General features: G+C 35.2%; 57 protein-coding genes, 2 tRNA genes, 2 rRNA genes and 1 pseudogene (2 of these 62 cut by a window edge). 21 read left to right on the forward strand and 41 right to left on the reverse strand.

Annotated features, from left to right (window positions below; translation table 11 throughout):
* From BHU68_RS00500 to BHU68_RS00520, 5 genes are all read right to left on the reverse strand, one after another.
* A protein-coding gene (locus BHU68_RS00500) for a sigma factor-like helix-turn-helix DNA-binding protein (RefSeq protein WP_069470002.1) crosses the window boundary here: on the reverse strand, nt 1-415 show its 5' portion. The gene continues 1,220 nt to the left of window position 1, outside the view; the window shows 415 of its 1,635 coding nt (coding positions 1-415); the start codon lies at nt 413-415; its stop codon lies beyond the left edge, outside the window.
* Between the two features lie 63 nt (nt 416-478).
* Nucleotides 479-1,846 (reverse strand): dihydrolipoyl dehydrogenase, encoded by a 1,368-nt coding sequence (locus tag BHU68_RS00505; RefSeq protein WP_069470001.1) that lies wholly within the window; start codon nt 1,844-1,846, stop codon nt 479-481.
* 9 nt (nt 1,847-1,855) lie between these two features.
* Complete coding sequence (locus BHU68_RS00510) at nt 1,856-2,710, reverse strand: pentapeptide repeat-containing protein (RefSeq protein ID WP_069470000.1); 855 nt, start codon at nt 2,708-2,710, stop codon at nt 1,856-1,858.
* 10 nt (nt 2,711-2,720) lie between these two features.
* Complete coding sequence (gene ccmI, locus BHU68_RS00515) at nt 2,721-3,905, reverse strand: c-type cytochrome biogenesis protein CcmI (protein ID WP_069469999.1); 1,185 nt, start codon at nt 3,903-3,905, stop codon at nt 2,721-2,723.
* Nucleotides 3,906-3,908: 3 nt separating this feature from the next.
* On the reverse strand, nt 3,909-4,361 hold the full coding sequence (locus BHU68_RS00520) for a cytochrome c-type biogenesis protein (protein ID WP_069469998.1): 453 nt from the start codon (nt 4,359-4,361) through the stop codon (nt 3,909-3,911).
* Between the two features lie 19 nt (nt 4,362-4,380).
* Here BHU68_RS00520 and cysQ point away from each other — a divergent pair, with 19 nt between their 5' ends.
* From cysQ to BHU68_RS00535, 3 genes are read left to right on the forward strand one after another with little or no spacing between them, the layout of a single operon-like run.
* Entirely contained in the window at nt 4,381-5,139 is a 759-nt protein-coding gene (cysQ, locus tag BHU68_RS00525) for a 3'(2'),5'-bisphosphate nucleotidase CysQ (protein ID WP_069469997.1), read from the forward strand.
* Complete coding sequence (gene proC, locus BHU68_RS00530; protein WP_069469996.1) at nt 5,136-5,954, forward strand: pyrroline-5-carboxylate reductase; 819 nt, start codon at nt 5,136-5,138, stop codon at nt 5,952-5,954. Before cysQ ends, proC begins: the two co-directional genes overlap by 4 nt.
* 1 nt (nt 5,955) lies before the next feature.
* A complete protein-coding gene (locus BHU68_RS00535) occupies nt 5,956-6,528 on the forward strand; it encodes a YggT family protein (protein WP_069469995.1) in 573 nt (190 codons plus the stop codon).
* Here the strand turns inward: BHU68_RS00535 and BHU68_RS00540 are convergent.
* The 7 genes and pseudogenes from BHU68_RS00540 to BHU68_RS00560 all read right to left on the reverse strand — a co-directional run bounded on the left by BHU68_RS00540 (nt 6,523) and on the right by BHU68_RS00560 (nt 10,274).
* Nucleotides 6,523-6,741: a hypothetical protein gene (locus BHU68_RS00540; protein ID WP_069469994.1), complete on the reverse strand. Its 219-nt coding sequence runs from the start codon at nt 6,739-6,741 to the stop codon at nt 6,523-6,525. The genes BHU68_RS00535 and BHU68_RS00540 overlap by 6 nt on opposite strands.
* Before the next feature lie 96 nt (nt 6,742-6,837).
* On the reverse strand, nt 6,838-6,960 hold the full coding sequence (locus BHU68_RS16170; RefSeq protein WP_083234201.1) for a hypothetical protein: 123 nt from the start codon (nt 6,958-6,960) through the stop codon (nt 6,838-6,840).
* A gap of 217 nt (nt 6,961-7,177) precedes the next feature.
* Nucleotides 7,178-7,291 (reverse strand): annotated as a pseudogene (locus BHU68_RS18170) (hypothetical protein); the annotation flags it as partial.
* A gap of 36 nt (nt 7,292-7,327) precedes the next feature.
* Nucleotides 7,328-7,615, reverse strand: coding sequence for a heavy-metal-associated domain-containing protein (locus BHU68_RS00545; protein ID WP_083234203.1), 288 nt, complete (start codon nt 7,613-7,615; stop codon nt 7,328-7,330).
* Between the two features lie 2 nt (nt 7,616-7,617).
* The gene (locus BHU68_RS00550; RefSeq protein WP_069469992.1) at nt 7,618-8,790 is read right to left on the reverse strand and encodes a glycosyltransferase; all 1,173 of its coding nucleotides are present in this window, start codon (nt 8,788-8,790) and stop codon (nt 7,618-7,620) included.
* On the reverse strand, nt 8,783-9,661 hold the full coding sequence (locus tag BHU68_RS00555) for a GGDEF domain-containing response regulator (RefSeq protein WP_069469991.1): 879 nt from the start codon (nt 9,659-9,661) through the stop codon (nt 8,783-8,785). Before BHU68_RS00555 ends, BHU68_RS00550 begins: the two co-directional genes overlap by 8 nt.
* Nucleotides 9,662-9,719: 58 nt before the next feature.
* Nucleotides 9,720-10,274, reverse strand: a complete 555-nt coding sequence (locus tag BHU68_RS00560; RefSeq protein WP_069469990.1) for a Sua5/YciO/YrdC/YwlC family protein — start codon at nt 10,272-10,274, stop codon at nt 9,720-9,722.
* A 62-nt stretch (nt 10,275-10,336) separates the two neighbouring features.
* On the opposite strand from BHU68_RS00560, the gene BHU68_RS00565 reads away from it, so the two are divergent.
* Together BHU68_RS00565 and BHU68_RS00570 are read left to right on the forward strand one after the other, a co-directional pair.
* Entirely contained in the window at nt 10,337-10,795 is a 459-nt protein-coding gene (locus tag BHU68_RS00565; RefSeq protein ID WP_069469989.1) for an RT0821/Lpp0805 family surface protein, read from the forward strand.
* A gap of 78 nt (nt 10,796-10,873) precedes the next feature.
* Nucleotides 10,874-11,299 carry a hypothetical protein gene (locus BHU68_RS00570; RefSeq protein WP_216092600.1) on the forward strand — a complete coding sequence of 142 codons (426 nt, stop codon included), beginning with the start codon at nt 10,874-10,876 and terminating at the stop codon, nt 11,297-11,299.
* A gap of 52 nt (nt 11,300-11,351) precedes the next feature.
* On the opposite strand, the gene prfB is transcribed toward BHU68_RS00570, so the two are convergent.
* A protein-coding gene (gene prfB, locus BHU68_RS00575) for a peptide chain release factor 2 (protein WP_171899565.1) occupies nt 11,352-12,450 on the reverse strand; the annotation gives its coding sequence in 2 pieces (ribosomal slippage) (nt 11,352-12,374 and nt 12,376-12,450; 1,098 coding nt in all).
* A gap of 14 nt (nt 12,451-12,464) precedes the next feature.
* Between prfB and minC the strand changes: the two genes are divergently transcribed.
* Genes minC through minE form a run of 3 tightly spaced genes read left to right on the forward strand, consistent with a single transcriptional unit; the run spans nt 12,465 to nt 14,228 of the window.
* Nucleotides 12,465-13,166 (forward strand): septum site-determining protein MinC, encoded by a 702-nt coding sequence (gene minC, locus BHU68_RS00580; RefSeq protein WP_069469987.1) that lies wholly within the window; start codon nt 12,465-12,467, stop codon nt 13,164-13,166.
* 16 nt (nt 13,167-13,182) lie between these two features.
* Nucleotides 13,183-13,986, forward strand: coding sequence for a septum site-determining protein MinD (gene minD / locus BHU68_RS00585; protein ID WP_069469986.1), 804 nt, complete (start codon nt 13,183-13,185; stop codon nt 13,984-13,986).
* On the forward strand, nt 13,983-14,228 hold the full coding sequence (gene minE / locus BHU68_RS00590) for a cell division topological specificity factor MinE (protein WP_069469985.1): 246 nt from the start codon (nt 13,983-13,985) through the stop codon (nt 14,226-14,228). Before minD ends, minE begins: the two co-directional genes overlap by 4 nt.
* Nucleotide 14,229: 1 nt before the next feature.
* Here minE and BHU68_RS00595 read toward each other — a convergent pair whose 3' ends face one another.
* Nucleotides 14,230-14,742, reverse strand: a complete 513-nt coding sequence (locus BHU68_RS00595; protein WP_069469984.1) for a hypothetical protein — start codon at nt 14,740-14,742, stop codon at nt 14,230-14,232.
* A gap of 492 nt (nt 14,743-15,234) precedes the next feature.
* Here BHU68_RS00595 and BHU68_RS00600 point away from each other — a divergent pair, with 492 nt between their 5' ends.
* Nucleotides 15,235-16,377 carry a DUF559 domain-containing protein gene (locus BHU68_RS00600; RefSeq protein ID WP_069469983.1) on the forward strand — a complete coding sequence of 381 codons (1,143 nt, stop codon included), beginning with the start codon at nt 15,235-15,237 and terminating at the stop codon, nt 16,375-16,377.
* A gap of 110 nt (nt 16,378-16,487) precedes the next feature.
* On the opposite strand, the gene BHU68_RS00605 is transcribed toward BHU68_RS00600, so the two are convergent.
* Both BHU68_RS00605 and BHU68_RS00610 read right to left on the reverse strand, forming a co-directional pair.
* On the reverse strand, nt 16,488-16,970 hold the full coding sequence (locus tag BHU68_RS00605; protein ID WP_141698918.1) for a hypothetical protein: 483 nt from the start codon (nt 16,968-16,970) through the stop codon (nt 16,488-16,490).
* An 88-nt stretch (nt 16,971-17,058) separates the two neighbouring features.
* Complete coding sequence (locus tag BHU68_RS00610) at nt 17,059-18,264, reverse strand: O-antigen ligase family protein (RefSeq protein WP_069469981.1); 1,206 nt, start codon at nt 18,262-18,264, stop codon at nt 17,059-17,061.
* 474 nt (nt 18,265-18,738) lie between these two features.
* Here BHU68_RS00610 and BHU68_RS00615 point away from each other — a divergent pair, with 474 nt between their 5' ends.
* The 6 genes from BHU68_RS00615 (at nt 18,739) to BHU68_RS00640 (ending at nt 25,416) form a co-directional block, all read left to right on the forward strand.
* Nucleotides 18,739-19,881, forward strand: a complete 1,143-nt coding sequence (locus tag BHU68_RS00615; RefSeq protein ID WP_069469980.1) for a DUF559 domain-containing protein — start codon at nt 18,739-18,741, stop codon at nt 19,879-19,881.
* 21 nt (nt 19,882-19,902) lie between these two features.
* The gene (locus tag BHU68_RS00620; RefSeq protein WP_069469979.1) at nt 19,903-21,081 is read left to right on the forward strand and encodes an NAD(P)/FAD-dependent oxidoreductase; all 1,179 of its coding nucleotides are present in this window, start codon (nt 19,903-19,905) and stop codon (nt 21,079-21,081) included.
* A 17-nt stretch (nt 21,082-21,098) separates the two neighbouring features.
* The gene (locus BHU68_RS00625; protein ID WP_141698805.1) at nt 21,099-22,748 is read left to right on the forward strand and encodes a hypothetical protein; all 1,650 of its coding nucleotides are present in this window, start codon (nt 21,099-21,101) and stop codon (nt 22,746-22,748) included.
* A gap of 82 nt (nt 22,749-22,830) precedes the next feature.
* Nucleotides 22,831-23,979: an RNA-binding domain-containing protein gene (locus BHU68_RS00630; RefSeq protein ID WP_069469977.1), complete on the forward strand. Its 1,149-nt coding sequence runs from the start codon at nt 22,831-22,833 to the stop codon at nt 23,977-23,979.
* Between the two features lie 2 nt (nt 23,980-23,981).
* The gene (locus BHU68_RS00635) at nt 23,982-24,737 is read left to right on the forward strand and encodes an aldo/keto reductase (protein WP_069469976.1); all 756 of its coding nucleotides are present in this window, start codon (nt 23,982-23,984) and stop codon (nt 24,735-24,737) included.
* A gap of 148 nt (nt 24,738-24,885) precedes the next feature.
* Nucleotides 24,886-25,416 carry a GNAT family N-acetyltransferase gene (locus BHU68_RS00640; RefSeq protein WP_069469975.1) on the forward strand — a complete coding sequence of 177 codons (531 nt, stop codon included), beginning with the start codon at nt 24,886-24,888 and terminating at the stop codon, nt 25,414-25,416.
* Here BHU68_RS00640 and BHU68_RS00645 read toward each other — a convergent pair.
* From BHU68_RS00645 to ispE, 13 genes are all read right to left on the reverse strand, one after another.
* On the reverse strand, nt 25,413-26,126 hold the full coding sequence (locus tag BHU68_RS00645; RefSeq protein WP_069469974.1) for an oxygenase MpaB family protein: 714 nt from the start codon (nt 26,124-26,126) through the stop codon (nt 25,413-25,415). The two genes, BHU68_RS00640 and BHU68_RS00645, sit on opposite strands and share 4 nt — an antisense overlap.
* Nucleotides 26,127-26,182: 56 nt before the next feature.
* Nucleotides 26,183-27,439 (reverse strand): NADH-quinone oxidoreductase subunit NuoF, encoded by a 1,257-nt coding sequence (gene nuoF, locus BHU68_RS00650; protein ID WP_069469973.1) that lies wholly within the window; start codon nt 27,437-27,439, stop codon nt 26,183-26,185.
* Nucleotides 27,440-27,451: 12 nt separating this feature from the next.
* Nucleotides 27,452-27,934: an NADH-quinone oxidoreductase subunit NuoE gene (nuoE, locus tag BHU68_RS00655; protein ID WP_069469972.1), complete on the reverse strand. Its 483-nt coding sequence runs from the start codon at nt 27,932-27,934 to the stop codon at nt 27,452-27,454.
* Nucleotide 27,935: 1 nt separating this feature from the next.
* Nucleotides 27,936-29,189: an NADH-quinone oxidoreductase subunit D gene (locus BHU68_RS00660; RefSeq protein ID WP_069469971.1), complete on the reverse strand. Its 1,254-nt coding sequence runs from the start codon at nt 29,187-29,189 to the stop codon at nt 27,936-27,938.
* Between the two features lie 11 nt (nt 29,190-29,200).
* Complete coding sequence (locus BHU68_RS00665) at nt 29,201-29,860, reverse strand: NADH-quinone oxidoreductase subunit C (RefSeq protein ID WP_069469970.1); 660 nt, start codon at nt 29,858-29,860, stop codon at nt 29,201-29,203.
* A 10-nt stretch (nt 29,861-29,870) separates the two neighbouring features.
* Nucleotides 29,871-30,347 carry a NuoB/complex I 20 kDa subunit family protein gene (locus tag BHU68_RS00670; protein WP_069469969.1) on the reverse strand — a complete coding sequence of 159 codons (477 nt, stop codon included), beginning with the start codon at nt 30,345-30,347 and terminating at the stop codon, nt 29,871-29,873.
* Nucleotides 30,338-30,694, reverse strand: coding sequence for an NADH-quinone oxidoreductase subunit A (locus BHU68_RS16685; protein ID WP_069469968.1), 357 nt, complete (start codon nt 30,692-30,694; stop codon nt 30,338-30,340). Before BHU68_RS16685 ends, BHU68_RS00670 begins: the two co-directional genes overlap by 10 nt.
* Before the next feature lie 9 nt (nt 30,695-30,703).
* On the reverse strand, nt 30,704-33,145 hold the full coding sequence (gene lon / locus BHU68_RS00680; RefSeq protein ID WP_069469967.1) for an endopeptidase La: 2,442 nt from the start codon (nt 33,143-33,145) through the stop codon (nt 30,704-30,706).
* An 84-nt stretch (nt 33,146-33,229) separates the two neighbouring features.
* Nucleotides 33,230-33,799, reverse strand: coding sequence for an aminoacyl-tRNA hydrolase (pth, locus tag BHU68_RS00685; protein ID WP_102135574.1), 570 nt, complete (start codon nt 33,797-33,799; stop codon nt 33,230-33,232).
* Between the two features lie 2 nt (nt 33,800-33,801).
* On the reverse strand, nt 33,802-34,428 hold the full coding sequence (locus BHU68_RS00690; protein ID WP_069469965.1) for a 50S ribosomal protein L25/general stress protein Ctc: 627 nt from the start codon (nt 34,426-34,428) through the stop codon (nt 33,802-33,804).
* A gap of 39 nt (nt 34,429-34,467) precedes the next feature.
* Nucleotides 34,468-35,406, reverse strand: coding sequence for a ribose-phosphate diphosphokinase (locus tag BHU68_RS00695; protein ID WP_069469964.1), 939 nt, complete (start codon nt 35,404-35,406; stop codon nt 34,468-34,470).
* A 49-nt stretch (nt 35,407-35,455) separates the two neighbouring features.
* Nucleotides 35,456-35,530: transfer RNA gene (locus BHU68_RS00700), tRNA-Gln, on the reverse strand.
* On the reverse strand, nt 35,521-36,345 hold the full coding sequence (gene ispE, locus BHU68_RS00705) for a 4-(cytidine 5'-diphospho)-2-C-methyl-D-erythritol kinase (protein ID WP_069469963.1): 825 nt from the start codon (nt 36,343-36,345) through the stop codon (nt 35,521-35,523). The genes BHU68_RS00700 and ispE overlap by 10 nt, the downstream gene beginning before the upstream one ends.
* A gap of 79 nt (nt 36,346-36,424) precedes the next feature.
* Between ispE and BHU68_RS00710 the strand changes: the two genes are divergently transcribed.
* Together BHU68_RS00710 and BHU68_RS16180 are read left to right on the forward strand one after the other, a co-directional pair.
* Nucleotides 36,425-36,619: a hypothetical protein gene (locus tag BHU68_RS00710; protein WP_069469962.1), complete on the forward strand. Its 195-nt coding sequence runs from the start codon at nt 36,425-36,427 to the stop codon at nt 36,617-36,619.
* Nucleotides 36,582-37,631 carry a formylglycine-generating enzyme family protein gene (locus BHU68_RS16180; protein WP_069472902.1) on the forward strand — a complete coding sequence of 350 codons (1,050 nt, stop codon included), beginning with the start codon at nt 36,582-36,584 and terminating at the stop codon, nt 37,629-37,631. Before BHU68_RS00710 ends, BHU68_RS16180 begins: the two co-directional genes overlap by 38 nt.
* Before the next feature lie 288 nt (nt 37,632-37,919).
* Here the strand turns inward: BHU68_RS16180 and BHU68_RS00720 are convergent, their stop codons facing one another.
* From BHU68_RS00720 to recA, 6 genes are all read right to left on the reverse strand, one after another.
* Nucleotides 37,920-38,627 (reverse strand): DUF4276 family protein, encoded by a 708-nt coding sequence (locus BHU68_RS00720; RefSeq protein ID WP_216092568.1) that lies wholly within the window; start codon nt 38,625-38,627, stop codon nt 37,920-37,922.
* The gene (locus BHU68_RS00725) at nt 38,621-39,907 is read right to left on the reverse strand and encodes an AAA family ATPase (RefSeq protein WP_069469960.1); all 1,287 of its coding nucleotides are present in this window, start codon (nt 39,905-39,907) and stop codon (nt 38,621-38,623) included. Before BHU68_RS00725 ends, BHU68_RS00720 begins: the two co-directional genes overlap by 7 nt.
* A 163-nt stretch (nt 39,908-40,070) precedes the next feature.
* On the reverse strand, nt 40,071-40,208 hold the full coding sequence (locus BHU68_RS17810) for a UPF0175 family protein (RefSeq protein ID WP_253180955.1): 138 nt from the start codon (nt 40,206-40,208) through the stop codon (nt 40,071-40,073).
* 125 nt (nt 40,209-40,333) lie between these two features.
* Nucleotides 40,334-42,844 carry an alanine--tRNA ligase gene (alaS, locus tag BHU68_RS00730; RefSeq protein ID WP_216092567.1) on the reverse strand — a complete coding sequence of 837 codons (2,511 nt, stop codon included), beginning with the start codon at nt 42,842-42,844 and terminating at the stop codon, nt 40,334-40,336.
* Nucleotides 42,845-42,848: 4 nt separating this feature from the next.
* Nucleotides 42,849-43,289, reverse strand: coding sequence for a regulatory protein RecX (locus BHU68_RS00735; RefSeq protein WP_069469959.1), 441 nt, complete (start codon nt 43,287-43,289; stop codon nt 42,849-42,851).
* Nucleotides 43,286-44,326, reverse strand: coding sequence for a recombinase RecA (gene recA, locus BHU68_RS00740; protein WP_069469958.1), 1,041 nt, complete (start codon nt 44,324-44,326; stop codon nt 43,286-43,288). The genes BHU68_RS00735 and recA overlap by 4 nt, the downstream gene beginning before the upstream one ends.
* A 194-nt stretch (nt 44,327-44,520) precedes the next feature.
* Here recA and BHU68_RS00745 point away from each other — a divergent pair, with 194 nt between their 5' ends.
* Both BHU68_RS00745 and BHU68_RS00750 read left to right on the forward strand, forming a co-directional pair.
* Nucleotides 44,521-44,937 (forward strand): hypothetical protein, encoded by a 417-nt coding sequence (locus BHU68_RS00745; RefSeq protein WP_069469957.1) that lies wholly within the window; start codon nt 44,521-44,523, stop codon nt 44,935-44,937.
* A 39-nt stretch (nt 44,938-44,976) separates the two neighbouring features.
* Nucleotides 44,977-45,504 (forward strand): YqeG family HAD IIIA-type phosphatase, encoded by a 528-nt coding sequence (locus tag BHU68_RS00750; RefSeq protein WP_083234111.1) that lies wholly within the window; start codon nt 44,977-44,979, stop codon nt 45,502-45,504.
* On the opposite strand, the gene BHU68_RS00755 is transcribed toward BHU68_RS00750, so the two are convergent.
* Nucleotides 45,484-46,161 carry a DUF6901 family protein gene (locus tag BHU68_RS00755; protein WP_069469955.1) on the reverse strand — a complete coding sequence of 226 codons (678 nt, stop codon included), beginning with the start codon at nt 46,159-46,161 and terminating at the stop codon, nt 45,484-45,486. The genes BHU68_RS00750 and BHU68_RS00755 overlap by 21 nt on opposite strands.
* Nucleotides 46,162-46,269: 108 nt before the next feature.
* Nucleotides 46,270-46,353 (reverse strand) — tRNA-Leu (locus BHU68_RS00760).
* A 56-nt stretch (nt 46,354-46,409) separates the two neighbouring features.
* Between BHU68_RS00760 and queA the strand changes: the two genes are divergently transcribed.
* Nucleotides 46,410-47,435 carry a tRNA preQ1(34) S-adenosylmethionine ribosyltransferase-isomerase QueA gene (gene queA, locus BHU68_RS00765; protein ID WP_069469954.1) on the forward strand — a complete coding sequence of 342 codons (1,026 nt, stop codon included), beginning with the start codon at nt 46,410-46,412 and terminating at the stop codon, nt 47,433-47,435.
* On the opposite strand, the gene gmk is transcribed toward queA, so the two are convergent.
* On the reverse strand, nt 47,419-47,973 hold the full coding sequence (gmk, locus tag BHU68_RS00770; RefSeq protein ID WP_069469953.1) for a guanylate kinase: 555 nt from the start codon (nt 47,971-47,973) through the stop codon (nt 47,419-47,421). The two genes, queA and gmk, sit on opposite strands and share 17 nt — an antisense overlap.
* Nucleotides 47,974-47,982: 9 nt before the next feature.
* On the reverse strand, nt 47,983-48,846 hold the full coding sequence (locus BHU68_RS00775) for a YicC/YloC family endoribonuclease (RefSeq protein WP_069469952.1): 864 nt from the start codon (nt 48,844-48,846) through the stop codon (nt 47,983-47,985).
* Nucleotides 48,847-48,948: 102 nt separating this feature from the next.
* Between BHU68_RS00775 and BHU68_RS00780 the strand changes: the two genes are divergently transcribed.
* A complete protein-coding gene (locus BHU68_RS00780) occupies nt 48,949-50,238 on the forward strand; it encodes an ATP-binding response regulator (RefSeq protein WP_069469951.1) in 1,290 nt (429 codons plus the stop codon).
* Between the two features lie 99 nt (nt 50,239-50,337).
* Here the strand turns inward: BHU68_RS00780 and rrf are convergent.
* Nucleotides 50,338-50,453 (reverse strand): 5S ribosomal RNA (gene rrf, locus BHU68_RS00785).
* A 92-nt stretch (nt 50,454-50,545) separates the two neighbouring features.
* Nucleotides 50,546-52,157 (reverse strand): 23S ribosomal RNA (locus BHU68_RS00790); it runs 1,288 nt beyond the window's last position.

The raw sequence follows: 52,157 nt of genomic DNA on the forward strand, positions 1-52,157 counted from the left end.
CAGTCCATTGATCGCGATTAATTTGTGTTATGACGAAATTATCATTAATTGCAAATACATGATAATTTGTTAATTTTTCTATTAATTGCCCTAAGAATACTGTTCTTTCTAAAAACCCTTGCAGCCATTCATCCTCTTGCTCTAAATCATTCATATAAAGTGGATTTTTACGTTTATTTAAGAGTTTTTTCAATCTCTTCGCTAAAACCACACCGCAAGATTTATTAATAGTATAAAGGCAAGAAGATTCAATTTGTCTAACACGTTCTCGTGTTACGGATAAATCTTGACCAATAGACTCTAAAGAATCAGAAACACCATTAAAACCTAAACGACGCTCCACGATCATACGTGAACGTTCAGGAAAAGTAGAAATAATATTATCTAATTCATTATAAAAATTTTTTGATTCCATATTACTATTTGCTAAATAAAAATTAATATTATATATTAATTACGATATTAATAGCAAGCATTATTATGGAATCATTGTCAATAGGTTTATAGATTTTTTATCTTTCAATTGTGCCGCTATTGCTTTTAAAGCATCATCCAAGCCTTCCATTATGGTTGGATGATAGAAAGGAGTTAGTAAAACATCTGCGACTGTCATTTGGTGTTCGATAGCAAGTGCTAAAAAATGACCCACATATTCTCCATCTGGTATCATCATTTCTGCACCTAATAAGCGTCCAAATTCAGGTTCTGCATATACACGTAAATGTCCATGTGTACGCGCCATGACTTTAGTACGCCCTTGCATTACAAAGCCGCGTTCGCCAATTATAATCTTTTCACCTGCTAATTCAGCAATAGATTTACCAACAATCACCACCTGTGGATCAGTAAAAGCTACCTGTAGTGGTACGCGACGTTTAAAAGCTTGAACTTGATCTTGAGTAGCATTATAACCAGCAATCATTCCATCATCAGCAGCTTCATGCAATATCGGGCGATGTGATGTTACATCTCCAGCAATAAATATTGGTAAATCCCCTAATTGCATAGTATTAGGATTAATAGCTAATCCTGATATATCAAGCCCAAGATTTTCAATATTAGGAGAACGCCCAATTGCTGATAAAACCATCTCAACAGTAGCTGATTTACCATTATCAGCATTGATTGTAATACCATCAGCGGTTTTTGATAATTCCGCCGTTGTATCTAACCACAGTTGATCAAAATCCTGGGATAATTCTTCAACAGCCACTTTATTAATAGCCAGATCAGAAATTCCACAGATTTTAGATGACTTTTCTATGCCTATAACTTTAACACCTAAACGCGCTAAAGCCTGCCCAATTTCACTACCAATAACACCCAATCCAATGACGGCAATCGAGTTGGGCAAAGTTTCTAACTCAAAAAAATCATCGCTAGTAATTACTTTATCTTGCCATTCAGATGGAATAATTGGTGTCGAACCAGTAGCAATAATTATTTTTTTAGCTTCAATACGTTCGCCATTTACCTCTAAAACATTAGGTTCTATAAAGCGAGCATAACCCTTAATATTGTGATCACCAATCTTATCAATACCTTGCATTACCCGCCCAACAAAAGCATCGCGTAAACTACGAACATAGTTCATCACTTGCTTACCATCAATGCTTAATTGATCACTACCTTTAATTCCAAAATTTTCAAAATGCTGCCTTCTGGAATATTCTTTTGCTACCTCTATTAAGACTTTTGATGGCATACATCCAACTCTGGCACAAGTAGTACCATAATGCCCACCATTTATCAGTACAACATCAGAAGTAGTTGGTCTAACTTGACTAAAAGCGTTTAATCCTGCGCTACCTGCACCCAGTATTGCTACATCAACATTTCTTGACATATTTTATCCCTAGCGTAAGTTTCTTTTATATGAAGGAATATTAGCGTTTTTTGCTTGAGAAAAATTAGTAAAATCCATGACAACTCCACCCAATTCAACTCCAGAAAAATCTGTGCCTGCAACATTAGCTCGTCGTAAATGCGCACCACCTAACATTGCTTTTGATAAATTAGCATCGCGTAAATCAGCGCGATAAAAATTTGCTTCTTTTAATACAGCATTACTAAAATTGGTATTAACTAATTTAGCTTGAGTTAAATTAGCTCCAACTAAAGTCACCTTGCTAGAGACATCTGGTACATTTGAAAATGCCTCAGTAAGATTGGCTTTCATCAAATTAGCTCGATTAAAGTGAGCATTACATAAATTAGTACTTCTTAAATCGCAATCAGTTAAATTAGCATCAACAAACATTGCGCTACATAATTTGGCTGATTTTAAATTAGCTTGTTGTAAATTAGCTTGTTGTAAAAAGGCATTAGAAAGATCAGCTTCAGCAAGATCAGCATCATGCAAATCTACATAACGTAAATCGGCACCGATAAATTTTACATGTAGTAATTCAGCATTTGATAAAATTGCCCCTGTTGCCTGAGTGCCTTCACTTAACTTGGCTCCAGTTAAATCAGCATGATTCATTTTAGCATGAGCAAGATGTGCCCCAACTAATTGAGCTGATTGTAATTGTGCATTTTCCAGATTCGCATAAGATAAATCAGCATAAGACAAATCAGTATTACGTAAATCGGCATTAGCTAAATCGGCATGACTTAAATCCGCTTCACGTAAATCAGCACCTGATAATGTATCAGCAGATACAGTTAATAATACTTCGTCACTATCTAATCGTTTAATTTCAATCATTTATATTTTCCTACGGTACTACTGTATTAATAATTATTTTAATTGGCTCTTTTGTATCCAAAGCAACTGGGCTAACTTCTCCTTGTAAGTCACCAGATTCTAATTTAGCCGAACCGCTATGTGATATACGTGCTAAAACCTTAACTTCTTTAAAATTAGATAACTTCATAGCTGGCATCATAGCAGTGCTGTCATCAAGAATGACTTCTGTTGGCAATTCACTAGCCTTTTTCCTTACAATTGCTAATGGCATAGCTGATCCAGTTACAGCTCGTGCATAAATAAATAAAGTATCATTAGCCTGTACTTTATCTTCTAAACTTGGATCTAAACTTACATGTACAACTAGTTGTTGTTTAACTGTAGGTTCACCTAATTGACGACGCGCTTCTGCAATATGTTGCTCTAACATTTGCCGCGATTGACTCTTATCAGCCGGTATTTGTTGTAAAAATTTTTGCCAATGAGCAATAGCGGCTTGATAACTTTTATTTTGTGCTGCTGCTAAACCTGATAACCATAATGCTTCTTGATAATTAGGATTAGCTTCTAAAGCTAATTTAAGTAAAATTCGAGGTTGCCCTACAAATTGACCATTATTACCTAAAGTTAATGCACGAGCTAACTCAGTTAAAACTTGCGGATCTTTATCACCAACCAGCCCTAATAATTTATTATAAGCTTGAGCCGCTTTATCATACTGTTTCATATAACTATATGAACGCGCTAACATATACCAACCCTTTTTATCATTTGGATCTTTTTCTAAACGGGCTAATAAACCTTCAAGCATTTGATTAACAGAATGTGGTGTTGTAGTTGTAGTAGCAGTCTTTGGTTTTTCGATTAAAAAGTTTTGAAAACCTACTTCCCAATAAACACCTATCGCTAATGATGGAATAGCTAAAATTACCATAATAGCAGCAGCCCAACGAGCACGAGCTTTAGGAACTAATGTAGTCTTATCATCTAAATCTTCCGCTAGACTTTTTTCTAATTCTTGTTTTGCTTGTGTGAATTGTTCAGAAGTTAAATTTTCTTGTTCTAATTCTGCAATCCGTTGTTTGTAAATCGCAAGATTTAAACTATTATTATCAACTTCAGAAGATTTTGGTGTTTTTTTCAATAGTGGCGGTATTACAAAGGCAAGAGCTAATAGAATTAATATAGCTGCACTTATCCAAAATATTAACATTTTTTATTTTCCTAGAGCTTGGTTTAATTTATCACGTTCGGCATCAGTCAATGCAACAGATTTTGCCTTTGTCTGACGACGAATAAAAAACATCAGTATAATGAATGCAAATAGCATTAAAATAAATGGTCCTAACCATAAAATATAAGTTTTTTCTGTAAGTGGTGGATTATACAAAACAAAATCACCATAACGCTGAACTAAAAACGCGCTAATTTGTTCATTCGTTTGCCCTTCACTAATTTGATTACGTACTAAATTGCGTACATCTTGTGCTAATTCAGCATTAGAATCAGCTACACTTTGGTTTTGACACACAACACAACGTAATTCATTAGTTAATTTCTGATAACGTGCTTCTTGTTCGGCATTATCAAGATTAATTGGATTTTTATCTATAGCATAGATAGGTATATTGAATATTAATAGTAAAAAAAATAAATTTAATTTATTCATATTTTGGAGAATATAAAAAATGTTAGACATGGTTAAAAGAATAGCACAAAATGCCGGTGAAGGTATCATGGAAGTTTATGCAACTGATTTTACAGTAAATCATAAATCTGATCACTCGCCTCTCACTGCTGCTGATATGGCAGCCCATGAAATCATTCAAAAAGGCTTAGCAGAAATCCAGCCTAAATTACCATTTTTATCTGAAGAATCAACTGCTATACCTTATGATGAACGCGCTAGTTGGAAACGTTACTGGCTAGTTGATCCATTAGATGGAACACGTGAATTTGTGAAACGTAATGGCGAATTTACTGTTAATATTGCCTTGATTGATGATCATAAACCTATTCTTGGAGTGATATATGTACCAGTAACAAAAGTTACTTATGTTGCTATAAAGGGTGAAGGTGCATTTAAATACTCAGCAAATGGTCTAAAAGAAAGAATTCATGTACGATCTTACCCAAATGATCATCTAGTAATTGCAACTAGCCGTTCACATATGAATTCAGCTACAAAAAAATTTATTGATAATTTAGATACTCAAGTGAAATTTTTGAGTGTAGGTAGTTCATTAAAATCTTGCTTAGTAGCAGAAGGAAAAGTGGATATTTATCCTCGCTTTGGTCCGACTTCAGAATGGGATACAGCAGCGGCACAATGTATTGTCGAAGAAGCAGGTGGTATTTTAACTGATTTGGATTTAAAACCACTACGCTATAATACTAAAGAATCGCTGTTAAACCCACATTTTATTGTGCATGGTGAAAAAAAATGAAAAATAAAATAATAACATTTATTGGCGGTGGCAACATGGCAACTAGTCTTATAGGTGGCTTGCTTGAAACTGGTGTTTCCGCTATCAGAGTGCTTGATTCTAACCCCAAGCCGCTTGCCGCTAAATTTCCTATACAATGTTATACTAATCATGCAGAGGCTCTGGTGGATGCTGATGTAGTAGTATTAGCAGTTAAACCACATATAATGCCAGAAGTAGCCAAGTCTATTTCTACCACATTATCTAAGCCATTACCTTTATTTATTAGTATTGCGGCTGGCATACGTTTGAATGATTTAAATCGTTGGTTGAATCTTGATTCGCCTTTAGCTTTAGTACGTGCTATGCCTAATACACCAGCTTTAGTGCAAAGTGGTGCTTCAGCTTTATTTGCAGATAAGCATGTTAATCAAGCTCAAAAGGAATTAGCTGAAAATATTTTAAGAGCAGTTGGATTAACCATATGGTTAGAAGATGAACAACAAATGGATGCAGTGACTGCGCTTTCAGGAAGTGGACCAGCTTATTTCTTTTTAATTATGGAAGCCATTGAAAATGCAGGCATTAAATTAGGTTTATCTAAAGATATTGCCAGATTATTGACTTTACAAACTGCCTTTGGTGCCGCTAAAATGGCTTTAGAAAGTCAAGATGATGCTGCGACTTTACGAGCGCGTGTAACTTCTAAAGGCGGTACAACTGAACAAGCAATTAATACTTTGCAAGCAGGTAATTTAGAATCTTTGTTTGATCAAGCCTTGCAAGCCGCACAACAACGCGCTGTTAAATTAGCCACACAATTCGGAGAACATTAAGGTGTTAAGCCCATTTATTATAGCTTTAGTATTTTTAATTAATACTTTATTTGGTATTTATATATTCTTAATAATGCTACGCTTGTTGTTACAATGGCAGCGAGTTGCTTTTCGTCGTGATCCTATTTTGAGAACATTATTAAAGATCACTGATCCACCTTTAAATTTATTATATAATTTTATACCCGGTTGGCGTAAGATTGATGTTGCTGCTATCGTTTTAATGATAGTATTAAAAATGTTAGAATTAAAACTATTATCATGGTTAGGCATGGATAATAACCTTGATTTATTTGGTTTATTTATATTTGCTTTTGCCCAATTATTATCTTTATTAATTTATATTTTTATATTTGCAATTATTATTCAAGTAATTTTAAGTTGGATTACACCTGCTAATAGTAATAATCATTTTGCTGATATTTTAGATGATTTAACCGAACCATTATTACGTGTAGTACGTAGAAAATTTAAACCAATGCAAGGTCTTGATTTTTCTGCTTTAATTATGATTGTAATTTTACAATTAGCAGATATTTTAGTAGTAGGCTTTATACAGCAATTGGCATTATAATGGTTGCCATTTTTGAATACGGTTATTTCCCAAATCAACTACAAATACGCTGCCATTTGGAGCAGTGGCTATGGCTACAGCTCGATCAAATTGCCCCGCACCATCGCCTTGCTCACCGAAAGAAGATAAAAATACACCATTAGCTGTAAATTTTTGTACGCGATTATTATAGAAGTCAGTAGTAAAAATATTACCTTGCGGACCAATTGCCACTGAGGTTACAGTGGCAAACCATCCATTAAAAAAACCGCTAATATTAAGTGCAAATGGACCACCCCATTTGCGTAAAAATGATTCAGAAGAAAAAACTTATATGCGATCATTATAACTATCTGCAACATATAAAATATTATCTTTAGTAACTGCAACGTCGGTTGGATAATTCATTTCACCTGCCCACATACCCTTTTTCTTAGTTGTACCCCATTTCATTTACAGCAACGCCGCTAATACCATTAAATTTTCCTTTGCCAGTGCCTGCATTACCAATTTATCTAAGAGATTTGCCATCAAAACTAAACACATGAATATTATCATTCCAATAATCAGCTACATAAAGTTCATTATTATGAATACTTAAATTCATTGGTCTTCCTAATTTTAAAGAAAATATGCGTTTAAAATTACCGTCATAATCAAAAACTTGAATCCTAGCATTACACAAGTCGCTAACAAAGACTTCGCTATCGCTGACGGCGATTCCAATCGGATCTCTAAATTGCCCCGGATTTTTGCCTTGTGTACCCCATGCAGTAACAAATATTAAAAAGACTTACAATAGTAAGTCGAATTGTATAACTCATTTGATAATATAAAAATCTTCTAACGCAAATCCAGCTTCATTGACAATTTTACGCACAAAAATATCATTTAAGCTTATGCCCTCATCAATAAATAAACGCACTTGTGCTTGTTTTACATTAATTTCAATATCTTCAATGCCATCTATGTTTCTTTGTAACTGCTTTTCGATACCAAAGCTGCAAAAGGGGCAGTCTAGGGTATCGACTTGAATTAGGTATTGTGTATTAGCTGCGAAAACATTATTAGTTAAGATAAATGTTATTAAAAAAATTATTGACTTCATAATTATGCCTTTGTTAATGGTACTGCTAATAACTTAGCTACTCGTGCCGCTACATTATCCCAATCACTACTAGATACAGTGGCTCGTCGTTTTTCAATTAGTGATGGATCATTTTCATCTAAAGCTTTATCAATATTATCCAAAAATTCTTGGTGTGAATTAGAACTGTAAATTAATGATTTGTATTCTTCAAATGCCGGTAATGCCATTACAACGCTAGGATAAGCTAAAGCTAAATATTCCTTTAACTTAATAGGATTACACATTTTATTAAAATCATTTTGTAAAAATGGAATTATACCAACATCAAAATTAGCCGCATATGTTGCTAACTCATCTGGGCTGATTTGATCAATATGCTTAACATTTTTTTCTGCTAATACTGATGACAAATCCATTTGTTTTGGACCAATTAATACTAAAGTACCCCGAATATGACGCGCTATTTTAATCATTAATTCGACATCCATGCGATAATCATCCATACCGCCAAAAAAACCAATAATTGGTTTTGGTAAATCAAGACAACCATTAGGTGAATTACGTGCCGCTACAAATTTATCGAAATCAACTCCATGACCAATTAATACAGATTCCTTAACTAAACCTAATTCACGTTCCATTAAACCTTCATGTACATAAATTGCAGTATCAGATATATCTAATAACCGTTTTTCTAAAGCCGCTATTCTATCTTTATCAGCTTCAGGCAAAGTAGTAAAATCATCACAACGTTCAAATAATACCTTATTCCATTTTAGTTTTTCTACCGCTGGAGTCATGGTAGGCATAGAAACTACAGCAGCAGGATGTTTCATATTTAAACGCCAACGCAGTATTTTCACCTGTAAAGCCAGTAGCCAACCGTTGAATTGCAGCATTTTTGCTGAATATAGCGGCACAAATAGTGGGCTATATATATACATGCCAGATTCAGGATCGCGTTTTAAACCACGAGTTAAACTCTTGATTTTACGCCAATATCTGGACCAAGCAATTTGAGTTTTTCCCGGTACTGGCATACGCATACCAATACTATTAATCCATAAAGTAGGAACATGTTTAGCGATGCGAGTAGCCATACGTACAGAAGAATGCCCCCTATTATGGTACCACCAATCGACATTACCAAAATGCACGACTCCATCAGATATATTGTGTGTTAATTCATCCATTTTTTGCAGCTTTTTTTCTGATTTTAATTTGATACATACGAAAATCAGCAATTTTGACTAACTCTTCAGGTGTAAGATTATCATTAGGATGATACTCAGAAAAGCCATAACTAAAATCAATCGGGATTCCTTGTATTTTCTTATGATTTAATTCTTGTCTCAGTCTTTTCACTAACTGATGAGAATTTTCTATTTTCGCCTTTGGCAACACAAATAAAAATTCATCTCCTCCAATACGAAATAGATAATCAGATAACCTAACAACCTTTTTAAAAGACTCTACTGCCGTCTTAATCAGAACATCACCTTCTGCATGACCATATGTATCATTAATAATTTTTAAATTATCTATATCTATATAACAAACAACAAAGCTTTGTTGATTTCTTTTAGAAATTTCGATATTTTTAGCTAAAGTTTCATATGCAAAGCGTCTATTAAATAAACCTGTCAATTCATCTGTCACTGCACGATTTTCCAACAGTTTCAAACCGTATAGAATTTCTATATGGACATTTATACGAGCTAATAATTCTAGCGGTATAAAAGGTTTAGTAACATAATCAACGCATCCTGCTTTAAAAGCTTGTAATTTATCTTGTATATTAGATATAGCACTTACAAATAAAATTGGAATTTCTTTACTCAATTCTTGTTGTTTTATTTGCCTACATAAAATAATGGAATCCATATCAGGTAATACTCGTTCCATTACAATCAAATCAGGTGGATTTGAATGAATAATTTCCAAAGCTTGTTCGCCATTTTTTGCTAGCGTTAAATCATAACTATGATCTAGGAATAATTTACTTAGTTCCTGAATTTGTTCAGGATTTTGATCCACAATTAAGATTACTAATTTTTTGTTCATCTATTACCTTGTTTTATGCAGGACTTGCTTTGCTATGTATTGCAAATTCTTTTCCATTCTATACTCTTAATATAGTATTAGTTATTGCATCACGAATTTCACTAGGACGAGAACGTCCACCTATTTTACCGGGTAAAATATAATCAATATTGTTTCTAAAATTATATCTTACTTTTAAAGCTGTTTTAGCAGGCGGACGACCAGCAAGATTAGCACTAGTAGATACTAGAGGACCACCCCAATATTCACATAAAGCCGCAGCTTGAGGATGTGCTGTCACTCGTACAGCCAGTTTCTTGGATTTACCACTTAAATATTGTGGTATATCTGGTCTTGCTGGTAATAACCATGTTACCGCCCCCGGCCATGTTGCAAATACTCGTTGTTCTAATATTGGTGTTAAAGGTTCAATTAAAGATAAAACTTGCTTATAGTTAGCTGCTATTAAAATTAATCCTTTTTTCCATGAGCGCTGTTTTAATTCTAATAAACGTGTGACAGCATCTTGATTAAATGGATTACAACCGATACCGATCACAGATTCAGTGGGATAAGCTATAATACCGCCGCTGTTTAAAGCGCGTACTGCTTGTTTGAAATGCCAATTATTCATAGTTTTTATATATATATTTTGATAGAATATATTTTTTAATATATTAATTAGGAAATTCAAGTATGAAGATCAAACTGATAAGCTTTTTAGCAGTTGTAAGTATGTTTTTAGTGGCTTGTAATGGTAGTATGCCTTCTAAACAAGTTATAGGTGGTGGTTTAGGTGGTGTTTTAGGTGGTGTTGCCGGATCTCAAATTGGTGGCGGTACAGGTAAAACTGTTGCCATAGTAGCAGGTACATTATTAGGTGCAGCACTTGGTGGTGCAATTGGTGGTTCTATGGATCAAACAGATTTATATAAAACCCAAGGTGCTTTAAATAATACTGCAACAGGTCAAACTGTAGCTTGGACCAACCCTGATAATAACAATGAATATAAAGTTACACCAACTGATACTTACAAAAGTAATAGTGGTCAAGATTGTCGTGATTATACAACAGTGGGTATAATTGGTGGGCAACGTGAAGTTATAAAAGGTAGCGCTTGCCGTCAAGCTGATGGTAGTTGGAAGTCACAATAACATTTAATCAAGTTTTGATAATGGTGTATAAATTGCTTACAATTACATATTGTATGTAAGTGAATAGGATATAAAACTATGAAAATGAAATTGATAAGCTTTTTAGCAGTTGTAGCTATGTTTTTAGTAGCTTGTGATGGTGGTCACATGCCTTCTAAACAAAGTATCGGTGGAGTTTTAGGCGGTGTTGCTGGCGGTGTTGCTGGTGGTGTTATTGGTGGTCACGGTAACACTATTGCTATAGTAGCTGGTACATTATTAGGTGCTGCTCTTGGTAGTTCAGTTGGTAGTTCTATGGATCAAGATGATTTATATAGAACCCAAACTGCTTTCGATACAGGCAGACCAGTGAGTTGGAAAAATCCTAATACTCAACATCAATATCAAGTCAACCCACTTAATAGCTACACAGATGCTAGAGGTCAACCTTGTCGTAATTATACTATTAATGGACAAAATGGCACTGCTTGCCGTCAGGCTAATGGTAGCTGGAGATCACGCTAACAATTTAAACAAACCTGACAGGTTTTAAAAACCTGTCAGGTTTAATCAACTTTTATAATCCGCTTTTTAAACTAGCCTCAATAAATTTATCTAAATCTCCATCAAGTACCGCTTGTGTATTACTAGTTTCTATTCCAGTTCGTAAATCCTTTATATGTGATTTATCTAATACATAAGAACGAATTTGACTTCCCCAACCAATATCCGCCTTAGTATCTTCAATTGATTGTTGTTCTGAACGACGTTGTTGTTGTTCTAATTCATATAATTTTGCCTTTAATTGCTTCATTGCAGTAGCTTTATTTTTATGCTGAGAACGATCATTTTGACATTGCACTACAGTATTGGTAGGTAAATGAGTAATACGTACTGCTGATTCAGTTCTATTCACATGTTGCCCACCAGCCCCACTTGCACGATAAACATCAATACGTAAATCACTAGGATCAATATCAATATCAATATCATCATCCACCTCTGGCGCTATAAAAACCGCAGCAAATGAAGTATGACGGCGATTACCAGAATCAAATGGTGACTTTCTGACTAAACGATGAACACCAATTTCAGTGCGTAACCAACCATAAGCATAATCACCAATGACACGAATGGTCGCACTTTTAATTCCCGCAACCTCACCAGCAGAATAATCAATAACCTCAGTAACAAAACCATGCTGTTCAGTCCAACGTAAATACATACGTAATAACATTTCTGCCCAATCTTGAGCTTCAGTGCCACCAGAACCAGATTGAATATCTAAAAACGCATTGTTAATATCCATTTCACCTGCAAACATACGGGAAAATTCTAATTTTGATAATTTTTGCTCTAAGCTTTCAATATCTTGACAGACTAAATTTGTGGTATCATGATCATTTTCTTCTTGTGCTAATTCTAATAACTCGCGTACCTCCTCAAGGGCAATATCAAGTTGTTTGATAGTATTTACTACTTGTTCTAAACTAGCGCGTTCACGCCCAAGGGCTTGTGCTTGCTCAGGATTATTCCAAATCGTTGGTACTTCAAGTTCGCATATGACTTCAATTAGACGTTCAGATTTGCTTGTATAGTCAAAGATACCCCCGAAGTGCATCGACTCGAATTTGCATATCGGTAATAGCTTGAAAAATAAGATTAAGTTCCATAATATGTTTTTTAAAAAGTGAAAAATAAACCTGTACTAGAATTAAAAGGTAGTTTATTAACCTTAATGGTTTTAAATCTATTTAATAGTGACAATGAAGTTATTGCTAAAGCCTTAGCAGAAAAAATTTCTAAAGCTCCAGATTTTTTCCAACAAGTGCCAATAGTCATTGATCTACAAGCACTAGAAGATAACCCAATAATTCTTGATTTATCTGAGTTAATAAAATTATTAAGAACTTATGGTTTAACTCCAGTGGCAGTGCGTGGTGGAAGTATAGAACAAAATGAAATCGCACTTAATATGAATTTGGGTATTTTAAACAATATAAAATCTCAAACATCAGCGTCACAATTAACGGAAGAAACTAAAATAGCAGTAACTCCAGAGATTCTACCGACTAAAATTATTAGAAATCCAATTCGTTCAGGGCAACAAGTTATAGCTGATAAAGGAGATTTAATTGTTTTATCAACAGTTAGTCATGGAGCAGAAATTTTAGCTGATCGGCATATTCATGTTTATGGTGCTTTACGTGGGCGTGCTTTAGCTGGAATTAATGGAGATAAAAAAGCACAAATTTTTTGTCAACAATTATATGCTGATTTACTCTCAATAGCAGGGCAATATCAAGTAAATGAAGATTTCCCTAATGATTTAATTGGTAAATCGGCGCAAGTTTATTTAGAACAAGATAATTTAATTATAAAAGAACTGTAATAGGCTGGAAAATATCTTGAGTAAAATTATTGTTATTACATCTGGTAAAGGCGGTGTAGGTAAAACTACTACTAGTGCAGCCTTTGCAACTGGTTTAGCATTACGTGACTATAAAACTATAGTTATAGATTTTGATGTAGGCTTGAGAAACCTTGATTTAGTAATGGGTTGCGAGCGACGTGTAGTTTATGATTTTATTAATGTAATAAATGGTGAAGCAAATATAAACCAAGCATTAATTAAAGATAAACGAGTTGAAAATTTATTTATTTTACCGGCATCACAAACACGTAATAAAGATGCTCTAACCTTAAAAGGTATAGCAAGAGTATTGGAAGAGTTGAAAAAAAACTTTGATTATATAATTTGTGATTCACCGGCTGGTATTGAGCATGGTGCCATTATGGCTATGTATTTTGCAGATGAAGCCTTAATTGTAACTAATCCTGAAGTATCTTCTGTACGTGATTCAGATAGAATTATTGGTATGTTATCAAGTAAAACTCGTCGAGCTATGCAAAAAATGCCTCCAATTAAAGAACATTTATTAATAACTCGTTATGAACAAAAAAGAGTAAATAAAGGCGAGATGCTGAGCATTAAAGATGTCGAAGAAATTTTGGCAATTCCTTTATTAGGAGTAATTCCAGAATCATTAGAAATATTAAAAGCATCTAATTCAGGTGTTCCTATAACATACAACAAAGAAACCGATGCAGGGCAAGCCTATCTTGATGTTGTGGCACGTTTTCTTGGGGAAGAACCACCAAAACGTAAGAAAAAAGGCTTTTTTCGCCGCTGGTTTGGAAGGAAATTATGAGATTTATAGAACATATATTTAGCCTTTTCTCATCACAGAAGAGTGCTAAACTGGCAAAAGAACGTCTGCAAATTATTGTAACTCATGATCGTCGTAAGCGACGTTATTTGCCATTATTACAACAAGAATTATTAGATGTAGTGAGAAAATACGCATCTATTGATGATGATGATATAAAAATTCATTTAGAAAAACAGGGTAATTATGAAGTTTTAGAAATGAATATAGCCTTACCTAAATAGTTTAGTTTTTCATTAAAAAAGAACCAAAAGGTGTCTTGACTAAATGATAACCATCTGGCACTTTTTCTTCTTCATCTATAAAAAAAATCTCTTCATTTTGAGGTGGTTTTGGCTGCTCTTTAACAGTAAATTGCCCAAAAGGTGTCTCAAGACGACGATAACCCGGTTGCACTTTGGGTGGCAATGGTGGAGGCGATAAAGATTGATAATCTTCAGTTTCTTCCTCAAGAAGCTCATGATTTAATCGCAATTCAGTAATGATACCAGACGTTGCTTTTAATTTTACCGAATTTGCATGTATGCTAATTACCCGCCAAACCTTAATAACTTCGTTAGTAGCAACAATAAACTTATCACCCTCACGAGCAGAAATAGTTTCACCATTAACAGCAAAGTAAGCTATTTTTTGATTACCTACAATCATAATTGATTGTAGATAATTATCTTCATCTTCAATGCCCCAAGTGTTAGGCACTATTAAGAATAATGTTATATATATAATGACTTTTAACATGTTCAACTACCTAATTAGAAAATATCAAAGCTAACATAGGTAATGATCATTGTCTAGGTGTTTTAATTTAGATTAAACTTATATAATAAAATTTAATGACATTATAAATACAGGCGAGACATAAATTATGATAAATAATATTAAACATTTAATAATACTCGTATTTAGTCTGTGTGTACTATGAATTACAGAAAGGAGTACAGCGAATTACGCGGATAAACGAATTGTGAAGTTTTATTAGTTTATCCACGTAATTCGCTCTTATATCTATGTTACTAGTTTCCAAAATAAATGGCTCATATTTCCATTCAAAGTTTTTTTTATATGTGTATATTTAATTTATATAATTATCAGCTAGATAATCGCAAACTAATTGTAATAATAAATACAAACATTAACTGAACCCAAGTAACAAAAGGCTAAAAAATATTTGACATACCCATAACATATTTTATAGACTAATAAAGGTAAACTAGCAACGAGACCTAAATTATGAAAGAAAGAAAAGCAGTCTATTATGGGCAAGTAGAATTAATACCGGGCATTATTTCTGATGGTTATGTGTTGGATGATGACACTGCCGTGATGGGTATAATTGGAACAGCAGAACTTTTATCTGTACACTATAAAGCTTTGCAGAACATTGCGACTAAAGGTATCCCAAAAGTCCTTGAACCCTTTATTGATAAGGGTTTGAACAATGCGACTAAAACGGTTACAGTGGTAGCACCAAATAGTCATCATAAAGGGCGAAAAATTAATGTTTATGATAGCCTTTTTATCGAATCTTTGATACGAGCTTATGCTTTCGCCCTTGCGAGTGATAAACTCCGCAAGGCACAACATCATATTGGAAAAAGATGTGTTTTTTTAATGGGATCTCTGGTACGAACCGCATTAGAGGTAGCCATAAAAGAAGCTTGTGGCTTATCCACCAACATCCAACAAACCGCCCAACAAAACTACATAGATGCCGTAAAACTAATCAAAGACTTTGGCTTTACCTGTTCCGCCCCAAATGACATTGCTACCAAAAAGGACATTACCCAATTCCTTAACATTCCGCAAAGCACTCTCAACAGCTTTCTCAGAAAACACAAAAACGAAATTCAACCCATTCAATTAGACTCAGCAACAATCCGCTCTTTTGGTAGTAAAGCATCACGCATGAACGGCTATCAACTTGATGATGTTACTAAAATTGCTTTAGGAATGGATTCCGTGATTGGAATTAAACTTAAAAAGCAAGTATTTGGTCAAATAGGCAGCTTTGCTAATCCTAATACATCAGTAGAAGTACAATGGCGAGAAGTATTATCCAATGTATTTCAAGGTTTTGATTTGCATTTTAACTATCCGATTGGACCATATAAAGTTGATTTCTTTGTCGCAAAATTAATGTTAGTTTTAGAATGTAACGGCTATTGTCACCGTTATTATGATGAAACAGAAGAAAAAGTGCGAGAAAAGCTTATTACTCAAAAATATAGCCTAGTTCGCTTTCATCACAAAATAAACCTAGAAACACTTTTTAATGGCATTTTACAAGCAAAACCCGGGAAAATGATTAAACTATATGATTTAGAAAAACTTGGACAACAAATGCCTTTTGATATTAATACATTGAATTTATAAACTTATTTCCCCCAAAACACCAGCAACTGTATAAAATGATCCAAAAGATAGTATTTGTTTATTTTGGTGTTAGCTGGTGCCAATTTAATATTGAGAGATAGAAATCTTACTTATAGACAAGCATTCCCAGACTGGTTAGCATTCTTTATATTAAATAGAAGAGAGCTAGAATTTTTTTGTTTTAACTTCACATTCCTATACCACACAGTATCTACTGATACTGTTATAGTACCTATACTCATACTGGTTTCTGCCTTAACACAAGGAATATCAATATATTTAGTAGTGGGATCATAAAACATATTATAAGTTGGATCATAAGACGATGATTTACTGATAAAACTTAAACTAGATGCTTCAAGTTCAAAAACTGAATTTCCTTTATGTGTCATAGAGGCTTCAAATTTACCATAACCTAAATCCTTGTTACCAAATTCATCTTTAAAAGGGATGAAAATCTCATTAAAAAAAAGATTTTTAGTTTCGGGATTAAAAATCGCAACACTATAAGGTTGAAGCTTGTAACCATAAGCTGCTAATGAAGTCATCCACTGAGGCATTAACATTGGTAATAAACCTGCTGCTATTGACACAAGCGTAATTAGAATTCTTCTAATTAAATTATATTTATGAGAATGTTTATTCACTATGAATATCCTATGAGTAATTTAAAATTATTAATCAATTATTTTTTCTGAAATGTGCTAAAACAGTTATTATAGCTAATAATGAAAAAAATATCATTATACACCAATAACGTATAAAAGTAATTTCATGTATAGAAGCAATACAAAAACCTACCATTGCCGCGAATGCACCAATACCAAGAATACGAATCTCTTCTTGTTTTGCTGTTTGATTTTGCCATGAAAGCCATAAACCATTAACAAAAATAGCTAGTAAACTTATAAAACCAACAATACCTTGTTCTGCTAGAGTTTCTATATATAAATTATGTACCCATGATGTCATACCGACAGTTATATTAGTCTTGTAACTATAAGTTTCTAACAGCAGCCAAAAAGTATGTATTCCATTACCCAAAAATGGCGCATCAAGAAACATATTCCACGCAATTAACCAATAATGCAATCGTCCAAATGAGTCATTAATAAATCTATTAAATAAGACAAAACCTTGTGTCATATCAAGTAATAGTATAATGCTAACTATTAAGCCACTAAAAAAAATAGCTTTCTTTATTAAACGTTTAGGCAATAATAATCCTACGGCAGACCCTAAAGATAAAAGTAAAATTAGCAATGAACCACGACTTTGAAAGAGTACCACTATAGAAATACTTAATAAAATTGATATTGCGGCTACGACCGCAATTAAACTACGTGGTTTTAGATAAATTAAAGAAAATGAAAATGGTGTAATAAGAGAAAGTAATATTAAATCATTAGGAACAACTAAAAGCGGATGTTTAGCGGCATCTATCCAATCAAATCGTGATTCAGCTGTACTATTCAAAAAAACAAATAATAAATAAATAGAAATTATAATTGATACTATAGAAAATGTCATATACAGCCATTTTATGTGATTCAGATTAAAATTATCAATTATTAAAAAATAAACCAATATTGCTGGTATTAGTGGCATGGTTAAAGATAAACTATTTTTAAAATCTATAGAAATAGAAATAGACAAAATACTTAATATTACAAAAATACTAACCGGTAATACTAACGGTAAATTGAAGCTGAATTGATTACGATTTCCTGAAATAGCAACTAACACGCCAGTAACACTGACAAAAAATACAGCAATATTAAGCCCTGCTGGAATAGCGATACTAATAATATAAAAAAATATTGTAAAAATTCCTATTTTAGGTATCATGCGATCTATGATCAAAATATCATCTTTTTTATTAAACATATATAGTCTCAAATAATAATAAAAATATTAGGTAGTGGTGCATCATACCACCTACATTGCACAATTACCAAACTGTCAAGCACGTATTGAGGCAGTAGAAAAGGCTTGTTCTATTTCTAAAACTTCTGCAACTGATAGTATTTCTTTATAGTTGCTCTGCTATAAATTCGCTGCTAGCGCCGCGTTCTGCTTTTAAGTCTGTTACTGCGTTTAATTAATTGCATGGAGCCAAAATATTTATTTGACTTAGAAAAGCTTGGGCAGGAAATGCCTTTTAATATTAACCAATTGAATTTGTAGTTTTTTTAATTGAATGTAATTGGGATTTATTCGTTGTACTTAATATTAAGCCTAGCTATTTGCGTTAAGTACAACGAATATATTGAGTTAGGTAAAAAATTATTGGAAATATTTGACATAGCCATAACAAATTTTATAGACTAATAAAGGTAAACTAACAACGAGACCTAAATTATGAAAGAAAGAAAAGCAGTCTATTATGGACAAGTAGAATTAATACCCGGCATTATTTCTGATGGCTACGTGTTAGATGATGACACCGCAGTTATGAGTGAACGTGGAACTGCCGACTTGTTAGGAGTCGATCACATGCTCTTAAATCGCATGGAGACAAACTGGCCTCCAAAAACGCTTAAACCATTTATTGATAAGGGCTGGAGCATGGAGACAAACTTGGTAAAAGTTGTAGCCAAAAATAGTCCTTATCAAGGTAGAAAAATTTCTATTTACGATTCCTTAGCTATTGAAAATTTGATTCGTGCTTACGTTTTAGGACTGGCTAATAATAAATTACGTAAAAACCAAAAACATATTGGTGAACGATGTGCAATTTTACAATCATCTCTAGTAAGAACTGCCCTCGAAACTGCTATAAAAGAAGCCGCTGGGCTTTCTCCAAACATCCAACAAACCGCCCAACAAAACTACATAGATGCCGTAAAACTAATCAAAGACTTTGGCTTTACCTGTTCCGCACCAAATGACATTGCTACAAAAAAGGACATTAGCCAATTCCTCAACATTCCACAAAGCACTCTAAATAGTTTCCTCAGAAAACACAAAAACGAAATTCAACCCATTCAATTAGACTCAGCAACCATCCGTTCCTTTGGTAGTAAAGCATCACGCATGAACGGCTATCAGCTTGATGATGTTACTAAAATTGCTTTAGGAATGGATTCAGTGATTGGAATCAAGCTTAAAAAGCAAGTATTTGGTCAAATAGGCAGCTTTGCGAATCCTAATACATCAGTCGAAGTACAATGGCGAGACGTATTATCCAATGTTTTTCAAGGTTTTGACTTACAATTTAATTATCCTATTGGACCATATAAAGTTGATTTCTTTGTCGCAAAGTTAATGTTAGTTTTGGAATGTAACGGCTATTGTCACCGCTATTATGATGAAACAGAAGAAAAAGTGCGGGAAAAACTAATTACCCAAAAATATAGCCTAGTTCGCTTCCATCACAAGATAAACCTAGAAACACTTTTTAATGGTATTTTACAGGTTAAACCCGGCAAAATGATTAAACTATATGATTTAGAAAAGCTTGGACAGGAAATGCCTTTTAATATTAAACCTTTGAATTTATAAAATAACCAAGAGCTTACAATAATGTTATCTTTCGATGTTATTATAATTGGTGCAGGAGCTGCTGGTATGATGTGCGCTATTGAAGCGGCTAAGCGTGGACGCAAAGTGCTGCTTTTAGAACACAGTCGCAAGCCCGGCAATAAAATTCTAATGGCTGGTGGTGGCCGTTGTAACTTCACCAATATGGATATTGATGCCAGCAATTTCATTTCTCATAATCCACATTTCTGCAAATCTGCATTAAGCCGTTATACCCAATGGGATTTTATTGCTATGGTCAATGACCACAATATTCCTTATCACGAACGTGACCATGGTCAACTTTTTTGCAAAAATAGCTCAAAAGATATTTTGGATATGCTGAAGTCTGAATGTAGTAATGAAGGAATTGAAATACATGTTAAGACATCAATAACAAAAGTAGCTACTATTACAGGCGGCTTCAATGTGCATGGGGAAAGCCAAATATGGAAGTGTGAATCCCTAGTAATTGCCACTGGTGGCTTGTCTATTCCTACCTCGGGTGCGACACCATTTGGCTACCATATTGCAGAGCAATTCGGTATAAAAGTATGGCCACCGTCAGCAGGCTTAGTGCCATTTACCTTAAAACCCGAAGACAAAAAACTCATGGCTCCATTATCAGGAATATCAGTGGAAGTCACAGTCAGCTGCAATGGGCAAAGTTTTCGTGAAAACATTCTTTTCACACACCGAGGATTAAGTGGACCTGCTATTTTGCAAATTTCTAATTATTGGAATTCAGGTCAAAACCTGTGTATTAACTGGCTACCCGACATAGAACTAGAACAAATACTTATTGCAACAGCTAAAAGAAAACCTAAACAACAGCTTAAAACAATTATGGCGACTCTATTGCCACAGAGATTAGTACCACTTTTAATAGATGAAAATATTGCAGAAAAACCATTAAACCAACTCACTAATTATCAGATAAATAATCTTACTCTAACGCTAAAATCATGGCAGATAACACCTGCTGGAACAGAAGGATATAGAACAGCGGAAGTAACACAAGGAGGTGTGGATTGTGACAGTCTTTCATCCAAAACAATGGAAACTAAAACACAAATAGGACTTTATTTTATTGGAGAAGTCATTGATGTAGCTGGTTGGTTAGGCGGTTATAATTTCCAGTGGGCTTGGTCATCTGGATGGTGCGCTGGTCAATATGTGTAAAGTTTATGATTGAAATTATGAAAATGAAAACACAAACTTATAACCAAAAATGGCAACAATTAATTACAAATGTTCTAACAGATTCTCAAAATTGTCAATTAGTAGCAGAACAATTTGCTATACAATTACAAAAAGATCACAATGCCTATGAGAATGAACAAACAGTAACTGATTGTGCTAATCATGTTCCCCATTTATATACAGTTGTCGATAAAAAAACTCAATTAGCACACCAGATTGCCACACTATTATATCCAACCAATGATTATCAGAAAACAATTCGTTATATGTTATATAAGCGACTGATTGCTAATTTACGTCGCACATATCGTCAGCAAACTGAAATCAAACCCAAACCTAAAGTATGCACACTTTATAAACAAGCACGCTTAACTGGTGATAGAAAAATTTATCATCAATTACAACAAATTGAACAAATCCATGATGTCATTGTAAATCCAGAACCAATGCCAGTTGATGTTGCACCATTGCCAGAATTACAGCCAATTTTTGACTTTCTGGGTGATAATAAAAATGAATCACTGAGTTTTATGCGTGGCACCATCTTTAATGATGGTCGTCTGGATTTATGTAAGCAAGTAGTTGCTCAAGATTGGATTCAGAATTTAATGGATTCATTAGTCAATAATCAGCATATCAAACACTTCTTACTCGGCAATAATATTGTTGATTTTGCGGGCGCAAATTCCATTGCCAACTTTATTAATAATCCTCATAAGAGCCAAATTGAGACATGGTATTTAGCCGGCAATCGTATTGATGCTAACGGTATTGAATTAATCTCCAAGGCACTGCAAACTGATCAGCACTGCAAAGCCTTATGGTTAAAACGTAACCCACTGAAAGCTATGGGAGCTAAGCATCTAGCTAGTTTATTAGAACAAAATCAGCGTTTAGAAATTATTGATTTGCATAATACAGGGCTGCTTGATGAAGGAATTTCTTATTTTTTTGATGGCTTAAAACATAACCGTTCCCTAGACTTGTTATATATTGAAGCTAATGGTATTTCAAGTCGTGGTGCCAAACATATTGCCGATTATTTCGCTCATTTGACTAAAATTAAACAAACAGGTATTTCATCATTATATTGTGGAATCAATCGCTTGGGTGATGAAGGTGTAGCTACAATTGCTGAAAGTTTGCATGATTATCATCACCTTAAACGCCTATCATTTGGAGCAAACCGTTTAAGCTATCAAGGATTAAAAGTTTTATTGCAACAACTGCTTAATCATCCCAACTTAATTTATTTAGACTTAGGATTATATAAAGCTACTAGTGACATGCAAGAATTGCCTAATAATTTAGGTGACGAATCAATTCCTTTATTAGCAGACTTTATACAAACCAATAATAGCGTGCAAATTATGAGTATCAAAGATGCCAATATAAGCTTGACTGGCTTAGAACAATTGGGCCAAGCTATTCAAGTTAATGATAACTTATTAATGTTTAATTATGAACAACTTGGTGTAAAAATACCAGAGACACTGACTCAACGATTTAACCACAAATTAGCTGAAAATATTCAGAATACTTACGGAGTTGATATGCACACCTTTCGGCACCAATATTTACGTTATCTGAAACATACTGATGCTGTGCGTCATATTGATAGCATCTATCGCAATAAAGATACTTAGCCAGCTTTATTGTTTATATGCCTAAGATAACTTCATAGAAAAAGCTGTTAAACGTATTGCGGAAATATCAGAGTGAAAAGCGATGGAAAATTTAAAAAAAAGAATATATCTTGGAGAAGATAGTTATACACAGTTTAAAGTCAATATTACCAATAGTGAGAAATTAGCTGAAGAATTGGTCGCATTTTCAAATGCAAAAGGTGGATTGTTGATTATTGGAGTAGATGATAAGGCTGAAATAGTTGGATTAAGCAGTGATGATATTAGAAGATTAAATCAACTCATAGGTAATGTAATCAATGCAAATCTTACTCCTCCAATCTATCCACTTGTATCAATAAAAGAAATAAATAATAAAAATATTTTGGTTATTGAAATTGATGAAGGTGTCAATAAGCCCTATTCAACCAATAAAGGTTTATATATTACCAAAGCAGGAAGCGACAAAAGAAAAATTTCCCCCGAAGAGTTAAAAAGACTGTTTGCAGAATCCAAAAAGCTTTATGCAGATGAAGAAATTATTAAAACTAGTGATATTACCGATCTTAATAGTCAACTGTTTTACCGATTTTTAAGAGTAGATAATAAAACAGTATATAACGAATTAAAAGCTGGTAAGCTCTCTTTTGAGTATGTTTTACAGAATCTTGAATTGCTAAGAAATGGGCATTTAACAATAGCTGGTAATCTTATTTTTGGATTAGAACCACAAAGATTTTGTCCATCTTTTTATGTAGATGCTGTATATTTTGATGGCAACGATATTACCACCAATAAGTTTATATCAAAAGCTACACTCAAGGGTACTTTTGAAAAGTTATATGATGATAGTTTAAGTTTTATAACGACTAAATTAAGAACAGTACAAAAAGATAAGAATTTTAACTCTAATGGTATATTAGAAATAGATGAAGAAGTACTTGGTGAATTGATTATTAATGCTTTAGTTCATCGAGATTATTATATAAATTCATCAATTAAAATCTTTATGTTTCATAACCGTGTAGAAATTATAAGCCCCGGAAAATTGACAAACTCTTTGACTATTGAAAAAATTAAAAGTGGTATATCTATTCATCGCAATCCCATATTAAACTCTATATGTAAAACAGTTTTGCCTTATAGTGGCTATGGTAGCGGTATTAAAAGGGTAATAAATATTAATCCTGATATCGAGTTTATTAATGATATTGAAAAAGAAGAGTTTAGGTGTATTATTCCTAGATTTTAGCTATGATCATAATAACACCTGATATGGAATTGCCAAATATAGGCTTAGGCACATATCAACTAGATCATCAACAAACCTATCGCAGTGTTCGCTGGGCATTAGAGATAGGTTATCGTCATATAGATACAGCAGCCCTATATAAAAATGAAAAACAAGTAGGGCAAGCCATACGAGATTCAGGAATATCTAGGCAACAAATTTTTGTAACAACTAAAATTTCAGCTAAAGCAATTCGACAACAACAACTTCAGCCAGCGATTGAAAGTAGCTTACACCAATTGGATTTAGATTATATAGACTTAATCTTATTACACTCTCCTGATGCCAAACTAACTCAAACTTGGAACCAACTTAGCCAGCTTTATGATTTATATGGAAACATACGCCATATAGGAGTAAGTAATTATCAACAAATACATTTAAAGCAACTAGAAGACGCTCCTATTAAACCCTACGCCAATCAAATTGAAATCACACCCTTTTTAACGCGACAAAAACTGAGACAATACTGTAAAAATCAAGATATTCAGATAATTGCCCACTCATCATTAACTAAAGGAAGACAACTAAATATAACAAGTGCAACAAGATTATTGAAATGGGCACTGCAAAAGAATCTAAAAATTATTCCGCGCTCAGCCAACCAGAAACATATTTTTGATAATTTTAATCTAGGCTCAGAATTATTATCTGAGCAGATTATGAAACGATTAGATCAACTTGATTGTGGATTTGCTACTCATCCTCAGCATATTTGACTTGCATTTATCCCGAGGTGGTGTTGGCTTAACATGAAGCTGATATTATACTGTAGGTTGGGCTGACGACAGGAAGCCCAACATCTTGCTAAAATCGTTGGGCTTCCTCTCGTCAGCCCAACCTACAATTGTTAAATTTTAACTAATAATGAATCAATTAGAAACAAACCGCCTAAAACTACGTCAATGGTTGCCCAGTGACTACGCACCTTTTGCAGAATTAAATGCAGATCCTAAAGTAATGGAATATTTCCCTAATACTCTAAGCGAAACAGAGAGTAACGCATATGCTAAAAAAATGGAAACCATTATTTCAAATCAAGATTGGGGATTTTGGGCAGTAGAGCTAAAAACTACAAACTCTTTTATAGGTTTTGTTGGCTTACATCAAGCAGATGTCGAATTACCATTCAGCCCTTGCGTAGAAATAGGTTGGCGATTATCAAAAAAATATTGGAATAATGGTTATGCGACAGAAGCAGCACGCGCTGCATTAAAATTTGCTTTTGAAATCTTAAATTTAAAAGAAGTAGTATCATTCACATCCCTAAAAAACCAAAGATCAGAAGCAGTAATGCAAAGACTGAATATGATTAATACCAACCAAAACTTTCAACATCCAAAACTACCAATTGGTCATCAATTACGTGAACATGTGCTTTATAAAATAACAAGTTAAGAAGATACAATATCTCGACGTGGTTCAAAATTGATGCGGATGCTGTTCAACAACCAAACAATCAGCCTTTTTGGTATTAGCGGAGTGGGTAAATTCAGGCAACGTTGAACCTGCGGATCAATTGTTGCAATAATCACTTGTTGCGCTAAATAGCGTAAACCTAAAGGAGCCGCTTGTTTAACTAATTTTTCGATAGAACGTATCGCCAATTCATGACCCTCATCACTATAGCCCATATGTTCAACTTCATAGTTTCGCTGGAATGTTTCCCAATCTTGCAATGTCGTGAAGAGATCGTAAATTGACATCTGCTGACCAACTTCACACCAGAAATCAATAACCTTCTGTTGATCTTCTGAAGTAATATCTTGTTTTTGAAACTGGCGATTCCAACGAAAAGGTTCTAAAAAAAAAGTGGACAACACATAGCGATAATCATCATTATTAGCTTTAACTGAACGGTGCGCATGATTAATGCTTGCAATCGCTTTTTGCCCCCTTTCGCTGTCCAAACCAAAATAAATCAGTGTACGAATCAATTTACGGGTACGCATCAAGCGATCATAAGTATGATGACTTAATTGCGAATACTGATACAATTCCGTGACTAAAGGTTTGATAGTGAGGCTACGTAAAATAGCCAGATAACTACCAAAACGAAAAGGATGAGGATAACGAAGATAATAGATAGTGTAAATTTCATTCAACATTAGTTTGGAGTCTTTTTATAGGATAGAAAGACCTGTCAACCTGACAGGTCTAAAACTCAAACATTAATCATACTTTTCTGATGATCAATATAATATTGAAATTCCTCACGAAAGTTCTCAACAAAACTCATCACAGGCATTGCAGCAGCATCTCCTAAAGCACAAATAGTTCTACCACATATTTTATCTGCAACATCAGACAAAAGATCTAAATCCTTTTGCTCACCTTCTCCGTGATAAATACGATGTACTACACGAGATAACCAACCAGTGCCTTCTCTACACGGAGTACATTGCCCACAAGATTCCTCATAATAAAAATGGGATAGACGCGCTAATACTTTCACCATATCAGTGCTATCATCCATAACTATTACTGCACCAGAACCTAACATTGACCCTGCTTCAGCTATTGAATCATAATCCATAGTTACGCCCATCATAACATCAGCTTTTAAAACAGGTGTAGAAGAACCTCCGGGAATCACAGCCTTTAATTTACGTCCATCCTTAACACCACCAGCCATTTTTAATAACTCAGAAAACGGTGTACCCATCGGAATTTCATAATTACCCGGCTTATTCACATGCCCAGATATAGAAAATAATTTTGGACCACCATTATTTGGTTTTCCTATCTTTAAAAACCAATCAGCACCATTATTTAATATTTCAGGCACTGAAGCCAAAGTTTCAGTATTATTAATCGTTGTCGGTTTACCATATAAACCATAAGCCGCAGGAAAAGGAGGTTTAAAACGAGGTTGACCCTTTTTGCCCTCAATAGACTCTAATAATGCAGTTTCTTCACCACATATATAAGCACCAGCACCATAATGGGTATAAATATCAATACCTTTACCCAAAAGTCCAGCAGCATAAGCCTCTTTTAAAGCCTCTTCAAAACGCTCAATTGGCTCATCAAATTCACCACGAATATAATTATAACCAACAGTGGCACCAATGGTATAACAAGCAATAGCCATACCCTCAATAAGAGCATGAGGATTATAACGTAAAATATCGCGATCCTTAAAAGTACCCGGTTCACCTTCATCCGAATTACAGACAATATACTTTTGCCCCGGCTTATCGCGTGCTGATAACATAAAACTCCACTTAACACCAGCAGAAAAACCAGCACCACCACGCCCACGTAAAGCAGACGCTTTTAATTGATCAATAATATCTTTAGGATCAGGTTTTTCTGCTAAAATTTTACGTAAAGCCTTATAACCACCGGTGCTTTCATAAACATCTAATGTCCATGATTTGTCTAAATGAATATTCTTGAAACAAAGTTCATTTGCCATAAAATAATCCTATTATGCTAACTTAGCTAAAATCTCATCAATCTTTTCAGAAGTAAGATTCTCATAATACGTCTTGCCAATTTGCATCATTGGTGCTCCACCACATGCCCCTAAACATTCCACTTCCTTCAAAGTGAATTTCTTATCAGCACTAGTTTCTCCAAAGCCTATATTCAATTTTTGCTTTAAATGAGCAACAATATCATCTGAGCCGCAAAGCATACAAGATACATTTGTACAAACACAGATTTTATGCTTTCCAACCGGTTTCAGCTCGTACATGGAATAAAAAGTAGCAACTTCATAAACAGCTATTGGAGCCATTTCTAAATATTCAGCCACTGCATCCATTAACTCTGTAGTTAAATAGCCGCCATTCGCCTCTTGAACAATCCCTAAAGCACCCATTACTGCTGATTGTTTTTGTTCAGGCGGATATTTTGCTATCCAAGTGTCAATTTCACTGCGGGATTGTTCTGATAATAGTGTTGACATTTTATCTATCTACCTCTCCAAAAACAATATCTTGAGTACCAATAATTGCAACAACATCTGCAATCATATGTCCCTTAACCATTTCATTCAGAGCTGCTAAATGAACAAACCCCGGCGCACGTATTTTCACACGATATGGCTTATTTGCACCATCAGATATTAAATATATACCAAATTCACCTTTAGGATGTTCAACAGCTTGATAAACCTGACCTTCTGGAACACAGTAACCTTCAGTAAAGAGTTTAAAATGATGAATTAGACCTTCCATATCGCCTTTCATAGTTTCACGATTTGGCGGAGCTACCTTATGATCATCTACCATCACCGAACCCGGATTGTTACGCAACCAATCTATACACTGCTTAACAATCCTATTAGACTGACGCATTTCTTCCATACGAACAAGGTAACGATCATAACTATCACCATTAAGCCCAATCGGAATATCAAAATCTAACTTATCATAAACCTCATAAGGCTGCTTTTTACGTAAATCCCACGCTATACCCGATCCCCGTAACATCGGACCAGAAAAACCTAAATTTAAAGCGCGTTCAGGAGAAACAATTCCAATATCTACAGTACGTTGCTTCCAAATACGATTATCAGTCAACAAAGTTTCATACTCATCAACCAACTTAGGAAAACGCTGAATAAAATCTTCAAGAAAGTCTAATAATGAACCTTGGCGAGATTCATTTAATTCCTTGACCTCTTTATCATTATGCCATTGAGAAGCCTTATAATGTGGCATTCTATCAGGCAAATCTCGATAAACCCCACCCGGGCGATAATAAGCCGCGTGCATTCGCGAACCTGACACCGCCTCATAACAATCTACTAAATCTTCGCGTTCTCTAAAGGCATACAAAAACACAGACATCGCACCAATATCTAAAGCATGTGCGCCTAACCACATCAAATGATTAAGTATTCTAGTAACCTCATCAAACATAACCCGAATATATTGAGCGCGAATTGGTACATCTATACCCATTAAACGCTCAATTGCCATCACATAAGCATGTTCATTACACATCATCGAAACATAATCGAGTCGATCCATGTATGGCAAACTTTGATTAAAAGGCTTACTTTCAGCTAATTTTTCAGTACCACGATGTAATAATCCAATATGTGGATCTGCTCTTTCAATTACCTCACCGTCTAATTCTAAAATTAAACGTAACACCCCATGAGCAGCAGGATGTTGTGGACCAAAATTCAGAGTATAATTGCGAATTTCTGGCATAATACTATTCCTTAATCTGCATAACGGTTATCATGACGTATCACTTTAGGTACTAAAGTACGAGGTTCTATGCTCACTGGCTCATAAACTACCCGTTTCTTCTCAGCATCATAGCGCATTTCAACATTACCACTAAGTGGAAAATCTTTACGGAATGGATGTCCAATAAATCCATAATCAGTTAAAAGACGACGTAAATCAGGATGACCATTAAATAAAATGCCATACAAATCAAACGCTTCACGTTCAAACCAATCTGCGGAATTCCAAATATTAATAACAGAATCTATATACGGTGAATCACCTTCTGCAAAGCAGACAACACGTAAACGTTGATTACGTTTAATAGATAAAAGATGATAAACCACAGCAAAACGTGGTCTTTCTATTACTTCATCTTCATATGCAGCTTTACTAACACCACGACTAAAACCGCTACTACTTGCAGTTTCAGTATCCCAATCTGCCTGCCCATATTGCAAATAATCGACTCCACAACAATCCATTAATTGAGAAAAATCAAAACGATTACGCAGAGCTTCACAAACATATAACAACTGTGCTGCTGGAATTTCTATCGTTAGTTCATCATAACTAATTTCAGTCTGAAATGGAATGTCCGAAAATCTATCTTCAAGTTCAGATCGAAGAGTCTCAAGAGAATTAGCCATATATTATCCCTTAACTCCGTATTGTATTAGTACGTTTGATTTTTTGTTGTAATTGCATGATCCCATACACCAAAGCTTCTGGAGTAGGAGGACAGCCCGGCACATAAATATCAACTGGAACAATCCTATCGCAACCACGAACAACCGAATATGAATAATGATAGTAGCCACCACCATTAGCACATGAACCCATAGAAATAACCCAACGAGGATTAGGCATTTGATCATAAACCTTACGTAAAGCTGGAGCCATTTTATTAACTAAAGTTCCAGCAACAATCATAACATCAGATTGACGAGGACTAGGTCTAAATACCATACCAAATCTATCAAGATCATAACGCGAAGCACCAGCGTGCATCATTTCAACTGCACAACAAGCCAAACCAAATGTCATCGGCCACATAGAACCAGTTCGCGCCCAATTGATTAAATCATCAGCAGTCGTTGTAGCAAAACCTTCTGGTAAAATTTGCTCTATTCCCATTCAAGTGCCCCTTTTTTCCATTCATAAATAAAACCAATGATTAATATAGTTAAAAATATCATCATTGATACAAAACCAAATAAACCAATATCTTTAAATACTATAGCCCACGGAAATAAAAATGCAATTTCAAGATCAAAAATAATAAATAAAATAGCAACTAAATAATAACGTACATCAAACTTCATACGCGCATCATCAAATGCCTCAAAACCACACTCATAAGGTGAATTTTTTTCAGGATCAGGTTCACGCTTACCTAAAAAAAACCCTAGAATAGGTAGTACAATCCCCATACCTAATCCAATCAGGATAAACAACAAAATTGGTAAATATTGTTCTAACATTTATTACCCTCAGTTGATATAAAATTTTTCATTATACAATATTTTGACAAGCTCTGAATATTCAGATACCAATCGAATATTAATACCTCTGCGCACATAATCAGGTAATTCATCAAAATCACGTTTATTCGCTTCAGGCATGATTAAATCATAAATTTTAATCCGTCGCGCCGCAATAATTTTCTCACGAATACCGCCCACTGGTAATATCTGCCCTGTTAAAGTTAATTCACCAGTCATAGCAAGACTATGTTTTATTTCCCGCCCTGTAGCTAAGGATAATAATGCAGTTGCCATTGTAATACCGGCACTTGGACCATCTTTTGGTGTTGCACCAGCAGGAACATGCAAATGAATAAAGGCATTTTTAAAAAAATCTTTATCTATACCAAGCTCTTCAGCCTTAGAAATTATATAATGATAAGCAATTTCTGCTGATTCCTTCATTACATCACCTAACTGCCCAGTTAATTTAATACCCCGATTATAATTATGAATACATGTAGCCTCAATACTTAAAGTGGCACCACCCATAGAAGTCCAAGCTAAACCTGTTACAACACCTACACCCCTGATATTTTTTTCATTATCAAATACAGGTTTACCTAAATAATCTGAAATTTCATCAGGTTTAATTTTAATCGGTAAATATGCACCAGCAAGTACTTTTAGAGCAACCTTTCTAGCAATAGTTGCTAGACGCTTTTCTAAATTACGTACCCCTGCTTCTCTAGCATAATCTTCAATTATTAGACGCAAAGTTTTATCTGAAAATTTCAATTGTTTTGACTTTAAACCAGCCTTGTCTAATTGTTTTTTTACTAAATGTTTTTTAGCAATTTGAACTTTTTCACTAGTAATATAACCAGATAAATGAATAGTTTCCATCCGATCTAACAAAGGTGCTGGAATTGTATCCACTTGATTAGCAGTACAAATAAATAAAACTTTAGACAAATCAAAACGAACATCAAGATAATGATCCAAAAATTCAACATTTTGTTCTGGATCAAGAACTTCCAATAATGCAGACGCAGGATCACCTCGATAGGAATTGCCAATTTTATCAATTTCATCCAACATAATTACTGGATTGGCATATTCAACTTCCTTCATCGCCATGATCAATTTACCCGGCATAGCCCCAATATAAGTACGTCTATGGCCTTTAATTTCTGCATCATCATGTACACCACCAACAGAAAAACGAAAAAATGAGCGTCCAATTGCATCAGCAATAGATCGACCAATTGAAGTTTTACCCACTCCCGGTGGTCCAACCAATAACAGAATAGTGCCGCTAATACAACCTTTTAATGTACCAACCGCTAAAAATTCCATAATGCGATCTTTCACATCTTCCAAACCCTCATGATCACGATCTAAGACTTGTCGCGCATGTTTAATATCCAACTTATCTTCAGAATATTTACCCCAAGGCATTAAAGTTAGCCAATCAAGATAATTACGACTAATTGAATATTCCGCTGAACCGATTTCCAAAACTGACATTTTTTCAATTTCTTCATCAATACATTTTTGCACAGGTTCTGGTACAATTAGTGTTTCAAGACGCTCTATATATTTTTCAATTTCAGTAGTGCGATCATCTTTTTCTATTCCCAATTCCTTTTGAATAGTTTTAAGTTGTTCGCGCAAGAAAAACTCTCGTTGTTGATCTTGCATTTTTTCTTCAACTTGCTCACGAATCTCAGCTTGTGCCTTAGCAAGTTTAACTTCCTTATTTAGCAATAACAATACTTTTTCTAATCGCTCTAAAATAGGAAGTGTTTCTAAAACCTCCTGCAATTCTGTAGAATTAGCAGTAGTTAAACTAACAGCAAAATCAGCTAATGGTGAAGCTTCTTCAGAACTAAAACGTTGAAGAAATATTTTTAATTCCTCATTATAAAGAGGATTTAAAGGTAATAACTCCTTAATCGTATTAATAACAGCTAAAACATAAGGTTTTAGCTTATCATCTTCCTCATAGCGAGTTTCAGGATGATAAATAGGTTTAGTAGCAAAAGGTCGTTTTTCAGCAACCCATTCACCAAGCTCGAAACGCTCTAAGCCTTCAACTACAATTTGTAATTGATTATCAGATTGAACCACCCTATGTAAACGACATGCAGTGCCTATAGGATAAAAATCATCAGTATTCATTTCTGATAAATTATCAGTTTTCGCAAGTACCAATCCAATTATATTATCTGATGACTCTGTAACTGCTGTAATAGTTTCATCCCAAAGATCATGATCTATAATTAAAGGAATTACTTGATGAGGAAAAAAAGGACGATTACCAAGCGGTAAAATATATAATTTCTCTGGCAGCTCCTTCTTAGTATCATCATCATCATCATCATCTGGTTTTTCTAATTCAAGTTCTTTAATGATTTCAATATCTGTAGCTTGTTCAGATTCATCAATATTAGTTTCGCTAGTCATATTTATGGCTCTAGGATTAATGCAAGAAATGATAGCTATTATCAATAATCGTGCGCAATGCGCACTAGATTTAAGTGGAGTTAATTAAGGAAGGTTCAAGCTATGTAAAACTTGCATAGCTTGATTTAATTCACCTGCCATTATTAATGGCATCTCTTTTAAAGCAGAATTTATGACATGATCAATAGCAATTTGATCATCAATAGTGGGTTTATTTAAGACATAATTAGTTACCTTACTACTATGCCCCGGATGACCAATTCCAATCCGTAAACGTAAAAAATTTCTACTACCCAATTTAGCGATAATATCTTTTAAACCGTTATGTAACCCATCACCTCCGCCTTTTTTAAGACGAATAGTGCCTACTGGAAAATCTAATTCATCATGTATTACCAAAATTTGTTCAGCAGGTATTTTATAAAAATTAGCTAATGCGGCTATTGATTTGCCGCTTAAATTCATAAAAGTATTGGGTTTAAGTAACCAGCATGAATTTATTTTACATATATCGCCATAAAATTTATCATTATTACGAAATGACTCATTTGCTTGTTGTGCTAACTGATCTAAAAACCAAAAGCCAGCATTATGACGAGTATCTACATAACGGGAACCGGGATTACCCAGCCCCGCAATTAGCGTAATAGGCACGCTTATTGTTCTTCTTTTTGTTCTTCTTTTTGTTCTTCTTGATCTTCTTCTTCTTGAGTGCCACGTGGTAAATTCACAGAAGCAACTGGCAAATCACCATGTGCTAAAGACGCTAATTCTACATTTTCAGGAATAATTAAATTAGATAAATGAACAATTTCACTGACTTTAACATTTACTAAATCTACCTCAATAAATTCAGGTAAATCTTTAGGTAAACAAGAGATTTCAACTTCCGTCATTTGATGCGAAATTTTGCCTCCATCTTGTTTTACACCTACACAATTCTCTTCATTAAGAAAGTGTAATGGCACACGTAAAGATAATTTTTCAGTATCACTAACGCGCTGTAAATCTAAATGTAAGATTGAAGGCTTATAAGGATGACGCTGTAAATCTTTTAATACAGCTTTTTCTGATTTACCATCAAGATTAACTGTTAATATATGCGAATAAAAACTTTCATTATTTAAGCTGTTAATTATCTCATTATGAGATAAACTTAAAGATACTGGATCTTTACCAGAACCATAAATAATAGCTGGTATTAATCCAGCATGACGCATACGGCGGCTCGCACCTTTACCTATATCGGTACGTACTTTTGCGTTAATTTCAAAATTTTCCATAATTGTTTCTCTATTATTTGTAAAACTCCGCGACCAGAGCTAGTCCATAAACATTGAAGTAACTGATTCTTCTTGATTAATGCGACGTATGGTTTCAGCCAACATTTCAGCAATAGTTAATTGACGAATTTGCTGACAAGCAGCTGCTTTTTCTTGTAATGGAATAGTATCAGTAACTACTAACTGATCTAATTTAGACGATTCGATATTTTTTACAGCTTTGCCTGATAATATAGGGTGTGTACAATAAGCCATGACTTTAGCCGCCCCATGTTCTTTCAAAGCAGACGCTGCTTCACATAAAGTACCAGCCGTATCAACCATATCATCAACAATGATACAACTACGATTGGTCACATCGCCAATGATATTCATCACCTTAGCCTCATTAGGCTGAGGTCTGCGTTTATCAATAATGACTAAGTCAGCATCATCCAACTGTTTTGCAACAGCACGCGCTCGAACAACACCACCAACATCAGGTGAAACTACAACTAAATTTGGATATTCATGTCGCCAAATGTCTCCTAATAATACTGGAGAAGCATAGATATTATCTACAGGTAGATCAAAAAAACCTTGAATTTGATCTGCATGTAAATCGACAGTGAGAACGCGATCAACCCCAACACTAGTAATCATATTAGCAACTACTTTGGCAGTGATAGGAACACGAGCTGAACGAGTACGACGATCTTGACGAGAATAACCAAAATAAGGAATAACAGCAGTGACACGTTTGGCTGAAGCTCGCCGAACAGCATCTACTAATACTAGTAATTCCATTAAGTTATCGTTTGTTGGAGTACAGGTGGGTTGAATAATGAAAACATCTGTGCCGCGTACATTTTCGCGGATTTCTACCATTATTTCGTTATCGCTAAAACGACCGACAACGGCGTTGCTCAAAGGTAAATTAAGATGATTGACTACTGCTTTTGCTAAAGCAGGGTTGGCATTACCCGTAAAAATCTTCATTCGGCTTGACAAATCCGAACTCCCGTGGGATTATTAAATTGAGGAGATATGGCTGGGGTACCAGGATTCGAACCTGGGCGTGCTAGGATCAAAACCTAGTGCCTTACCGCTTGGCTATACCCCAATGATTGAAGGAGAAATATTTTTACCTTGTGCTATAAAACCTTGCCATTTATCTGGCAAATTATTCATTACTTTTTTAGCGTCTGAATAAGTATTAAAGGCGGCAAAAATACAAGCTCCAGTTCCCGTTAAGCGAGCTTGACTATATTGATTTAGCCAATCTAGTGCTTGTCCTATTGAAGGATAACGAGAACGTACTACTTCTTCGCAGTCATTTTTAGTTTGAGCTGCTATGAATTCGGACATTATAATCGGTTTAGTATTACGTGTCAAGTCTTTTGCATTAAAAATTTCAGCAGTTGATACAGAACAGCCCGGATGGACTACAAGATACCAAGGTTCTTCAAGAGAAATTGGTTTTAAAGATTCACCAATTCCCTCCGCCCAAGCTGCGTGACCATGTATAAATACTGGTACATCTGCACCTAAACTCAAGCCTAATTTAGCTAATGTATCTATTGATAAATTCAATTCCCACAAATGATTTAAAGCTAACAAAGTAGTAGCGGCATCCGAACTACCACCACCTAATCCCCCACCCATAGGAATGTTTTTTTCAACTTCTATATCTACACCTAAATTAGTATATTGCTGTAATAATTTAGCAGCGCGTAATACTATATCCTGCTCAGGCGGCAAATTAATGGCAGAAGATTTACATGATAATTTACCATCATCACGTATTCTAAACATCAAAACATCATTTAAATCAATAAACTGAAAAACAGTTTGAAGACAATGATAACCATCTGCTCGTCTTGAAGTAATATGTAAGAATAAATTTAATTTTGCTGGGGCTAAGTATTTTTTTTGCATATCAGTGCTAATTAATTATAATATTGTTATATTTATAGCATGTTTTTCTAAAAATTAAATTAGCAAGGAATTTATTAAAATGATAGAAACATTTATTTCACTTCTTGGATCTGCTAATACTGTTCATGATTCCTATAATAAAATTAGTGGTATTTTTCGACCTAAAGATAATAGTCATATAGAATATTTGGATAGAATTGCTACTGGTATTGAACGTTTATCAGGTAATATTTTGTATGCTCCCAATATGGAAGCGGTGCAAGATATTACCTGATAAACGTCAGCGTAAGATTGATAATCTTAGAGACGTTAAAGAATCTTTAGAGCCGGTGCAAAGGGCGGTTGGTAGTGAAATTTTATCTTCGGCAATTATTTTAACGCCTGATAAAATGCAAATTGCAATGCAAAAAAGCCCTTGGGAGGTTTTAGATGATATTTGTCCAGTTAATTTGTCTAAGCCTCGTAATAATCCTGATATTATTCCAATAGTTTTTGAACATAGTAGTATTCAATATGTTGGATGGCTAAAGCGTGGTCTTTTGCCGATGGTGTTTGATTGTGAATATGATGAATTATTGGTGCCAAAAACTCAAATTCAAAGCCCTTATAATAAGATAAAACCTGTCCATATTTCCCATGATCGCCTAAAAGATGGCAGCGCAGGACCAGAAATGGTGTTAATACCGGCTGGAACTTTTCGTATGGGTGAAAAACAATCAGTGCATGAAGTCTCGGTGGAAAGCTTTGCTATGGGGCGTTATCCGGTTACTTTTGCTGAATATGATTATTTTTGTGAACAGACTAGTACATGGTTTAAAAAAAGGAAAAAAGCAGATGATGAAGGCTGGGGACGTGGTAATCGACCTGTTATAAATGTGTCTTGGCATGACGCTGTGGCTTATACAGAATGGTTAAGCGAACAAACAGGACAAGAATATCGTCTTCCTACTGAGGCGGAGTGGGAGTATGCCGCTAGAGCGGGTACGGAAACTGATTATTGGTGGGGTAATGATATTGATGAAACTAAGGCTAATTATAATGGCAATATTGGTCATACCACCCCAGTGGGAGATTATGAAGCTAATCCCTTTGGTTTACATGATACTGCTGGCAATGTCTGGGAATGGACATGTTCAAAATATGAAAGTGAATATAACAGCAAAAAAACAATGAATACCCGATGTTGCGTGGCGGCTCGTGGAACGACAACTCGACGGACCTCCGTTCTGCCCTCCGCGACTTCAACAATCCGGTCAACCGCTTCTACTACCTCGGCTTCCGTGTAGTTCGCGCCGCGTGGACCTAGCCCTTTGCTCTTTTGCCCTTGTGCCCTTTACACTTTGTGACTGCCGCGATGCGGAGTCACTAAATTTTTTTTGCTATATAATAACTTATTAATAATATGTGTATTAGATAGAATTTAGGGAAGGATTGGAGTTGCGGAGCTTTGTTATTCTATTCGTTGTTATTATTATTAGTTGTACTTCAGTAAGAATTTATGCAGCAAAAAAAAATCCGTTTATTCCGTAAATCCGTTGTACTATATATAAGGGATAATTAATCTTACAAAATGGCTAATCAGAGTTACAATAATTAAATAACTCTGTATAAAACTGTTTAAACACTGGACATTTATTGGATACAATTTGAGGATTAAGGTATTCGATCAGCAACATAGGTGTATGTATTGCCTTTGAATACTTTCTACCACCATAAACTTTAGCAGCCTCAACCAAGCATTCACTGAGCTTATCTTCACACGCATCTGTTACTGGATCGTAGTTACTAAAAGATTCAGGCGCATCAAAAGGAACATTACTTTGAGTACTTAGTGACCAACGTATGGCTGAATGTCGTTGACGAAAGTCAATATGTTTAGCAACAGTATTGTCCCAATCGGCAATAATCCAAGCTTCTAATTCTGGAACCGCAAAGCCAATTAAACGTTTAATATTTTGTGCTGCCTCGACTTTATCAATGGCATCCGAAAGCATAATTTTTCGCGTCTCAACATCATGACAATCTAAATCATCTAAAACCAAAATCAAATCGCAACTCATACCATGCGATAAAGAACTATGTAATTCTTGTTTAATTTGTTTGGCTAAACTTTCACCAGTTTTACCCAAAGCATGTTGTTTTTTCTTGACCTTATGTGGCACCAACTTGGGTCGAATAGGCGTTTTTCTCTCAAACTCACAATTTGTAAAGTGTTTTCTAAAGAAATTTACTAAGCCCCTAATTTCAGCTTCGCCACCACCAGCAAAAATCCATACTACCAAGGCCAGCCCCCAATATCTGGATCACCTATTCGATAAAGATCACCCAGTTGCCATCCTTCTTTAATTTTGTCAGACAACTGAGTCGCTGAAAGTGGTTTAACCATACAATGACTCTTATCATGCCGCTCAAAACTAAGAACATTTGTCACACAATCAGTAAAATAATCAAGCAAATCAGGACTATGTGTACTCACAATCACTTGCGTTTTAGTGGCAGCTTGTTTAATCCATTCACTCAGAATTTGCATCCAAGCCACATGCAAACCTAATTCTGGTTCATCAATCACCAATAATGTTGGTAAAATAGGCGAATGTAAAATACTTGCCCAACATAACATCCGTACTGAACCATCCGACATTTCATTCAAATAAAATGGTTCTCGCATCCCTTCAAAATACCATTGCACCGCGAGTGAAAGATTAGAACGATAAATTTTGATTTTGCGTGTAGTTGGAAAAATGCTTTTCATAGCATTATTTATTTGTTCTTCAAAATCAATACCGTATGTTTGATGCTGCATTAAATTGTCTAGCATCAAGGGTAAGTTTTCGCCATTTGCTGACAAAAAAATATCATTTGCACCGATTTTTGGATATGAATTACGAATTTCTTTTAAACTCATATCATTGGCATTATAGAAACGCCATTGGGATAGACTATCTATCATTCTTCGACGAGTTTTATAAATCGGTGTGAGTGAAGGCATACTTGAATGACTATTTTCAAGTAATTTTGGCATAGCTAACAAGCTTAATTCATTGGTAGGTACCTCTTCAATGGTTTCAAAATTAGCATTATTGTTAGAATGCTCAATTGAAACCACACCGACACCACTATCTTTATGATGGCATCTATAAAAATAAGAAGGCTCAAGCCCTAATTGACTAAATGATTCTTCAACTATAAAGGGAATACTAATACTATCTTTTGCATGAAGTGTTAGTTCAAGCAAACTCTCTGAGGGAATAACATCTCTGTGACTAAACTCAAATTTATAACTAGCATTAGCTGGTAGTGGCAAATTAGCATCTAATAATTTAGAACCGCCCAATTGATTAATAACAGCTTGTTCATAAGCAGTCATTCCACGGCTCTCATCAACTGCTGTGAGACACAGATGCAAAAATTCTAGCACACTGATTAAATTAGTTTTACCAGAACCATTAGCACCAATCAAAATATTCAACTGTTTTAGTTGAACACCCTCAGTTGAATCCATCAATAAATTTTTATAATTTATCGTGATTAATTTTTTAAGTTGTAAGTGTTCAATATCCATTCATTCTTGTAATTATTGCGATCTCATAATATTATTATAACATCTATTTTCAAAGCTGGGGGTGGTTTCGCTAAGGTGGGTTCTGTTTTAAAGGATGATAATAAAAACCCTTTTTCTGAGTCAGAATTGGTTGCTTTGGTTGGTAATCAACACACTGGTAGTATTACTGCTTTACATTAACATCTGTATTTATAACAGAAATCTTATGTTTTTTACAAGCTGCTAAAAAAGTGTAAATATCTACTCCAGCAAATTCACAAGCAGCTCCACGTGATAATTTTCCTGATTGAAATAAAAGCAATGCTCCATAAAGTTTGATTTGATCTGCAAATGCACGATCATCTTGCTTGGATGAAATTTCTCAGGTATATCTAAAATTAATTGCATAACTATATAAAAATATATTTACGGAACCGATCAACAACCTCACTTCCTAACCCACTCAAAAACACTATCCAAAGCCTCACTCAACTTAGCAGGATTATTCCCCCCACCTTGAGCCATATCAGCACGCCCACCACCTTTACCATCAACTTGTGCAGCTACATGTTTTATTAAGTCACCAGCTTTAATTTTATCAGTGATATTTTTACTTACCCCAGCAACCAATGAAATTTTATTACCATTGACGCTTGCCAACACTATTGCCGCCTTATCAAACTTACTTTTTACTTGATCAAGCGTCTCGCGCAGTTGTTTGGCATTAACATTTTCTAAATTAGCTGCTAACACCTTAATACCATCAACATCTACCGCCTGATCAACTAAACTACTACCTTGTTGGCTAGCCAACTTAGCTTGTAAACGGCTAATTTCCTTCTCAAGGCTACGATTCTTAGTTTTTAATAAACCTATATTCTCTTGTAACTTATTCTCAGATTCAGCAATCCAATCAAGAGCGCGATTAGCCGTGACTGCCTCAATCCGTCGTACACCAGCAGCCACACCAGTTTCACTAATAATTTTACATAAACCAATTTCACCCACATGACCAACATGAGTACCACCGCATAACTCAGTAGAAAAATCACCTATAGACAATACACGTACATCTTCATCATACTTTTCACCAAACAAAGCCATCGCCCCGCTTTGCATAGCATCTTCCAATGACATTAGGCGCGTTTTAACCAAATTACCAGCTAAAATTTGTTCATTAACTAAACGTTCTATTGCTTCCAACTGTTCAGAACTCACTGGCTCAAAATGAGAAAAATCAAAGCGCAAACGCTCAGGATTTACCAAAGAACCCTTTTGCTTTACATGATCACCTAAAATCTGTTGTAAAGCCGCATGTAATAAATGAGTAGCAGAATGATGTCTAGCAGTATCTTTACGAGCATTAGCATCAACCTTAGCCGCTAACTTATCACCAACTTCAATATTTCCAGACTTTAAAACTCCAATATGAACATATGCTTGCCCCATTTTTTGAGTATCTTGCACCTCAAAAACAGTATCACCCTGTACCAAAACACCCTTATCACCAACTTGCCCACCAGACTCAGCATAAAAAGGCGTATGTTCTAACACAACCCCCTTATCAAACAAAGCAGTAACAACACTTTCATCAACAACATGATCATAACCAGTAAACTCAGATTTACAATCAATATGTTGACTACTATCAACCACCTCAAACTTACTAGCCGCACCACTACGCGCACGTTGTTCCGCCATAGCCAGCTCAAAACCAGCCATATCCAACTCTAAATTACGCTCCCGCGCAATATCAGCCGTCAAATCAGTAGGAAAACCATAAGTATCATACAACTTAAACACCAAATCACCCGGAATTACATCACCAGACAAATCAGCAATAACCCGATCCAACAAAACCATACCACGATCTAAAGTCTCATCAAATCGCTGCTCCTCCTGCTTCAAAATACGCTCAACTAAAGCCCTATTTTTACCTAACTCAGGATAAGCCGCCCCCATTAACTCATTAAGTGGCTCAACTAAACCATAAAAAAACGGCTCCCGCAAACCCAACTGATGCCCATGACGAATAGCCCGACGAATAATACGCCGTAACACATAACCTCGCCCCTCATTAGAAGGAACAACCCCATCAACAATCAAAAAAGCACAAGCACGAATATGATCAGCAATCACCCGCAAAGACTTATTAGCCAAATCATCACAAGCAGCCAAACGCGCTACCGCCCGAATCAAATTATCAAATAAATCAATCTCATAATTACTATGCACATTCTGCATAACAGCCGCCAACCGCTCCAAACCCATACCAGTATCAACAGACGGCTTAGGCAAAGGACTTAAATCTCCCTTTGAATCACGATTATATTGCATGAAAACCAAATTCCAAATCTCAATATAACGATCACCATCCTCATCAACACTACCCGGAGGACCACCAGCCACCTCAGAACCATGATCATAAAAGATTTCAGAACAAGGACCACAAGGACCAGTATCCCCCATAGACCAAAAATTATCCTTCTCACCACAACGAGAAAAACGGCTGGGATCAACCTTCAAATCCTTTAACCAAATATCAGCCGCCTCATCATCCTGCTCATAAACAGTTACCCACAACTTCTCAGGTGGTAATTTCAAAACCTCAGTTAAAAATTCCCAAGCATACTCAATAGCATCACGCTTAAAATAATCACCAAAGCTAAAATTACCCAACATCTCAAAAAAAGTATGATGACGCGCTGTATAACCAACATTTTCTAAATCATTATGCTTACCACCAGCTCGCACACAACGTTGACAACTAGTAGCCCGGCTATAATGCCGCTGCTCAACTCCTAAAAAAGTATCCTTAAACTGCACCATTCCCGCGTTTACAAACAACAAACTAGGATCATTGGCAGCAACTAATGGACTACTAGAAATAACTTTATGCCCTTTAGAATTAAAATAATCTAAAAAAGCCCCACGTAAACCGGAAACACTGCTAATCATTCAACTAACCTCTAAATACAGCTTCAATTTGAGAAAAAGTAAAACCACGATACTGTAAAAAACGAAATTGCTTCGCTTGCTCAGACTTCAATTTCGGTACCAACTTACCAAAACGCTTTTCTCGTGCCTGACAAGCAGATTTTACCCAGCTTTCATCATCAACACTTATCATATCCCCATTAATACCCCGTTTCTGCAATTCCTGCCTAATATGCAATGGACCAAAACCCTTATTTGACCTATGACGTATATAAGCCTCAACAAAACGTTCATCACTTAACAAATTATCAGCTTGTAATTGAGCTAACACAGACTCAATTACATCCGCATCAAAACCCTTTCGCGCTAGCTTATTACTCAATTCTAAACTAGCGTGTTCACGTCTTGCCAAATACTCCATCGCACAATAACGCGCTTGCGTCAGCGAAGAAGGCGTAATTTTCATTTCTTAGTTTTCTTAGATTCTGGCTTTTTAACTACAACAGCATCTTTTTTAGGCAATAACTTATCACGGATTTGTTCCTCAATAGAAACTGCAATATCCTTATGCTCTTTTAAAAACTTACGCACATTATCCTTACCCTGACCAATCTTATTACCCTGATAACTATACCACGCCCCCGCCTTATCAATAATATCATGCTTAGCACCTAACTCAATTAATTCACTTTCATGAGAAATACCCTCACCATACAAAATATCAAATATCACCTCTTTAAAAGGCGGAGCCACCTTATTTTTTAGAACCTTAACGCGCGTTTCATTACCGATTATTTCATCACCACGTTTAACCGCCCCAATACGACGTATATCAAGACGAATAGTCGCATAAAACTTTAAAGCATTACCACCAGTAGTAGTTTCTGGCGAACCAAACATAACCCCTATTTTCATTCTAATTTGATTAATAAAGATTACCAAAGTATTAGTACGATTTATATTACCAGTAAGTTTACGTAAAGCTTGTGACATTAAACGCGCTTGCAAACCCATATGAGAATCACCCATATCACCCTCAATTTCCGCTTTAGGTGTAAGAGCTGCTACAGAATCAATAATAACCAAATCAAAAGTACCAGAACGAACCAAAGTATCAGTAATTTCTAAAGCCTCTTCACCATTATTAGGTTGCGAAAGGTACAACTCATTAACTTGCACACCTATTTTCTCAGCATAACTACTATCAAGAGCATGTTCAGCATCTATAAACGCAACTAAACCACCCTTTTTTTGAACCTCAGCCGCTACTTGCAAAGTTAATGTCGTTTTACCAGAAGATTCTGGTCCAAATATTTCAACAACACGCCCCATTGGTAAACCACCAACACCTAAAGCTATATCTAAACCTAAAGAGCCAGTTGAAACAGATTCAATATCCATAGTATCAGCAACATCATCTAAACGCATAACTGCCCCCTTACCAAACTGTTTTTCTATTTGTTTAAGTGTTGTGGCTAAAGCCTGTTTTTTATTGTCATCCATATATCTTCTCCCGATTTGAACTACCTAATTTATAATCAATATTATATCAAAAAAACACGACTTTTTCCACATATTTATCAAAGTAAAATTCATTATATTTCAATGTATTACAACTATATTTGCCAGCAGTGCTTGAAACATTATTTCACATCTGATACAATACAAAATATTCATAATATTATTAAGAGCATAACATGACTGTATCAGAAGAAATAAGACAACAATTTATTGAATTTATTAAAGGTCAAGCTTTTGATGATCAATATATTGATCGTCAAGAAGAAAAACGTATTGTTGAAGTGGGTATAAAAAATGAAATCAGCGTAGAAGAAAGCTTATCGCTAATACAACAAGTAGTAACAGAAAAAGGATTGGTATTAGAACGACAAACTGAAGATCATGTTAAAGACACCTTAGAAACCTTTGCAAGTGACGGTAAAGTCGATAAAAAAGAATTTGAAGACGCGCTCACAATATTCAAAAAACTAACTAAAGGCAAAATGCCAGAACCAGAACTAAAAAGAAGACTCAAAAACATTATGGAAACAAATGGCTGGAAAGCTAAAGAAGGTGGACTATTTGGCTCAAAATGGTATTCTGCGATTAATTAAACCATGCCATTACTCAAACGCATATATTATTCATTCATAATGACGTATAAATATCGCGCTGCTTTATTAGATATTTATCGTCGCACCCAACCCAATGTTCAACTACATAAAATATCACCAGCCAGCTTAAAACAACAAGGAATTGAAATATTAGCACTTGACTTTGATGGCGTATTAGCCGCTCATGGAGAAACTTATCCTAACCAAGAATTAGATAATTGGTTAAATCAATCAATTAAAGTTTTTGGTGCCAAAAATATATTTATACTATCAAATAAACCAATGCAAAAACGTATTGATTATTTTAAATCTTATGGAATTGACTTCATAACCCAAGTCAAAAAAAAACCCTATCCAGATGGATTAAACAAAATAATTGCATTAACAGGTACAAACAATCAAAAACTGATGCTATTTGATGATCGCTTATTAACAGGATGTTTAGCTGCTTGCATTGCAAAAGTACCAGTAACTTATATTACTAAACCTTATAAATTAACACTATTCTTTAACAGCTTAAGATTTTTAGAACGTGGTATAATACAATTATACGGTTTTATGAAATAAATATTCCATATCTTTTAAATGCTTCTCTAACGACAAAGATAACATTGAAGAAATAGTAAACAAAGTAGCCAACACATTTAAATTAGAATCAGCATCACAAGCAGCACGAATACGTTCTAAAAAATGATAATTCAAAGTTTGAACTTCCTTAAAACGTTGCTTCAAACCCACAAATTCTAAATCAAAATCACCATCTTTTTGATAAGTATAATATTGATCCAACAAATAAGATGAAGCCATACGAAAAACAGTTTCATCAAGAGAAGCAAATGGCAAATGATAAAACGCCATACCACGTAAATGAGATAATAAAGGACATGTACTACTCGCCATCACAAATCCAATTAAAGCTCTCAAACCAGTTTGAGCATCAGTACGTTTAAAATATTCACGTTCTGGAGTTCTGACATGAATATCAACTTCTTTACAAGAAAGAATCTCTTTAAACCCTAAAATTATATCATAAGAATCAATGGCAACAGGACAATGTGAATATTCATCCTGTTTTAAAGGACAATTAGAACATTGATGAAAACCTAATTCTGTCCAAGCTGGATATAAATTTTTATCTAAAATAGCTTGACGAGATCTCTCAAAATTAACAAAATACTCTAAAACCTTTCCATCATTCATGGTAAAGGTATATTCAATAAACATACTAAAAATTGATATGAAAAAAGACTTTATCAGAAATAATGAATAATTAAACGCGAATTTTATGCCATTATTTGAAGAGAATCATGAGAAATGTACATGGAAGTTTACTACCGAGGGTCGGACTCGAACCGACACGGTGTTGCCACCACCAGATTTTGAATCTGGCGCGTCTACCAGTTTCGCCACCCCGGCATTAATCTAACTATTATAACAAATTATTCATTAAAAAATCAACACTTTTTTCAAAAATGCAACGTACTGATTTTACATTTGATTTACCTGACAACTTAATTGCTCAACATCCACCCACATCAAGAACCAGTAGTAAATTACTATTTATTGATCCAGATACTAACAAATTCAAAGATCTTTCATTCCTTGAATTTCCACAATTATTAAATCCCAAAGATTTATTAGTATTTAACAATACTCGCGTTATACCAGCTCGAATCTTTGGACATAAAGCTTCTGGAGGTAAAATTGAAATATTACTCGAACGCATACTCAATAAAAATCAAATATTAGCACAAATACGCGCCAGCAAAACACCAAAACCTAATACCGATTTATATCTTGATGCTGACATTAAAGTGACAGTTTTGCAACAATTAGACAATTTTTTTAAATTAGAATTTCATGACACACGTTCTGTTTATGAAATTTTACCAGAAATAGGACATATTCCTTTACCACCATATATCAAAAGAACTGATACACCTATAGACAAACAACGCTATCAAACAATTTATGCTTCTAAACTAGGTGCAGTTGCCGCGCCAACTGCTGGATTACATTTTGATACAGCTATGATCAAACAAATTCAAAATATGGGGATAGAAACCACATTTATCACCTTACATGTAGGAGCAGGAACTTTCTCACCAATACGAGTAAATGACATCAGCCAACATACTATGCACGCCGAATATTTACAAGTCAGTCAACAAGTATGTGAACAAATTCAAGCCACACGCGCTCGCGGTGGGCGTGTAATTGCCGTTGGTACAACCAGTGTTCGTGCCTTAGAAACCGCTACTGATAATGGCATTATCAAACCTTATCAAGGAGAAACACGCTTATTTATAACTCCCGGTTATAAATTTCAAAGCGTTGATGCACTATTAACCAATTTTCATCTACCAGAATCCACTCTATTAATGTTAGTTTCTGCCTTTGCAGGGCAAAAACAAGTTTTAGCCGCTTATCGTCATGCAGTTGCTCAACAATATCGTTTTTTCAGTTATGGCGATGCCATGTTTATGAACTTGCAATAATAGATTCTAATTTTTTTAATGCAACTGAAAAATCATCATTTATAACTAAATAATCAAAATCAAGACAATGACTGATTTCCTCAGCTGCACCACTCAAACGTCTAGCTATTACATCATCACGATCTGTAGATCTGCTACGTAAACGCTCTTCTAAAACCGCTCCTGAAGGTGGTAAAATAAAAATACTAACAATATCTGGCATTAAGCGGCGAACAGTCTCCGCGCCTTGCCAATCAATCTCTAAAATAACATCTATACCATCATTTAAACACTTCATCACCTCTGGTTTTGAAGTACCATAATAATTCTCAAAAACCTGAGCAGATTCTAAAAACAAATCATCCTTTAACATCTGCTTAAACTCACTCTCAGCGATAAAATGATAATTCACTCCATCCTGTTCCCCATCACGCGCTTTACGTGTAGTATGTGATACCGATACAGTAAGATCATCAATAGATTCTATTAATGCTTTAACCAAACTCGTTTTACCAGCACCAGATGGTGCAGATATAATATATAAAGTTCCTTTACTCACCACTTTTCCTTATTCGATATTTTGCGTTTGTTCACGCATTTGTTCAATCAACACCTTTAATTCAATAGCATGATGAGAAGTATTAATATGATTAGATTTTGCCCCCAAAGTATTAGCCTCACGATGTAATTCTTGCACTAAAAAATCTAAACGTCGGCCCACAACCTTGTTCTCACTTAAAATTTTCCGTATTTCTACAATATGAGTTTTTATACGATCCAGTTCCTCTGCAATATCCATTTTTTGCGCTAAAACTATCATTTCTTGTTCTAGCCGCTCACTATTTACTTCAACTAATTCAGTTAAACGTGTTTCTAAACGTTCGCGTTGAGCCTGTAAAATCATTGGTAATTCATTACTAATTTCCCTTACCTGATCTAAAATTGCCACACAGCGTTGTTCAATAAACCCTGCTAATTGCGCACCTTCGCGTTCTCTATGTCCTATTAACTGCTCTAAAGCTTTCTGAAAAACCATGATTATAGTCTCAGAAATAGTATTAACATCCACCGTCTCAGTTTCTAATACCCCCGGCCAACGTAATATGTCTAAAGCATTAGGTAAATCACTACTACCAGTAATTTTATTGATCTCTTCTGTAGCTTCGCATAATTGTTGTGCTAATGTTTTATTAATATGTAATTTTACATTTTCATTTTGATTCATTTGAAAATATAAAGTACAATCCACTTTACCGCGTTTCAGGTATTGCTGAATATGTTCACGTATTTTAATTTCTAAACGACGACAATCATCAGGAAGACGAATACAAATATCTAAATAACGATGATTAACTGAACGTAATTCCCAACATATCTGACCCCAAGTTTCTTGTTGATCAAAACGTGCAAATGCAGTCATACTGCAAATCATAAAATCTTCCTTTGTAATTAAACTAAATAGGTAAAAATGAGACAAACCACCACTATATCAAAACATTTTTTGAACCGCTTCTCGAAGCTATATATTACTTCTATGTTTCTAATAGCTATATTGACTATAGCAAACTATTTTCTACATATTAGCTCTATCATATCCTTAATTTTAACTATTGCTATCCTCATCACTGTAATTATAATTCATCACACCTTACAACAACAAATAGAAGCATTAGAAACATTATATAAAGAACGTACTGCTGAATTAACCACAGCCAATGCAGAATTAGCCCGTGCTGCTCGTCTTAAAGATGAATTTCTTGCAAATATGAGTCACGAATTGCGTACACCACTAAATGCAATTTTAGGAATGTCAGAAATGTTACAAGAAGGTATCTATGGTAATCTTGATGCAAAACAAATCAAATCAGTTCACACCATTGAAGAAAGTGGTCGTCATTTATTATCTCTAATTAATGACATTCTTGACTTAGCAAAAATTGAAGCAGGTAAGGTAAAACTAGATATCATACCTGTATCTGTTCCCAGTGTTGCTAAGGTATGTTTACGTCTAATTAGACAATTAGCAATCACAAAACGTTTAAAAACTTTATCAAATTATGACAATCAAGTCAATATCATTCAAGCTGATGAACGTTATCTAAAACAAATTTTACTTAATTTATTAAGTAATGCAGTTAAATTTACTCCTAAAGGAGGAACAATCACATTAGAAATTACAGGTGATGCTGAACAAAATATTGTTAATATTACTGTTTCAGACACTGGGATGGGAATTGCTGAACAAGATATGGATTTTCTATTCAAACCATTTGTACAAATTGATGGAGGCTTAAGTAGAGCGCATGAAGGAACTGGTTTAGGATTATCCTTAGTTTATCGCTTAACTGAATTACATGGCGGCAGTATCTCTGTAGAAAGTAAAATAGATCAAGGTAGTCGATTCACTGTCTCTTTACCTTGGAAAAACATTATTCCAGATAATACTAAACAATCACAACAAGCCATTTCTAAAGCTACTCTTTTAGTAGTAGATGATAATCCTAAAATTATCAACATATTATCTGACTTTCTAAAAATTAAAGCAGATCATATCTTCATCGCAGCAAATGGAATTCAGGCTATTGAAAAAACCAAAGAAGTACAACCAAATATTATTTTAATGGATCTTCAAATGCCAACTATGGATGGGCTAGAAGCTATTCGTCAAATTAGAAAACATAATAAAACAATACCAATTATTGCTATTACAGCACTTATCATTCCCGGTGACAAAGAACGTACTTTAGAAGCAGGAGCAAATATGTATTTAACTAAACCTTTAAATTTAAATACTTTAGCTAATAATATTAACTCATTACTCTAGTGAAAAGACCTGTCAGGTTTTTAAAACCTGACAGGTCTAATTTTCTACAGGCAATAAAAAACCTCCATCAGTACATACTGATGGAGGTTGAATTTGAATTTCTGGCAGTGTCCTACTTTCACATGGGGAGACCCCATACTATCATCGGCGCTAAGTGGTTTCACTTCCGAGTTCGAGATGGAATCGGGTGGTTCACACTTGCTATGGCCGCCAGAAAAAACGGTATGTTGGTTTAAATACCAACTAAAAATATTAGGAAAATTGATCTTATTACATTCATTATAACACAAAATCCTTTGGGTGTTATAGGATCAAGCCTCACGGTCAATTAGTACTGGTTAGCTTCATACATTACTGTACTTCCACACCCAGCCTATCAACGTCGTAGTCTTCAACGGACCTTGAGGATCCTTAAAGGATCGGGAAATCTAATCTTGAAGGAGGCTTCCCGCTTAGATGCTTTCAGCGGTTATCCCGTCCGTACATAGCTACCCAGCAATACCATTGGTATGATAACTGGAACACCAGGGGTACGTCCACTCCGGTCCTCTCGTACTAGGAGCAGCTCTTCTCAAATTTCCAACGCCTACGGCAGATAGGGACCGAACTGTCTCACGACGTTCTAAACCCAGCTCGCGTACCACTTTAAATGGCGAACAGCCATACCCTTGGGACCAACTACAGCCCCAGGATGTGATGAGCCGACATCGAGGTGCCAAACTCCCCCGTCGATATGAACTCTTGGGAGGAATCAGCCTGTTATCCCCGGAGTACCTTTTATCCGTTGAGCGATGGCCCTTCCATACAGAACCACCGGATCACTAAGACCTACTTTCGTACCTGCTCGACGTGTCTGTCTCGCAGTTAAGCACCCTTATGCCTTTGCACTCAATGCACGATTTCCGACCGTGCTGAGGGTACCTTCGCACTCCTCCGTTACTTTTTAGGAGGAGACCGCCCCAGTCAAACTACCCACCATACACTGTCCTCAACCCGGATAACGGGTCTAAGTTAGAACCTCAAACGTGCCAGGGTGGTATTTCAAGGGTGGCTCCACGAAAACTAGCGTTATCGCTTCAAAGCCTCCCACCTATCCTACACAGGCAAATTCAAAGTCCAGTGTAAAGCTATAGTAAAGGTTCACGGGGTCTTTCCGTCTAGCCGCAGGTATACTGCATCTTAACAGCAAATTCAATTTCGCTGAGTCTCGGGTGGAGACAGTGTGGCCATCGTTACGCCATTCGTGCAGGTCGGAACTTACCCGACAAGGAATTTCGCTACCTTAGGACCGTTATAGTTACGGCCGCCGTTTACCGGGGCTTCGATCAAGAGCTTCGCTTACGCTAACCCCATCAATTAACCTTCCGGCACCGGGCAGGCGTCACACCCTATACGTCCACTTTCGTGTTTGCAGAGTGCTATGTTTTTAATAAACAGTCGCAGCCACCTGGTTATTGCAACCCTCTTCTGCTCAGAAAGTAAATTTCTTCACATACCAAGGGCACACCTTCTCCCGAAGTTACGGTGCTATTTTGCCTAGTTCCTTCACCCGAGTTCTCTCAAGCGCCTTAGGATTCTCACCCTGTCCACCTGTGTCGGTTTGGAGTACGGTTTCATATCATCTGAAGCTTAGAGGCTTTTCTTGGAAGCATGGCATCAACCACTTCAGCTCTACAAAGAGAGCCTCGTTATCAGTTCTCGACATTAAACACCCGGATTTACCTAAGTATTCTGTCTACAACCTTGAACCAGAACAACCAATCTCTGGATGGTTTAGCCTTCTCCGTCCCCCCATCGCAATGATACAAAGTACAGGAATATTAACCTGTTTCCCATCGACTACGCATTTCTGCCTCGCCTTAGGGGCCGACTCACCCTGCGCCGATTAACGTTGCGCTAGGAAACCTTGGACTTTCGGC

Origin of the sequence: Candidatus Marithrix sp. Canyon 246, from assembly GCF_001723685.1 — a bacterium.
Classification (GTDB): Bacteria; Pseudomonadota; Gammaproteobacteria; order Beggiatoales; family Beggiatoaceae; genus Marithrix.

What these genes read in the sequence shown, in the direction of transcription:
- BHU68_RS00505 (WP_069470001.1), bottom strand. Translation starts at nt 1,846, where the DNA reads ATGTCAAGAAATGTTGATGTAGCAATACTGGGTGCAGGTAGCGCAGGA.
- BHU68_RS00510 (WP_069470000.1), bottom strand. Translation starts at nt 2,710, where the DNA reads ATGATTGAAATTAAACGATTAGATAGTGACGAAGTATTATTAACTGTA.
- ccmI (WP_069469999.1), bottom strand. Translation starts at nt 3,905, where the DNA reads ATGTTAATATTTTGGATAAGTGCAGCTATATTAATTCTATTAGCTCTT.
- BHU68_RS00520 (WP_069469998.1), bottom strand. Translation starts at nt 4,361, where the DNA reads ATGAATAAATTAAATTTATTTTTTTTACTATTAATATTCAATATACCT.
- cysQ (WP_069469997.1), top strand. Translation starts at nt 4,381, where the DNA reads ATGTTAGACATGGTTAAAAGAATAGCACAAAATGCCGGTGAAGGTATC.
- proC (WP_069469996.1), top strand. Translation starts at nt 5,136, where the DNA reads ATGAAAAATAAAATAATAACATTTATTGGCGGTGGCAACATGGCAACT.
- BHU68_RS16170 (WP_083234201.1), bottom strand. Translation starts at nt 6,960, where the DNA reads ATGAAATGGGGTACAACTAAGAAAAAGGGTATGTGGGCAGGTGAAATG.
- BHU68_RS00545 (WP_083234203.1), bottom strand. Translation starts at nt 7,615, where the DNA reads ATGAAGTCAATAATTTTTTTAATAACATTTATCTTAACTAATAATGTT.
- BHU68_RS00550 (WP_069469992.1), bottom strand. Translation starts at nt 8,790, where the DNA reads ATGGATGAATTAACACACAATATATCTGATGGAGTCGTGCATTTTGGT.
- BHU68_RS00555 (WP_069469991.1), bottom strand. Translation starts at nt 9,661, where the DNA reads ATGAACAAAAAATTAGTAATCTTAATTGTGGATCAAAATCCTGAACAA.
- BHU68_RS00560 (WP_069469990.1), bottom strand. Translation starts at nt 10,274, where the DNA reads ATGAATAATTGGCATTTCAAACAAGCAGTACGCGCTTTAAACAGCGGC.
- BHU68_RS00565 (WP_069469989.1), top strand. Translation starts at nt 10,337, where the DNA reads ATGAAGATCAAACTGATAAGCTTTTTAGCAGTTGTAAGTATGTTTTTA.
- BHU68_RS00570 (WP_216092600.1), top strand. Translation starts at nt 10,874, where the DNA reads ATGAAAATGAAATTGATAAGCTTTTTAGCAGTTGTAGCTATGTTTTTA.
- minE (WP_069469985.1), top strand. Translation starts at nt 13,983, where the DNA reads ATGAGATTTATAGAACATATATTTAGCCTTTTCTCATCACAGAAGAGT.
- BHU68_RS00595 (WP_069469984.1), bottom strand. Translation starts at nt 14,742, where the DNA reads ATGTTAAAAGTCATTATATATATAACATTATTCTTAATAGTGCCTAAC.
- BHU68_RS00600 (WP_069469983.1), top strand. Translation starts at nt 15,235, where the DNA reads ATGAAAGAAAGAAAAGCAGTCTATTATGGGCAAGTAGAATTAATACCG.
- BHU68_RS00610 (WP_069469981.1), bottom strand. Translation starts at nt 18,264, where the DNA reads ATGTTTAATAAAAAAGATGATATTTTGATCATAGATCGCATGATACCT.
- BHU68_RS00615 (WP_069469980.1), top strand. Translation starts at nt 18,739, where the DNA reads ATGAAAGAAAGAAAAGCAGTCTATTATGGACAAGTAGAATTAATACCC.
- BHU68_RS00620 (WP_069469979.1), top strand. Translation starts at nt 19,903, where the DNA reads ATGTTATCTTTCGATGTTATTATAATTGGTGCAGGAGCTGCTGGTATG.
- BHU68_RS00625 (WP_141698805.1), top strand. Translation starts at nt 21,099, where the DNA reads ATGAAAATGAAAACACAAACTTATAACCAAAAATGGCAACAATTAATT.
- BHU68_RS00630 (WP_069469977.1), top strand. Translation starts at nt 22,831, where the DNA reads ATGGAAAATTTAAAAAAAAGAATATATCTTGGAGAAGATAGTTATACA.
- BHU68_RS00635 (WP_069469976.1), top strand. Translation starts at nt 23,982, where the DNA reads ATGATCATAATAACACCTGATATGGAATTGCCAAATATAGGCTTAGGC.
- BHU68_RS00640 (WP_069469975.1), top strand. Translation starts at nt 24,886, where the DNA reads ATGAATCAATTAGAAACAAACCGCCTAAAACTACGTCAATGGTTGCCC.
- BHU68_RS00645 (WP_069469974.1), bottom strand. Translation starts at nt 26,126, where the DNA reads ATGTTGAATGAAATTTACACTATCTATTATCTTCGTTATCCTCATCCT.
- nuoF (WP_069469973.1), bottom strand. Translation starts at nt 27,439, where the DNA reads ATGGCAAATGAACTTTGTTTCAAGAATATTCATTTAGACAAATCATGG.
- nuoE (WP_069469972.1), bottom strand. Translation starts at nt 27,934, where the DNA reads ATGTCAACACTATTATCAGAACAATCCCGCAGTGAAATTGACACTTGG.
- BHU68_RS00660 (WP_069469971.1), bottom strand. Translation starts at nt 29,189, where the DNA reads ATGCCAGAAATTCGCAATTATACTCTGAATTTTGGTCCACAACATCCT.
- BHU68_RS00665 (WP_069469970.1), bottom strand. Translation starts at nt 29,860, where the DNA reads ATGGCTAATTCTCTTGAGACTCTTCGATCTGAACTTGAAGATAGATTT.
- BHU68_RS00670 (WP_069469969.1), bottom strand. Translation starts at nt 30,347, where the DNA reads ATGGGAATAGAGCAAATTTTACCAGAAGGTTTTGCTACAACGACTGCT.
- BHU68_RS16685 (WP_069469968.1), bottom strand. Translation starts at nt 30,694, where the DNA reads ATGTTAGAACAATATTTACCAATTTTGTTGTTTATCCTGATTGGATTA.
- lon (WP_069469967.1), bottom strand. Translation starts at nt 33,145, where the DNA reads ATGACTAGCGAAACTAATATTGATGAATCTGAACAAGCTACAGATATT.
- BHU68_RS00690 (WP_069469965.1), bottom strand. Translation starts at nt 34,428, where the DNA reads ATGGAAAATTTTGAAATTAACGCAAAAGTACGTACCGATATAGGTAAA.
- BHU68_RS00695 (WP_069469964.1), bottom strand. Translation starts at nt 35,406, where the DNA reads ATGAAGATTTTTACGGGTAATGCCAACCCTGCTTTAGCAAAAGCAGTA.
- ispE (WP_069469963.1), bottom strand. Translation starts at nt 36,345, where the DNA reads ATGCAAAAAAAATACTTAGCCCCAGCAAAATTAAATTTATTCTTACAT.
- BHU68_RS00710 (WP_069469962.1), top strand. Translation starts at nt 36,425, where the DNA reads ATGATAGAAACATTTATTTCACTTCTTGGATCTGCTAATACTGTTCAT.
- BHU68_RS16180 (WP_069472902.1), top strand. Translation starts at nt 36,582, where the DNA reads ATGCTCCCAATATGGAAGCGGTGCAAGATATTACCTGATAAACGTCAG.
- BHU68_RS00725 (WP_069469960.1), bottom strand. Translation starts at nt 39,907, where the DNA reads ATGGATATTGAACACTTACAACTTAAAAAATTAATCACGATAAATTAT.
- alaS (WP_216092567.1), bottom strand. Translation starts at nt 42,844, where the DNA reads ATGATTAGCAGTGTTTCCGGTTTACGTGGGGCTTTTTTAGATTATTTT.
- BHU68_RS00735 (WP_069469959.1), bottom strand. Translation starts at nt 43,289, where the DNA reads ATGAAAATTACGCCTTCTTCGCTGACGCAAGCGCGTTATTGTGCGATG.
- recA (WP_069469958.1), bottom strand. Translation starts at nt 44,326, where the DNA reads ATGGATGACAATAAAAAACAGGCTTTAGCCACAACACTTAAACAAATA.
- BHU68_RS00745 (WP_069469957.1), top strand. Translation starts at nt 44,521, where the DNA reads ATGACTGTATCAGAAGAAATAAGACAACAATTTATTGAATTTATTAAA.
- BHU68_RS00750 (WP_083234111.1), top strand. Translation starts at nt 44,977, where the DNA reads ATGACGTATAAATATCGCGCTGCTTTATTAGATATTTATCGTCGCACC.
- BHU68_RS00755 (WP_069469955.1), bottom strand. Translation starts at nt 46,161, where the DNA reads ATGTTTATTGAATATACCTTTACCATGAATGATGGAAAGGTTTTAGAG.
- queA (WP_069469954.1), top strand. Translation starts at nt 46,410, where the DNA reads ATGCAACGTACTGATTTTACATTTGATTTACCTGACAACTTAATTGCT.
- BHU68_RS00775 (WP_069469952.1), bottom strand. Translation starts at nt 48,846, where the DNA reads ATGATTTGCAGTATGACTGCATTTGCACGTTTTGATCAACAAGAAACT.
- BHU68_RS00780 (WP_069469951.1), top strand. Translation starts at nt 48,949, where the DNA reads ATGTTTCTAATAGCTATATTGACTATAGCAAACTATTTTCTACATATT.